Source organism: Pedobacter sp. (genome assembly GCF_031119335.1).
In the GTDB taxonomy this organism is placed as follows: Bacteria; Bacteroidota; Bacteroidia; order Sphingobacteriales; family Sphingobacteriaceae; genus Pedobacter.
In genome coordinates this window covers 57672-115342 of the sequence record NZ_JAVHXT010000008.1, presented here as the reverse complement: position 1 = coordinate 115342, position 57671 = coordinate 57672, and the positions used below count along the sequence as shown (strand labels likewise).

The 57671-nt window shown below is 38.2% G+C and carries 47 protein-coding genes (2 of these 47 cut by a window edge); 15 read left to right on the top strand and 32 right to left on the bottom strand.

The window, feature by feature from the left end:
• Positions 1 to 929, top strand: partial view of a choice-of-anchor Q domain-containing protein gene (locus REI64_RS10605; RefSeq protein ID WP_308850094.1) — the 3' end only. 1621 nt of this gene lie to the left of the window's left edge; only the last 929 of its 2550 coding nucleotides appear in the window; its start codon lies off the left edge, out of view; its stop codon occupies positions 927 to 929.
• 77 nt (positions 930 to 1006) lie between these two features.
• Here the strand turns inward: REI64_RS10605 and REI64_RS10600 are convergent, their stop codons facing one another.
• Together REI64_RS10600 and REI64_RS10595 are read right to left on the bottom strand one after the other, a co-directional pair.
• The gene (locus REI64_RS10600; RefSeq protein WP_308850093.1) at positions 1007 to 2173 is read right to left on the bottom strand and encodes an aminotransferase class V-fold PLP-dependent enzyme; all 1167 of its coding nucleotides are present in this window, start codon (positions 2171 to 2173) and stop codon (positions 1007 to 1009) included.
• A 99-nt stretch (positions 2174 to 2272) separates the two neighbouring features.
• On the bottom strand, positions 2273 to 2875 hold the full coding sequence (locus tag REI64_RS10595; RefSeq protein ID WP_308850092.1) for an OmpH family outer membrane protein: 603 nt from the start codon (positions 2873 to 2875) through the stop codon (positions 2273 to 2275).
• Between the two features lie 354 nt (positions 2876 to 3229).
• On the opposite strand from REI64_RS10595, the gene gyrB reads away from it, so the two are divergent.
• A complete protein-coding gene (gene gyrB, locus REI64_RS10590; RefSeq protein WP_308850091.1) occupies positions 3230 to 5188 on the top strand; it encodes a DNA topoisomerase (ATP-hydrolyzing) subunit B in 1959 nt (652 codons plus the stop codon).
• A 1194-nt stretch (positions 5189 to 6382) separates the two neighbouring features.
• Here the strand turns inward: gyrB and REI64_RS10585 are convergent.
• From REI64_RS10585 to mdh, 8 genes are all read right to left on the bottom strand, one after another.
• Positions 6383 to 7309, bottom strand: coding sequence for a bestrophin family ion channel (locus REI64_RS10585; protein WP_308850090.1), 927 nt, complete (start codon positions 7307 to 7309; stop codon positions 6383 to 6385).
• A gap of 31 nt (positions 7310 to 7340) precedes the next feature.
• On the bottom strand, positions 7341 to 7841 hold the full coding sequence (locus tag REI64_RS10580) for a hypothetical protein (RefSeq protein WP_308850089.1): 501 nt from the start codon (positions 7839 to 7841) through the stop codon (positions 7341 to 7343).
• 106 nt (positions 7842 to 7947) lie between these two features.
• Positions 7948 to 9309: an ATP-binding protein gene (locus REI64_RS10575; protein WP_308850088.1), complete on the bottom strand. Its 1362-nt coding sequence runs from the start codon at positions 9307 to 9309 to the stop codon at positions 7948 to 7950.
• Positions 9310 to 9987 carry a response regulator transcription factor gene (locus tag REI64_RS10570; protein WP_308850087.1) on the bottom strand — a complete coding sequence of 226 codons (678 nt, stop codon included), beginning with the start codon at positions 9985 to 9987 and terminating at the stop codon, positions 9310 to 9312.
• A gap of 170 nt (positions 9988 to 10157) precedes the next feature.
• Complete coding sequence (locus REI64_RS10565) at positions 10158 to 10691, bottom strand: SRPBCC family protein (RefSeq protein ID WP_308850086.1); 534 nt, start codon at positions 10689 to 10691, stop codon at positions 10158 to 10160.
• Positions 10692 to 10750: 59 nt separating this feature from the next.
• The gene (locus REI64_RS10560) at positions 10751 to 11413 is read right to left on the bottom strand and encodes a peptidoglycan recognition family protein (RefSeq protein ID WP_308850085.1); all 663 of its coding nucleotides are present in this window, start codon (positions 11411 to 11413) and stop codon (positions 10751 to 10753) included.
• Between the two features lie 79 nt (positions 11414 to 11492).
• Complete coding sequence (locus REI64_RS10555) at positions 11493 to 11918, bottom strand: aspartyl protease family protein (RefSeq protein ID WP_308850084.1); 426 nt, start codon at positions 11916 to 11918, stop codon at positions 11493 to 11495.
• An 86-nt stretch (positions 11919 to 12004) separates the two neighbouring features.
• A complete protein-coding gene (gene mdh, locus REI64_RS10550) occupies positions 12005 to 12943 on the bottom strand; it encodes a malate dehydrogenase (RefSeq protein ID WP_308850083.1) in 939 nt (312 codons plus the stop codon).
• Positions 12944 to 13579: 636 nt separating this feature from the next.
• On the opposite strand from mdh, the gene REI64_RS10545 reads away from it, so the two are divergent.
• Both REI64_RS10545 and REI64_RS10540 read left to right on the top strand, forming a co-directional pair.
• Positions 13580 to 13855 carry a hypothetical protein gene (locus tag REI64_RS10545; protein WP_308850082.1) on the top strand — a complete coding sequence of 92 codons (276 nt, stop codon included), beginning with the start codon at positions 13580 to 13582 and terminating at the stop codon, positions 13853 to 13855.
• Positions 13856 to 14000: 145 nt separating this feature from the next.
• Positions 14001 to 14588 carry a porin family protein gene (locus tag REI64_RS10540; RefSeq protein ID WP_308850081.1) on the top strand — a complete coding sequence of 196 codons (588 nt, stop codon included), beginning with the start codon at positions 14001 to 14003 and terminating at the stop codon, positions 14586 to 14588.
• Positions 14589 to 14859: 271 nt separating this feature from the next.
• Here REI64_RS10540 and REI64_RS10535 read toward each other — a convergent pair whose 3' ends face one another.
• The 3 genes from REI64_RS10535 to REI64_RS10525 all read right to left on the bottom strand — a co-directional run bounded on the left by REI64_RS10535 (position 14860) and on the right by REI64_RS10525 (position 18545).
• Positions 14860 to 15780: a YihY/virulence factor BrkB family protein gene (locus REI64_RS10535; protein WP_308850080.1), complete on the bottom strand. Its 921-nt coding sequence runs from the start codon at positions 15778 to 15780 to the stop codon at positions 14860 to 14862.
• 382 nt (positions 15781 to 16162) lie between these two features.
• The gene (hppD, locus tag REI64_RS10530; RefSeq protein WP_308850079.1) at positions 16163 to 17293 is read right to left on the bottom strand and encodes a 4-hydroxyphenylpyruvate dioxygenase; all 1131 of its coding nucleotides are present in this window, start codon (positions 17291 to 17293) and stop codon (positions 16163 to 16165) included.
• Positions 17294 to 17378: 85 nt separating this feature from the next.
• Positions 17379 to 18545: a homogentisate 1,2-dioxygenase gene (locus tag REI64_RS10525; protein WP_308850078.1), complete on the bottom strand. Its 1167-nt coding sequence runs from the start codon at positions 18543 to 18545 to the stop codon at positions 17379 to 17381.
• A 498-nt stretch (positions 18546 to 19043) separates the two neighbouring features.
• On the opposite strand from REI64_RS10525, the gene REI64_RS10520 reads away from it, so the two are divergent.
• Positions 19044 to 20039, top strand: coding sequence for a fumarylacetoacetate hydrolase family protein (locus REI64_RS10520; protein ID WP_308850077.1), 996 nt, complete (start codon positions 19044 to 19046; stop codon positions 20037 to 20039).
• A gap of 255 nt (positions 20040 to 20294) precedes the next feature.
• On the top strand, positions 20295 to 21182 hold the full coding sequence (locus REI64_RS10515) for a flavin reductase family protein (protein WP_308850076.1): 888 nt from the start codon (positions 20295 to 20297) through the stop codon (positions 21180 to 21182).
• Between the two features lie 151 nt (positions 21183 to 21333).
• Here the strand turns inward: REI64_RS10515 and REI64_RS10510 are convergent, their stop codons facing one another.
• The 3 genes from REI64_RS10510 to REI64_RS10500 form a co-directional block, all read right to left on the bottom strand.
• Complete coding sequence (locus REI64_RS10510) at positions 21334 to 21870, bottom strand: C40 family peptidase (RefSeq protein ID WP_308850075.1); 537 nt, start codon at positions 21868 to 21870, stop codon at positions 21334 to 21336.
• A 144-nt stretch (positions 21871 to 22014) separates the two neighbouring features.
• On the bottom strand, positions 22015 to 22716 hold the full coding sequence (locus tag REI64_RS10505; protein ID WP_308850074.1) for an SDR family oxidoreductase: 702 nt from the start codon (positions 22714 to 22716) through the stop codon (positions 22015 to 22017).
• Between the two features lie 35 nt (positions 22717 to 22751).
• Positions 22752 to 23813 (bottom strand): hypothetical protein, encoded by a 1062-nt coding sequence (locus REI64_RS10500; RefSeq protein ID WP_308850073.1) that lies wholly within the window; start codon positions 23811 to 23813, stop codon positions 22752 to 22754.
• Between the two features lie 137 nt (positions 23814 to 23950).
• Here REI64_RS10500 and REI64_RS10495 point away from each other — a divergent pair, with 137 nt between their 5' ends.
• Positions 23951 to 24505, top strand: coding sequence for a PhnA domain-containing protein (locus REI64_RS10495; protein WP_308850072.1), 555 nt, complete (start codon positions 23951 to 23953; stop codon positions 24503 to 24505).
• 306 nt (positions 24506 to 24811) lie between these two features.
• Here REI64_RS10495 and REI64_RS10490 read toward each other — a convergent pair whose 3' ends face one another.
• Entirely contained in the window at positions 24812 to 26596 is a 1785-nt protein-coding gene (locus REI64_RS10490) for an aromatic amino acid hydroxylase (RefSeq protein WP_308850071.1), read from the bottom strand.
• A 575-nt stretch (positions 26597 to 27171) separates the two neighbouring features.
• Entirely contained in the window at positions 27172 to 28023 is an 852-nt protein-coding gene (locus REI64_RS10485; RefSeq protein ID WP_308850070.1) for an N-acetylglucosamine kinase, read from the bottom strand.
• A gap of 384 nt (positions 28024 to 28407) precedes the next feature.
• On the opposite strand from REI64_RS10485, the gene REI64_RS10480 reads away from it, so the two are divergent.
• Complete coding sequence (locus REI64_RS10480) at positions 28408 to 29436, top strand: GntG family PLP-dependent aldolase (protein ID WP_308850069.1); 1029 nt, start codon at positions 28408 to 28410, stop codon at positions 29434 to 29436.
• A gap of 62 nt (positions 29437 to 29498) precedes the next feature.
• On the opposite strand, the gene REI64_RS10475 is transcribed toward REI64_RS10480, so the two are convergent.
• The gene (locus REI64_RS10475) at positions 29499 to 29939 is read right to left on the bottom strand and encodes a DUF2721 domain-containing protein (RefSeq protein ID WP_308850068.1); all 441 of its coding nucleotides are present in this window, start codon (positions 29937 to 29939) and stop codon (positions 29499 to 29501) included.
• A gap of 168 nt (positions 29940 to 30107) precedes the next feature.
• Between REI64_RS10475 and REI64_RS10470 the strand changes: the two genes are divergently transcribed.
• The 4 genes from REI64_RS10470 to REI64_RS10455 all read left to right on the top strand — a co-directional run bounded on the left by REI64_RS10470 (position 30108) and on the right by REI64_RS10455 (position 35108).
• A complete protein-coding gene (locus REI64_RS10470) occupies positions 30108 to 32183 on the top strand; it encodes a tetratricopeptide repeat-containing sensor histidine kinase (protein ID WP_308850067.1) in 2076 nt (691 codons plus the stop codon).
• 67 nt (positions 32184 to 32250) lie between these two features.
• A complete protein-coding gene (gene accC, locus REI64_RS10465) occupies positions 32251 to 33741 on the top strand; it encodes an acetyl-CoA carboxylase biotin carboxylase subunit (RefSeq protein ID WP_308850066.1) in 1491 nt (496 codons plus the stop codon).
• Positions 33742 to 34329, top strand: a complete 588-nt coding sequence (locus tag REI64_RS10460; RefSeq protein ID WP_308850065.1) for a riboflavin synthase — start codon at positions 33742 to 33744, stop codon at positions 34327 to 34329.
• Between the two features lie 317 nt (positions 34330 to 34646).
• Entirely contained in the window at positions 34647 to 35108 is a 462-nt protein-coding gene (locus REI64_RS10455) for a DUF4268 domain-containing protein (RefSeq protein ID WP_308850064.1), read from the top strand.
• Positions 35109 to 35285: 177 nt separating this feature from the next.
• On the opposite strand, the gene REI64_RS10450 is transcribed toward REI64_RS10455, so the two are convergent.
• A complete protein-coding gene (locus tag REI64_RS10450; protein ID WP_308850063.1) occupies positions 35286 to 36443 on the bottom strand; it encodes a tetratricopeptide repeat protein in 1158 nt (385 codons plus the stop codon).
• Between the two features lie 124 nt (positions 36444 to 36567).
• On the opposite strand from REI64_RS10450, the gene REI64_RS10445 reads away from it, so the two are divergent.
• Entirely contained in the window at positions 36568 to 36867 is a 300-nt protein-coding gene (locus REI64_RS10445) for a hypothetical protein (protein ID WP_308850062.1), read from the top strand.
• Positions 36868 to 36978: 111 nt separating this feature from the next.
• On the opposite strand, the gene REI64_RS10440 is transcribed toward REI64_RS10445, so the two are convergent.
• Positions 36979 to 38742, bottom strand: a complete 1764-nt coding sequence (locus tag REI64_RS10440; protein WP_308850061.1) for a histidine kinase N-terminal 7TM domain-containing protein — start codon at positions 38740 to 38742, stop codon at positions 36979 to 36981.
• A 184-nt stretch (positions 38743 to 38926) separates the two neighbouring features.
• Here REI64_RS10440 and dnaE point away from each other — a divergent pair, with 184 nt between their 5' ends.
• Both dnaE and trxA read left to right on the top strand, forming a co-directional pair.
• Positions 38927 to 43357, top strand: coding sequence for a DNA polymerase III subunit alpha (gene dnaE / locus REI64_RS10435; RefSeq protein WP_308850060.1), 4431 nt, complete (start codon positions 38927 to 38929; stop codon positions 43355 to 43357).
• Positions 43358 to 43525: 168 nt separating this feature from the next.
• A complete protein-coding gene (gene trxA / locus REI64_RS10430) occupies positions 43526 to 43843 on the top strand; it encodes a thioredoxin (protein WP_267759542.1) in 318 nt (105 codons plus the stop codon).
• Between the two features lie 59 nt (positions 43844 to 43902).
• On the opposite strand, the gene REI64_RS10425 is transcribed toward trxA, so the two are convergent.
• The 11 genes from REI64_RS10425 to REI64_RS10375 form a co-directional block, all read right to left on the bottom strand.
• Positions 43903 to 44433 carry a DinB family protein gene (locus REI64_RS10425; protein ID WP_308850059.1) on the bottom strand — a complete coding sequence of 177 codons (531 nt, stop codon included), beginning with the start codon at positions 44431 to 44433 and terminating at the stop codon, positions 43903 to 43905.
• 433 nt (positions 44434 to 44866) lie between these two features.
• A complete protein-coding gene (locus REI64_RS10420; protein ID WP_308850058.1) occupies positions 44867 to 45673 on the bottom strand; it encodes an alpha/beta hydrolase-fold protein in 807 nt (268 codons plus the stop codon).
• A 1110-nt stretch (positions 45674 to 46783) separates the two neighbouring features.
• Positions 46784 to 47431, bottom strand: coding sequence for a DUF4375 domain-containing protein (locus REI64_RS10415; protein ID WP_308850057.1), 648 nt, complete (start codon positions 47429 to 47431; stop codon positions 46784 to 46786).
• A 173-nt stretch (positions 47432 to 47604) separates the two neighbouring features.
• The gene (locus tag REI64_RS10410; RefSeq protein ID WP_308850056.1) at positions 47605 to 47925 is read right to left on the bottom strand and encodes a hypothetical protein; all 321 of its coding nucleotides are present in this window, start codon (positions 47923 to 47925) and stop codon (positions 47605 to 47607) included.
• Positions 47926 to 48315: 390 nt separating this feature from the next.
• The gene (locus REI64_RS10405; RefSeq protein ID WP_308850055.1) at positions 48316 to 48783 is read right to left on the bottom strand and encodes a DUF1569 domain-containing protein; all 468 of its coding nucleotides are present in this window, start codon (positions 48781 to 48783) and stop codon (positions 48316 to 48318) included.
• A gap of 49 nt (positions 48784 to 48832) precedes the next feature.
• Positions 48833 to 49609, bottom strand: a complete 777-nt coding sequence (locus REI64_RS10400; RefSeq protein ID WP_308850054.1) for a prolyl oligopeptidase family serine peptidase — start codon at positions 49607 to 49609, stop codon at positions 48833 to 48835.
• Between the two features lie 175 nt (positions 49610 to 49784).
• Positions 49785 to 52076 carry a beta-glucosidase BglX gene (bglX, locus tag REI64_RS10395; RefSeq protein WP_308850053.1) on the bottom strand — a complete coding sequence of 764 codons (2292 nt, stop codon included), beginning with the start codon at positions 52074 to 52076 and terminating at the stop codon, positions 49785 to 49787.
• A 6-nt stretch (positions 52077 to 52082) separates the two neighbouring features.
• Positions 52083 to 53408 carry a glucoamylase family protein gene (locus REI64_RS10390; RefSeq protein ID WP_308850052.1) on the bottom strand — a complete coding sequence of 442 codons (1326 nt, stop codon included), beginning with the start codon at positions 53406 to 53408 and terminating at the stop codon, positions 52083 to 52085.
• Between the two features lie 191 nt (positions 53409 to 53599).
• Positions 53600 to 55231 (bottom strand): glucoamylase family protein, encoded by a 1632-nt coding sequence (locus tag REI64_RS10385; RefSeq protein WP_308850051.1) that lies wholly within the window; start codon positions 55229 to 55231, stop codon positions 53600 to 53602.
• Between the two features lie 108 nt (positions 55232 to 55339).
• Positions 55340 to 56266 carry a LamG-like jellyroll fold domain-containing protein gene (locus tag REI64_RS10380; RefSeq protein ID WP_308850050.1) on the bottom strand — a complete coding sequence of 309 codons (927 nt, stop codon included), beginning with the start codon at positions 56264 to 56266 and terminating at the stop codon, positions 55340 to 55342.
• A gap of 19 nt (positions 56267 to 56285) precedes the next feature.
• Positions 56286 to 57671, bottom strand: the 3' portion of a protein-coding gene (locus tag REI64_RS10375) for a RagB/SusD family nutrient uptake outer membrane protein (protein ID WP_308850049.1). 162 nt of this gene lie beyond the right edge of the window; the window shows 1386 of its 1548 coding nt (coding positions 163-1548); its start codon lies off the right edge, out of view; the stop codon is at positions 56286 to 56288.

The following is a 57671-nucleotide window of genomic DNA, read 5'->3' as shown; positions in this document are numbered from 1 at the left end:
TCAATTCGGTAATAGCCAACAACACGTCGCCAAGTCCTTCTGCTTTTGGAGGGACTGCTGACGTGCCATTTTTCAGAAATACCATTATATTTGGAAGTGTCCAACATTCTGTTTTCAATTATGGCAATTCATTGGTTGAAGGAAGAACTAGCACCACCAACGGTAATATCAACGCTACGAACATTACCATTAACGATGTTTTTACAGATGCCGCTAACGGCGATTACACCTTGAAAGCCAATTCCCCTGTCATCAACAAAGGAAATAATAGTTCGTTTACGGGCTTAACTGCCAACACCAAAGATTTGGCAGGCAACCCAAGGGTTTACAATTTTAGCAGTAGTGGTGTAATAGATTTAGGAGCTTATGAATATCAGGCCGAGCTTGTGGTATTGCCGGTAACTTTAATAGATTATACGGCAAAGGCCGATGGCAACAAAGCCAAGTTGCAATGGCAAACTGCTAGCGAGTTTAACAATAGCCATTTTGAGGTTTATCGCAGCGGCGATGATAACAAGTTTGTGAGGCTGGGCGAACAGAAGGGTACAGGAAACTCAATAATGGCCAATAGCTACACTTTTTACGATGATAAGCCTCTTAATGGTATAAACTACTATCAATTGTTACAGGTAGATAAAGATGGTAAGATAGCAGATTTAGGGGTTCGTACAGTAAGTTTCAGTCTTAAGTCTTTAGATGTTAAACTTCACCCTAATCCAACCGATGATGAAATTAATGTGCTGCTTGGGAACGGAGGCTTTACGTCTATTAAGATGATAGATGTTAACGGTAAAATTTTACAGCATATTAAGCTTGATAAACTTGAAACAAGTAAGAAAATTTCACTAATCAATTATCCATCGGGAATTTACTTCATACAACTAAAGGGAAAAGATATTATAGAAAGTAAGAAAGTGGTTAAAAGGTAAAATTAAAGAATGTTCGAAAGAACCTTTGTTTTTCTGCAAAAATTGAAGGTTCTTTCTATCTTTTAACTTTGCCTTTTTTAAGCTAGTATTGCTGCTACTTTTTCAATTTCATCCTTGGTGTTAAAATAATGCGGAGAAAAACGTAAAGCCCAATCTACATTTTTGCGTGTAAAATCTATTAGCGCACTACTTTTGTGGCTTACTGAATAATAGATGTTGTTGTTGGAAAGTAATTGCTGTAGTTCGGTTAAGTTCATCTTTTGATGATGAAAAGTAACTATGCTACTTAGTTTTGTTCCTTCATCAAGCACTCGCAAATCTGAATTTTCGGATAATAGGGTTCTAAGGTTCCCACTAAGCACTTGATTGTAGCTTTGAATATTTGATAGACCAATCTCATTTGCGTAACGGACCGCTTCAGTTAAACCAATAATTGACGCACAAGATTGTTCCCAAAATTCAAACCTTTTAGCAGTTTTGCCTAATTCAAAATCATCAAAAGAAGTCCAGCTGGCGTCTTTCATGTCTAACAGCAATGGAGCTAATTTCAAGCCTAGAGCTTTATCTGATACGAAAAGGAAGCCAGTTCCTCTTGGTCCCCTTAAAAATTTTCTGCCCGTTGCAGTGAGGAAGTCGCATTTAATTTGCTGCACATCAACAACTAATTGCCCTACCGATTGGCAGGCATCTACCAAGTATAAAATATCTTGCGTTTGGCATATCTCACCTACCGCCTCTACGTTTTGAACTAAGCCAGAGTTGGTAGGGATGTGGGTTATCGCAATGAGTTTAGGCTGATGTTTTTTAATCAACAGCTCTAAATCATCCAAATCAATTTCTTGGTTAGGTAATTTCCTAACCCTATAGATCTTAATATTTAACCTCTTTTTTAGCGAAATTAAAGCAATCTGATTTGAAACGTAATCATCATCAGTAGTGATAATACTGTCACCGCTTTTAAATGGAATGCTAGATGAGGCCTTTGCATAGGCATCTGTAGCGTTTGTGGCGAAAGCGATATTTTGCTCTTTGGTATTAATTAATTTAGCAGTTTCCCTGTAAAACTCGCTGATAAGTTTAGCGTATTTGTTGGCAACGAAATAGCCGCCAAATTGTTCCTCTTCCCTTAAATAGTTGATGGTTTTGTCTAATACAGATTTAGGCATTAACGAAGAACCAGCGCTATTAAGAAATATCTTATCGTTACAACCTTGTGTTTCTTTTCTAATTTGATCAATATTCATGAGGATCGGATAAAACTGCTAAAGCAAATGTAATGCGAGATATTTTATAAACAAAAAAGTCCCGCATTTGCGAGACTTTAAAATATATTGTTGAAGCTCTTACTTCTTCTCTTTAGCGTAAGCTTCGTTTAAGCCTTTAATTACTTCGCTAGTTACATCTAAGCTTTGGTCAGCGAAAAGAATATCGCCCATGCCTTTTTGGTATTTTAAAACCATTTTGTAGCCTTTTTCTTTAGCGTACACTTTTAAGTAATCAGCAACTTTGTTATAAAGCGCTTCTTGCTCTTTAGCTTGCTCGTTTTGGAAAGCAGCGCCAGCGTTTTGTTGGTAAGCTTGTAGTTCTTGTTGTTTACGAGCTAATCTTTCTTCTGTAGCAGCTCTTTGCTCACCTGTCATACCGTTAGCTTGTGCTTGGTATTGTTGCATATCACGTTGAAAAGCCTGACCTTTTGCTTTAAGATCTGCATCGGCAGCTTTTCCTTTAGATTCCATTTTTGTTTTTAGTACTTTGAAGTACTCATATTGGTTTAAAAGCGAATCCGAATCAACGAAAACGATTTTGTCTTTTTCTGCATCTGCGGTTACCGCTGGTTTTGCTGCTGTACTTTCTGTTTTTGTTTCTTTATTTCCGCAAGCGCTCATAATAGAAACGATAGCGATTGCAGTAGCCAAACCGCTAAATTTTACTGTGTTTAGTTTCATTTATTTTTTTGTTGTTATTAATTTGTCAGATAGTTTAACCCGATTATACGGGAACACTTGCCTTGATATTTAATCAAACAAGGATCGTTCTGTTCTTATAAATTTTAACAAATATAGAAATCAAATTCAATTCTTCGGTTTAAATGTTGAAAGGTTGGAAAGTTGAGAGAAACGAAACCCCGATAATTTCGGGGTGGTAATGTTGGTTGGCCGCTTAACTCGTTAAGATGTGAGGTTTTAACTGTCAATTAAGAACTGTAAATTGTTGACTAAAAAGTGCCCAAATAGTTATCCACAATACCCTAAAATCCATAAAAATTGCGTATTTTTGATTCTTAATTTTTCACATTAAATATGAGCGAAGAAAAAAATCCAAACTCTAATTATTCGGCGGATAATATACAGGTTTTAGAAGGTTTAGAGGCTGTTCGTAAGCGTCCTTCGATGTATATTGGTGATACCGGCGTTAAAGGTTTGCACCATTTAGTTTATGAAGTTGTAGATAACTCAATTGATGAGGCTTTGGCCGGTCATGCTGATACAATCTATGTAAATATTTTAGAAGGCAACTCTATCAGGGTTGAAGATAACGGTCGTGGTATTCCAACCGGTATCAATAAAAAAGAAAATAAATCGGCATTAGAAATTGTAATGACCGTTTTGCACGCTGGTGGTAAATTCGATAAAGATACCTACAAGGTTTCTGGAGGTTTGCACGGTGTGGGTGTAAGTTGTGTTAACGCCTTATCTACCCACTTAAAAGCAGAGGTGCACCGCGAGGGCAAAATCTGGATGCAGGAATACGAAATTGGTGTGCCGCAGTACGATGTAAAGGAAGTTGGTACAACCGATAAAAGAGGTACCATTGTAACTTTTAGTCCAGACCCAACCATATTTACACAAACTACAGAGTACAAATATGATACTTTAGCGGCTCGTTTACGTGAGTTGGCGTTCTTGAACAAAGGAATTAGCTTAACTTTAACCGACGAGCGTGAAGTGCTAGAAGACGGTACTTTCTTTCAGGAGGTTTTCCATTCTGATGGTGGTTTAAAAGAGTTTGTTGCATTTTTAGATGGAACAAGAGCATCGTTTTTACCAGAGCCAATTTATATCGAAGGAATTAAAAATGGTATTCCGGTTGAGTTGGCTTTCCAATACAATGATAGCTATTCTGAGAACGTACACTCGTATGTAAATAATATTAATACCCACGAAGGTGGTACGCACATTGCAGGTTTCCGTAGAGGTTTAACTCGTACTTTAAAAGCATACGCTGATAAATCTGGTTTGTTGAAGAACCTTAAAATGGAAATTACAGGTGATGACTTTAGAGAAGGCTTAACCGCAGTAGTTTCTGTAAAAGTTCAGGAACCTCAATTTGAGGGACAAACCAAAACCAAGTTAGGTAATAGCGAGGTAATGGGTGCAGTAGATGTTGCTGTAGGTGAAGCTTTAGGTAACTACTTAGAGGAAAACCCGAAAGAAGCTAAGATGATCATCAACAAGGTGATTTTAGCTGCTACGGCTAGAGCTGCTGCTCGTAAAGCTCGTGAAATGGTGCAACGTAAGAGCGTAATGGGGGGGTCTGGTTTACCGGGTAAATTGGCCGATTGCTCTGATAGTGATCCAGAAAGATGTGAGTTATTCCTGGTAGAGGGAGACTCGGCGGGTGGTACCGCTAAACAAGGTCGTGACCGTAACTACCAAGCTATTCTTCCGTTAAAGGGTAAAATCTTGAACGTAGAAAAAGCAATGGAACATAAAATCTACGAAAACGACGAGATCAAGAATATGTTTACTGCACTTGGTGTAAGTATTGGTACTGAAGAAGATGATAAAGCTTTGAACTTAACTAAGCTTCGTTATCACAAAATCGTCATCATGACGGATGCTGATATCGACGGTTCGCACATTACTACGCTGATTTTAACTTTCTTCTTCCGTTACATGAAACCTTTGATCGAGGCTGGTTATGTTTACATTGCGGCGCCACCACTTTATCAAGTTAAAAAAGGTAAAGATTTTGAATATTGCTGGAATGATACACAGCGTGATGCTGCTATCCAGCGCTTAAAAGGTGCTGGTAAAGAAGATAGCGTACACGTACAGCGTTACAAAGGTTTGGGTGAGATGAACGCAGAGCAATTGTGGGAAACTACTTTAGATCCGGCTCGTCGTACTTTAATGCAGGCAACTATTGAAAACGCTGCAGAATGTGACCATACCTTCTCTATGTTAATGGGAGATGAGGTAGCACCACGTAGAGAGTTTATTGAGCGTAACGCAAAATACGCAAAGATAGACGCTTAGTTTTTTCTCTCTTTAAAACCAAGTATAAAATTAAACTCCTTCTTGCTTTGGCAGAAGGGGTTTTTTGTTTTTGAAGCCAATGAGGAGAGGTTTTTGTGCTTCGCAGACTTACGAAGTTTCAAAAACTTCGTAAGTCTAAGGTCGATTACCTTTAGACTGGTAACACTATGTAAGCCCTTCAGGCTATTTGATATTGGTGTGCAACAACCCAACGCCATGCGTTGGGTTAGTATACACTTCCCCTTCGGGGAAACTAGTTTCGTGCTATATTTTAGTTGCCATATTTTCCATTCGTTATATTAGTAAAAAGGCTGAAGGCATCTTTATGTGTAAGCCCTTAAAGCTATTTCATGTTGGTGCAACAACCTAAAGCCATGCGTTGGGTTAGTATATACTTCACTTTGAGGGAAGTCATATTTTGTACTATATTTTAGTTGCCATATTTTCCATTCGTTATATTAGTAAAAAGGCTGAAGGCATCTTTATGTGTAAGCCCTTAAAGCTATTTCATGTTGGTGCAACAACCTAAGGCCATGCGTTGGATTAGTATATACTTCACTTTAAGGGAAGCCATATTTTGTGCTATATTTTAGTTGCTGTACAACCCAACGCCCTGCATTGGGTTTGGATATACCTTCCCCTTCAGGGAAACTAGATTTGTTGCTAACTTCGTAAGTCTAAGTTCGATTATGCTAGATTAGCTAATACTATGTAAGCCCTTCAGGCTATTTGATTTTGATTTGCAGCAACCCAACGCCATGCGTTAGGTTAGCGTATACTTCGCCTTTAGGGAAGCGAGATTTCGTATTAGATTTAGTTGCTGTACAACCCAACTCCATGCATTGGGTTTGGATATACCTTTCCCCTTCAGGGAAACCAGATTTGTTGCTCTAGATTTTTAATCGACTTAAAATATTTTCCATTCGTTGTAATGGCAAAAAGGCTGAAGGCCTTTTCATATGTTAGCCTAAGCCAACGGCTTGGGCTATGATGAATTAGCGACGCAATCGCCCTGAAAGGGCAGCATATAAACGCAGATTTATAGTATCTCTAGTGCATTAACACGACAGGTAGATTCAAATATGAATCTCCATATTTGCGATACGCCGATAATTAAAAAAATAACCCTCGCTGTATTACACAGCTAAGGGCTAACTATTGAAATCAAAAACAACACTAAGAAAATCTTAACCTCTATAAGATATAGTATGATCCTACTGGGGCCATATCTACATGAGCTTTGTCTTCGAAGAGTTTATTGTCATCTAGCATCTGGCATAAATCTTTCTCGATTGTTCTGCAGATGGTAGTTGTAGGGGTGTCGGTTGGTTTGTTTTCAAACGGATCCTGTAAATGCACAGCCATTTTTTCTACTAGGAGGAAAAACACCGAAATAGAAATCACTACTGGAATTTCCATAAAACCGAAATACTCAATTAAGCCGAATGGCAACATCATAATGAACAACACAATAGACATATGGATGTACTTGCTATACGTAACCGGGAAAATAGTTTTCTTGATACGCTCGCATCCACCCATGTGATTACAAAGTGCATTTAAGGTTTTATCCAACTCAATTTGTTGATATTTGTTGATCCAACCTTCTTTAAGTGCCTTCTTTAAATCCATAGCGTGTAGTTCTAACAATGCCACAGTGACATTGTTCTGCTTCTTTAAGTAAGCATACTCTTCTGGATCTAAATACCTATCCAAACCCTTAGAAGAACTGTGTCCCCTTAAAGATTGGCTTAACGCATAGCACCAAGCAATTTGCCTTTTGATAAACCTGTTTTTAAAAGCTTCTACCTCTTCGGGTGCGTACGGACTGTCTACAAACGACATGATCTGTCTGGCTAAAGACCTCGAGTCGTTTACAATTGCTCCCCATAAAATCCTGGCCTCCCACCATCTATCATAGGCTTGATTAGACCTAAAGGCTAACAAAAGCGATATAATGGTACCTAGTAAAGCTGGTACGGCGATTGGGATGGATATTCTGGTGAAATGAAAATTTTGGTACAGGACAACTACCGCTACTGCGTACAGCACAACAAAAAACAGCTCCTGTTTAATTTTCCCAAATATGTAGGTAATCGGTATATTTTTACGTAACAGCATGATATTGGGTTTTTAATTTAAATAACAATTATTAAGCTGATACAGCTTCTGCGGCTCTTTCTGGCTGTATTTTGGTGTCGAAAAGCTCTTTTTCTTTAGCAATCACCTCGGTGTCTAACTCTAATACTTCGCATCCACAACGGGCGGTTAAGTACTTAGGGTCAATACTGTATTTATTGATAGGAGAGAAGTTGTAATTTTTAGGATAAACAACTAAATCAATCTCTAAGCCATCAATTAGGTTTCTGAAAGCAGCTGTAGTGCTTCCGTAGAAAAACTCAACTCCTATACCTTTAACTTTCTTTTGATACTTAAAAGTGTAAGCATCTATTTTCTGATTAAACTCGTCACTAATTTTTTCATAGTCTTTGCTTCTTCTACTTAGCATCAACATATCAGTAATAGAGTCGGATAATTTAAAAGCGTGCAAAAAGACAACGGTTACTTCTTCTAAACCTGGGTGTAATGCGATGGCGTCAATAGTTTTAATGCTTTCTACATTGAAATCGGTTGGAACTAATATTCTTTTCATAACCCTTAATATTAAATTTTTAACTAATTATTTAATACAAAACTAGGGTGTTGATATTATAGCCGCTTAAGAAATAGATTAGAATGAGATTAGAATTTCAAATGTCTTAATTAATTGGAAGCATGACCTTTATTTCCGAGCCCAATCCTTCCTGAGATTTGATGCCAATACTGCCGCGATGCAACCTGATGATATTCAGTGATAAAGGAAGTCCTACGCCGTAGCCCTTAAAGTTACTCGTATTGGAGGCTCTAAAAAATGGTTCAAATATATGTTGTATATCGTCTTGCGGAATGCCAATACCTTGATCTATTACGGCAATGGATAAAATGTTGCCATTACTTTCTAATTTTACCACCACAGGTTTAAAATCCGAATACTTACAGGCGTTGCTTACAACGTTTGTTACGGCAAGTTTCAGCAGGTTTTTGTTAGCCTTTAATGTTACTGCAGCTTCGTCTTCGGGCAGTTTACTTAAATCTAGCTCAATTTTACTTTCAGGATGTACCTGATAAACCGCTTCTTTAATTTCCCAAAGCAGTTCGTCAATTCTAACTTCTTCCCTCGGCTGCACCTTTCCATTAAAGCCAGATTGTGCCAAACCTAAAAGACTGGTTAAAATATGTTCTAATCTATCGGCCTCTAATTTAATTTTTTCTAGTGCAGCTAAGTGTTCCTTCGAACCCATTTCTGCCTTTGCTGCCAATTCTACTTCTCCGCTAATGATGGTTAGTGGGGTGCGTAACTCGTGCGAAGCATTGCTGATGAAATTGTTCTGCGTTTCAAAAGCAGTTTCCAATCTGTTTAGCATATTGTTGAAAGTTTGTGCCAAATCAGACATTTCATCGCCACCGTAACTCTTTACATCTAATCGTAGGTGTAGGTTCTCGGCCTTGATCTTCTTCATGCTTTTGATAATGTTTCGCAGTGGATCGAGGGTATAGTTAGAAAATTTCCAGCCTACAAGAAATGATAATAAAACCGAAAGGAAAAAACCGGCTATGAGTATTTTTTGCAGGTCCTTGAGCTCTCTGAAACCGTAGGGGTCGTTCGCAGCAATAATTACGATGTAGCCCGCACCTCCAATATCAAAATATTTTCCGGCATAAAAATGATTTTCCTTACGGTAACGAGCCATTTTGCCTTCTTTTATACGTTGGTAAAAGCTCTTAGGTAGAGGGTCGTCTGTGCTGATATTTGGATGGGTGTTGGTATCAGCTTTAATAACGTATTCTTTTTCTGAAGGTAGATGTTCTAAATACTGAGCACGCATTTTAGCGTAGGCATCGTTATTTTCATCCTTAACCAATTTAATTTGTGCCGCAATGTTTACCCTTGCCTCTAACCGTCTATAAAAATCTTCGAAAGCAAATTCATTAGAAAAATACCAAACAAAACCGCTTAATAAAGAAATGATAACGGCCGATAGGATGGCAAACAGTAAAGTTATTTTTTTGGCTATTTGCATTTAGGTTTCTTTCAGTACATAACCTAGCCCAACGGCAGTATGTATCAGTTTTTGGTCGCTGTTTTTATCTATTTTCTTGCGGAGATAATTCACATATACATCCACCACGTTGGTACCCAGATTAAAATCTATATCCCAAACGTTTTCTAAGATATCAATTCTTGATAAAATTTTAGCTTTATTTTTTGCCATGAATTCTAGTAGGCGATATTCTGTAGCAGTGAGGGTGATTTCGTCATCTGCTCTTTTTACACTTTTTGCCGTAAGGTTAATTTGCAAATTGCCAATATTGATAATCTGATCTGGGCTAATTGCACCATTAAATCTCCTCAATAACATTCTAATGCGTGCAAACAATTCTGCGAATTTGAAAGGTTTAATCAAATAATCGTCGGCACCATTATCTAATCCGTTTACTACATTTTCTGTAGTGCCCAACGCGGTTAGCATAATAATAGGCACGTTCGGTTTTTCCTTTTTGATGATTTTACACAGTTCTAAACCATTAATGCCAGGCAGCATAATATCTAAAATAATGAGGTCGAAATGATTTCCTAAAGCCATTTTTTCTCCTGTAGTACCGTCTGGAGCTACACTTACGCTAAAGCCCTCTGCAGAAAGACCCCGAACTACAACCGATACAACATTCGGCTCATCTTCAACTAGTAATAAATTCATTGGAGGGCAAGTAGTTTAAAAAAAAGCAGATTAAAAAATAATATGATAAAATAGACGTGAATTTTACTGTTTTTTAACCAACAACAGACAAAAGCAAAATGTTTGCTCACCTAAAATAAAAATAGCCCTGTTTTTAATTACAGGACTATCTTAGTTAATGAGTTAAGTTTTTATTTTTTCTCCGACATTTCTTTCAGAGATTTTAAACCATCTTCAAAGTCTTTTCCAAGTGTTTTATCCATAATTCCAAAAGCGCACATCCATTTACTGAAGATGTTATTTTCCCCACTTATAGTCCATGTAACTTTAGTAGAGTCACTTTCTTTACTCAAGTTGAATTGTGTTTTAGCAGCACTTTCGAAAGGCTCAATAAATCTCATTGCTATTTTGATTTCCTCCACTGGTTTCACTGCTTCAAGCCTCATCTCTCCTTCACCAGCTTTTTCACCTTTCCAATGGTACGTGTGACCAGCTTGTTCAGGAATTCCGGTAATTTCTACCTTTGCTTTTGGATCCATTTTAGACCAAGCATTCCACTGTAAGAAATTATTTAAGTCTGCAATGTTTTTGTAAACAACTGTATCGTTTGCGGCAATGTTGGTTGTTCTAGTTACCGAAAAAACTTTTGGAAGAAATAAGCCTCCAATTAGAAAAATGGCGATAAATACAACGATTACCACCAGAAAAATTTTTAGAAATTTCATTTTTATTTTGTTTGATTAAAATAAAGTTAAAGAAATTTATTTCGAACCAACAAGAATATTTATTGGGCTGGTATTCCTTTTAAGGCTAGGTCTTTTAGGTTAGTTCTAATTCTTCGCATAAAATCTACACCAGGGTCGGTTTTCCCTGTCTGATAATTCGGATTGGTTTCTTTCCAAAGTGGGGTGCCTTTAAACTTGGTATATTCGTAATGGCCAATCAAATATTCTATTTTGTATTTCTTTTGCAGGTATCTAACTAAATCCTCATTTGCTTTAAGTTGGGCGTCAGTCAAAGGAAAATCGGCGCTGCCCACATTCTCTACACCAATGGCACAGTAGTTTAAACCGATGACGTGGCGGGCAAAATAATTATCGGGCATTAAGCGGTAAATAGTTCCGTCTCTATCTACCATATATTGCGAAGAAGTATTTAAACTACTTACCGTTGCAATGTCTTTCCTATCGCCGTTAGGTAACTTAGATGGGTTAAAAGCATTAAATGTTGAAGAAAAAGTTTTAGCTGCGGTCCAGTGTAGTACAATTATTTTAGGTTGTATAGTTGGGGTTTCTTGCTCAATACCATGTCTTTGCTTTAGATACTCTAAGGAAAGTCTAATTCGGGTAGAATCGTAAATAATAGGTTTATCTATGATTTTGATTTCTTGGGCGACGGCTAAGAATGAGCTACAACAAAGAAGTATAAATAGGATAAGTTTTTTCATAGAATTAAATTTATATTGAAACCATTAAGAAGTTAAGATAAATTAAAAATGTCTTAATCTATTCATGTTGAAGTATCTCTTAGTCTTTATAAAACCTCAACACCATTTTCTTATAATCAATCTTACAGTTGTATTCTACTAAGATGTCGCCTCCAATAATGCCAGCAATAGCAGGTTGTCCCATTTGTAGGTAAGTGTCAGAAACGCTTTGTAAATCTATAGCTACAGTTTCATAGTTGGGTAATTTTAGCTTACCAATTTTTAATAGCGGAATGGTACCCACCAAAGTTGTTGCGCTACTGAAAATGGTTGCTGCTTGTTGTTCATCATTTTCTTGCAGGTCTTGTACGTTTGCCTCTAATAAAGCTTTATCAAACACAGAACGCGAAGCACCGGTATCTAGCACCGCAAAAAGCTTTTGTCCAAAAACAACAATTTCCACCAAAAGATGGAAACCGTTGTCTTGTAAGTTCACTAATATTAGGGGAACAGTAATTGTTCTCATTTCTAAGGTTAATCGTTTTAAGTGTTTAAAAGGTTAATAGCATCAAAACGATTAACCAATTAACCGGTTCATCAGTTAACCTAAATTTAAACCAACTTCATTTCTGCCAATACGCTGTTCATGTTGCGCACTGCATCGGCACTTTTGTTAAAAGCAGCTTGTTCCTTTTCGTTCAGTTTATAATCTATTATTTTCTCCCAGCCGTTTTTACCTACAATTACAGGTACGCCTAAGCAAATATCGTTTTGGCCATATTCGCCTTCTAAAGCAACGCAGCAAGTAAACAGTTTTTTCTCATCGCGAACAATAGCTTCAACTAATGCAGCACCAGCGGCACCAGGAGCATACCAAGCCGAAGTACCCAATAAACCGGTTAGCGTAGCTCCACCAACCATGGTATCGGCAGCAACTTTTTCTAAAGTAGCTTCGTCCAATAATTCGCTCACTGGCAAACTTTGGTAAGTAGCATATCTGGTTAATGGTATCATGGTAGTATCTCCATGACCGCCAATTACAAACCCTTGTAAATCGTTAGAATTACAGTTTAGCGCCACACTTAAATAATACTTGAAACGAGCACTATCTAACGTTCCGCCCATACCAATAATACGGTTTTTAGGTAAGCCTAACGATTTCAACGCTAAATAAGTCATCGTATCCATTGGGTTACTAATGACGATGATAATAGCGTCTGGAGAATATTTCAAAATGTTTTCTGCCACACCTTTTACAATACCCGCGTTAATGCCAATCAACTCTTCGCGGGTCATCCCCGGTTTACGAGGCAAGCCCGATGTAATTACAGCAACCGCCGAACCAGCCGTTTGGCTATAATCGTTGGTAACACCTTTAATTTTGGTGTCGAAACCTAACAAAGTTGCCGTTTGCATCATGTCAATAGCTTTACCTTCGGCAAAACCTTCCTTAATATCTAATAATACTAGTTCTTCTGCTAATTCTTTTCTGGCAATGTTATCTGCACAAGTTGCGCCAACGGCACCAGCACCTACTACTGTAATTTTCATGGTTCTATAATTGGTTTTTACTGAATAATAACTAAGCTTTTTGACTTGGTTCTAAGTAATTAATTGTGTAAATCCTTTAGCAATTTCACGAAACTAAGGTATAGATTTGTATTAGCTAAACAAATATTTTTTGCATTTCAATTGTCAAAAAAGAATATTTGAAAACTTACGGAAGTGGTTTTTGGCAATATCAGTCCCGCCATTCGCTTTACTTCTCCCGATAAAATCGGGATACGTGCTCGCTGCTGTCGGGTTTAATGAACTTAAACCTTTGCACAACATTTGCATACTAAACCCGGTTGAAGCGGAAATACTTTTTTGTACGTCATTTCGAAACCGAGTTAAGCATCTGTCTTCGATTTTTCCATGGTATGCTTGCATATAGTACAGGCTCCCTCGGGAGAGAAATCGGTTGTGATATGCGCTTCAGCTTCGAGGTTTCACGTAGGTTCTAAATGACGATGGAAGGTGCGCAAAAAAGATTTGAGCGTAAAACGGGGCTACAGTTCAAAAGTGCTTCCGTATTTGCTTTTCAATTAATTTTTTAAAATAATTTCTATTTCAACGAAAATTTTAGAACTATTTTATGCGTATATTGTTTAACTCTAAACTAATCTTCACTTAAATTCTTGGGTTATGAATATTAAAGAACTGTTACTAAATGGCAAGGCATTTTTGGCCCTTTTAAATGATTTTGCAATAGAAGCAAAAAATGTAATTATTCAAGACGAAGACATGCTTTTTTCGGGAACTAAAAACCCGAAAAATCCTATTCTTAAAGAAACTGTTTGTATAGAAGCTAAAAACGACGACGGAATTTTTAACTTTTTTGGTACCGTACATTTTAACCTGCTAGATAAATTGGCAGTCTTTGAGATGCAGGGGTTTGAAAAGGTTAATGCAAAAGCTTAAAAGTTTTTTAAAAATGAATATGGCCCTTTTAACTAAGGGCTAGTTTTTTATTGTCGTTTGGTATTCTTAAAAGGAGTAGATTTGAGGCGAAATAAATATAAAGTCCATCGCTATGTAGCGCTAAGCTTAAATTGAATTAAATATTATGAAACGAATTACATTAGTAGCATTTTTGGTTAGTAGTACATTTTTTGCGTTTGGGCAGGTATTACCATCTTTTCAGTTTGGATTAAAAGGAGGTTTTAACCTTTCTAAATTCAGTACTGAAAACACCTTTGCAAGTGATAACAAAGCGGGTTATTATGGTGGTATTTGGACGCGTATTGGCGCAGCTGGAATTCATTTACAGCCCGAATTATACCTTTCTGGGAAGAATACCACATTAAAAAATAATGCTGGTTTAGAGAATGACGTGAAATTCACCAGTTTAGATGTTCCGGTTTTAATTGGGACTAAAATTGGCGCAGCGGGCATTGGTTTTAGGTTAAATACTGGTCCGGTGGCTTCGTTTATTTTAAGTAAAGAGCAAACTTTTGAAGATGCCGCATCTGATATATTTGCTGGCAAATTTAAAGACCAGGCTTTTGCTTGGCAGTTTGGCACAGGACTAGATGTTGGAAAATTAAGCGTTGATTTGAGATACGAAATGGGCTTGTCGAAACTTAATGACGCGGGCTATCCCGATACTAAACTAAATATGTTCACTTTCGGCATAGGTTTAAGGCTATTTTAGAAATAATGAACTTTGATACTATATGAGGTTTGGTGTTAACACCAAACCTTTTTTGTTTATAATAGTTGGTGAATACACTAGCAATAAACTTAATATCTTGGTGTTTGTGTCTTTGTGGTTGAAATAAGAAACTGTTTAAAAATGAATAAATGTTTGACAGGTTGAGTTTGGTGAGGACACCAAACTCTAGCGGCTCACTATAGGTGGGTGTCCCCACCCGCCTAAGTATTTATTTTCATTGAAATTTAAACAGCTTCTTACGGTTGGGAGTTTAAATAATCTCCTTCAACTCGTAAGCGTGTGCACCTTTTAACGGGCGAATGTCTACGTGTTTTCTCTCACTAATTACCTTAATGAAACATGCCCCAAAGTAGAAAATCAGTGAAGAGTAAAATACAAAAAGCATCACTAAAATAATAGAACCAGATGCGCCATAAATGTTTTCGATGTTACTTAAAGGCAACATAATGCGAAGGATGTACTTGCCTATGTTAAACAATACTGCGGTTAATAAACCACCTTGTAATGCTATTTTCCAGCTTGGGCGGGCATTGGTTAAAAACCTAAAAAGGATAGTGAACCAAACCATTACAATGAGCGTAAAAACTGTCTGATTTAGAACCCAAACTAACCATTTTGCCACATTAGGTGCAGTGTCGTTTAAATAGGTGCCTACTAATGCTTGGATACTATCGGTTACCAAACCAACGAAGAACAGTATTCCCGCCAACAGAATGATAATCATAGACCTAGCTCGTATTTTTAGCGTAAAAAGAAAGCCGTTTTTTTCATCCTGACCAATATTCCAGATTTGCTCTACAGAATTTTTGATAACGTTAAATAGGGTAGTGGCCACGAAAATAAAAAACACAAAAGTAAGTATGGTCGCCCACCAATTATGGTCAATTCCACGGATGTTCTTTAAGGTATCCCTAATTTGTTCGGTACTGCTGGGTATTAAAATTTCGGAGATACGGTCGAATATGCGGGTTGCTAAAATCCTTCTATCAACAAAAAAGCCGAACAACCTAATTAAAATTAAAAGAATGGGAGGTATGGCGAAATTTGCAAAAAAAGCAGTAGCGCCAGCTAAGCGTAGAGGGTCGTTTTTTTGATATAGGACGAACGCTTTTTGTAGGTGATAACAAAAGTGAAAGAGCTTCGATTTTTTGATGGCTGCAATTTTTCCCATTAGCGAATTTCAAAAGTAACAAAATAAGCCTAAAGGATGTTTTTTATTCTCGTTTTTTAAGCTAATTGTACAATGACGTAGGAAATTTTTGCAAGTTTAAAAACCTTTTTGCAATAACGTGGTTATCTCTAGCAGACTAAAAACTTAAACTTATGAATAACTTTTTCAGAACAGTATTAGCAGGTTGGGGCGCTTGGAAATTGGGTGGTGGTTGTTTATCAACCATTGTAGTTTTTGTGGTGATTTATTATTTATTGGGACATTGTTAGTCCTAATGTTCGTCATTTCGATTGAGCGAAGCGAATAGAGAAATCTTTGAACTTTTTATAATAAACAAATCCAAAGATTTCTCGACTACGCACGAAATGACGGCAAGACTTAATTACAAATTTCCTCTCAAGGCTTGCTCACGCTCTAAACTTTCAAACAATGCTTTAAAGTTACCAGCACCAAAACTTTGTGCACCTTTACGTTGAATAATTTCGAAAAACAAGGTTGGTCTGTCTTCTACAGGTTTAGTGAAAATCTGCAGTAAATAACCTTCTTCATCACAATCTACCAAAATACCTAATCCTTTTAGCAGTTCAATTTCTTCATCAATTTCGCCAACGCGATTAGGCATCATTTCGTAGTAAGCTTCTGGTGGAGCACTTAAAAACTCTACACCTCTTTCTTTTAATAGTTTTACTGTTTTAACAATGTCTTTAGTAGCTACCGCGATATGTTGCACACCTTCGCCTTCATAAAACTCTAAATATTCTTCAATTTGAGATTTCTTTTTGCCTTCTGCTGGTTCGTTAATTGGGAATTTTGAGAAGCCATTTCCGTTGCTCATTACCTTGCTCATTAAAGCAGAATATTCGGTATTGATTTGCTTGTCATCGAACGAAAGGATGTTTACAAAACCCATCACTTCTTCGTACCATTTTACGGTTTCGTTCATGCGGTTCCAACCTACGTTACCAACACAGTGGTCAATATAAAGCAAACCAGCATCACTCGGGTTATAATCACTTTCCCATTTTTGATAGCCCGGCATAAACACGCCATTGTAGTTCTTGCGCTCAATAAACATGTGGATGGTCTCACCGTAAGTGTAAATGCCGCTCATTTTTAGCTCTCCGTTTTCGTCAGTTAACGTTTGAGGCTCTAAATAAGGTTTTGCGCCACGTTTAGTGGTTTCTTCAAAAGCGCTGTAAGCATCATCTACCCAAAGGGCTAAAACTTTTACGCCATCGCCATGCGTTTTTACGTGCTCGGCGATTGGATTGTCAGATTTCAATGCTGTAGTTAAAATCAAGCGGATTTTTCCTTGTTGTAAAACGTAAGATGCTCTGTCTCTTACACCAGTTTCTGGTCCGGCATAAGCTAACGATTGAAAACCGAAAGCAGTTTTGTAGTAATGTGCCGCCTGTTTAGCATTACCTACATAAAATTCTATATAATCCGTTCCGTTAATAGGAAGGAAGTCTTTTGCCTTAGCTATTTTTTCTGCAAATGTTTGTGTCGACATTTTGTTTGTGTGTTAATAGTTGTACTTTTTATGTTTTGCGTATGGCGTATGGCGTGTTATAACGCTCGTCGCTCAACGCTTACCTTTACTCTACGTTTACCTGCCAGCTTTTATGATAACTTTCATCTTCAATGGCAATGGCATCTTCAGTTAGCATTAATGGTCTAAAAGGGTCAATCATCACGGCAAGTTCTTCTGTACTTTCTTTGCCAATAGATTTTTCTACCGTTCCTGGATGTGGTCCGTGAGGAATGCCGCCTGGATGTAAAGTAATCTGACCTTTTTCTACGCTTTTGCGGCTCATAAAATCACCATCTACATAATATAAAACCTCATCGCTATCTACATTGCTGTGGTTATAAGGTGCTGGGATAGATAACGGATGATAATCGTATTTACGAGGTACGAAAGAACAAATTACGAAATTATGCCCTTCGAAAGTTTGATGTACGGGTGGCGGTTGGTGCAAACGACCGGTAATTGGTTCAAAATCGTGGATAGAAAAAGCCCAAGGATAGTGGAAACCATCCCAACCTACAAAATCAAAAGGATGCGTACCATAAGTGTAAGGGTACATAATACCTTGCTTTTTTATCAGCACTTTAAAGTCGCCAAGCTCATCAAAAGTTTGTAAGTTCTGCGGTCTTTTAATATCTCGCTCACAAAAAGGAGAATGCTCCTCTAACTGACCAAAGGCATTTCTGTAGCGTTTTGGCGTACGAATAGGGCTGAAACTTTCTACAATGAATAAGCGGTTTTTCTCATCGTTAAATTCCAATTGGTAAATGGTACCACGGGGAACAATCAGGTAATCGCCGTATTCAAAAGCAATTTCGCCGAAGCCAGTTTTTAATTTTCCCGTTCCTTCGTGAATAAAAATCACTTCATCAGCCTGACTGTTTTTGTAAAAGTAATCAGTCATCGATTTTCTAGGTGCGGCTAAAGAAATATGCAAATCGCTGTTTACCAAAACAGGTTTTCTACTTTTTAAATAATCATCCTCTGGATTAATCTTAAAGCCCAATAAACTGGTATGACGTAAATGCTTTTCACGAGCAATCTTAGGTTCTACGTTGTAAGGTTCACCCAATTCTTTAACAATAGTTGGCGGGTGACAGTGGTACACCAACGAGTACAAGCTCGAAAATCCTTCCGTAGAAACCAATTCTTCGGCGTATAAATCGCCATTTGGTTTACGGAAAACGGTATGTCTTTTAGGAGGTATAGTCCCTAAAGTGTGGTAAATTGGCATATAATACGGTTAATTTGGTTAGAATTAAATATAACGAATAATAACGGAAAGCGTTTGAAAGCGTTTTGGTAACGTTTTATAAAACGCTTGAGATAGATGTAGATTTATAAAGAATATTGCGCAAAAATCAACTTAGATAGCATCGCATATCGGTAAGCAGAAAATACTTCTGCTACACAATGGTTGTGATATGGGAAAATCTCGTTCATTTTGCTTTTGTAAAATTAGCTTTTTAAAGTCAATGTTTCAAACCTCATTTTTTCTCTTTTAAAAAAATACCACCTTAGACACCTTAGTTCACTTTAGAAATTACATTAATCTAAAATGTTCTTAAATGTCTTAGGTGGTAAAATAATAGACGTATCATTCAACAGATTTTGGAAAACCCAAACTGCTTTCATAGCTTTGAAGACATCCAACTATAAACCATCTCCAATAAATATTGTTGTTCCATTGGGATGTGGATATTAACATCGCTAACTAAAAATATTTATATCAATGAAGCTTGTATCCTATAAAACAGAAGATAAAGAGCATTTAGGCATTTTTGTGAACGGACACATTTACAACCTAAACTCTTGCCATAAGTTAATTCCCGATAACATGAACGCTTTTTTGGAAGGTGGCGAGCCTTTAATGGAAAGAGCAAAACAAGTTAATCAGGATATTTTGGATGGTAAATTACAGCCCAAGGAAGAAATTTTTTATGAACTTTTAGCGCCGGTTCCGCACCCAACATCGTGTAGAGATGGTTATGCTTTTAGACAGCACGTTGCTGCCGCTCGTAGAAACCGTAAGGTGGATATGATTGCCGAGTTCGACCAATATCCGATTTTCTATTTTACCAATCATAACGCTATTCAAGGTCCAGGCGAAATTGAGTGTATGCCAGACCATTTTCAAAAGCTAGATTTTGAGTTAGAGGTAGCCGTGGTAATCGGTAAAAAAGGACGCAATATCAAAGCTTCGGAAGCCGACGAATATATTGCTGGTTATACCATTATGAACGATATGAGCGCCCGTACTTTGCAAATGGAAGAGATGTTGTTAAATCTTGGTCCGGCAAAAGGAAAGGATTTTTCTACTGTAATTGGTCCGTGGTTAGTTACACCAGATGAGTTAGAGCAATACAAAGTTGCCGCAAAAGAAAATCATGTGGGTAACAACTACAATCTAAAAATGACTTGTAAGGTAAACGGCATCGAGGTTTCGAGTGGTAACATGGCCGATATGGATTGGACTTTTGCCGAAATTATTGAGCGTTGTGCTTACGGTGTAGATATTTTGCCAGGTGATGTCATTGGCTCCGGAACGGTAGGTACGGGCTGTTTCTTGGAATTAAACGGCACAGGTTTACTAAACGATCCTAACTATAAAGTGCAATGGCTACAAGACGGCGACCATGTAGAAATGGAGATTACAGGTCTGGGTGCGCTGAGTAACAACATTACCAAAGCAGATACTGATTTTTCGATACTAGCACTTAAAAAATAAAATTTGAAAAGCAGGGTTCAGTGTACTTCGGTTACGAAAGCCCTGCTATTCGCTTTATCCCGATAAAATCGGGATGCTCGCTGCTATCAGGTTTAGGTTACATAGGTAAACCTTTCTATCGTAAAACTGACAGCAAACAATTACGTCATTTCGAACGCAGAGAGAAATCTGTAAGGTAAAAGTGACTAACTTTGAGATTTCTCTCTGCGTTCGAAATGACGGCTTAGAGAATAAAAACATCTTCAACCCAAAACTATGCTGACACTAAAATGCGAAGACCTTTCTCCAATGCAGTTGCAAAATTATTTGCAGTATGCCATTGCACCACGACCTATCTGTTTGGCGTCTACAATTGATGCTGAAGGAAACGTGAACCTCAGTCCGTTTAGTTTTTTTAATTTGTTTAGCACTAACCCGCCAGTTTGTATTTTTTCTCCAGCTAGGCGTGTGAGAGACAATACCACTAAACATACTTTAGAGAATGTACAGGAAGTCGGCGAAGTTGTAGTGAATATTGTGAATTATGCGATGGTACAGCAAACAAGCTTGTCGAGTACGGAGTATGGCAAAGGTGTAAACGAATTTGAAAAAGCTGGTTTTACCATGGAAACCTCACATTTGGTAAAGCCGCCAAGAGTATCAGAAGCACCAGTGCAATTAGAGTGTGTGGTAACTCAAATCCTCCCTTTGGGCGACCAACATGGCGCCGGTAATTTGGTATTGGCCGAAATTAAACTCATCCACATTAAAGAAGAAATTTTAGATACAGAAGGTAAAATTGACCAACAAAAAATTGATTTGGTAGCTCGTTTGGGAGGTAATTGGTACAGTCGTGTTACACCAGAAAGTTTGTTTACAGTTCCAAAACCTTTAACTACTTTGGGTATTGGCGTAAGCGCATTGCCGCTTTCTGTGCGTCAATCGAAAGTGCTTACGGGAAATGATTTAGGTTTGTTAGGTAACGAAGAACAGTTGCCAAACGAAGATGAAGTTGCCGAAATGCAATGGAATGCTAATGTTAAGGATATTTTAGATGCTACCATTGGCGATGAAACCAACAGAGAAAGAGAACTGCACGAATTTGCCAAGGAGCTTATTGCTTATGGTAAGGTTGCAGATGCTTTGAAGGTGTTGTTGCTTTAATTAGTCCGAAAGTCAGTAAAGTCCGGAAGAGTATCGTCAATAAGTGTTAGAAAAATCCAGTTTTGGCAGACCAAGAAAAAAATCATCTAAAATCTGCGAAGAAAATCTTTGTAAATCAGCGGGAAGATAAAACTGAAAACTGCGACTTGAACTACTCCATCACAGTTACCGCCTTCAAGAAACGGTTTTTGTAGTAGCCTTCTAAATCGGTAATGGTTACGCCTTTTGCTTTGCCAGAAGAAGAATGAATGAACTTGATTTTGCCTTCTTCGTCGATCGAGTAAATAATACCAACGTGACCTGGTCTTCTTACTCTAGAATTAGAACCAGTGAATACCAACACATCACCAACTTTAGCATCAGCCAATTTAATAGCCTTACCTTTTTTAGCAAAATCTGCTGAAGAACGAGCACCAGTAAAACCAAATTGTTTGTACACATAGCTCACAAAACCAGAACAATCGAAACCAATTTCAGGATTACTAGAAGCATAACGGTATCTAGTTCCGATTAATGATTTAGCAAAGTCCATGATTTTTGTTGAAGTAGAGTTAGCGACCTCTGGGATACGGCTAATTACTTTCTCCATCATTTTCTGATACTGCATAGTTAGAGACACATTATCCTGTGCTTTAGAACTAAAAGCAATACTACCGAGCAATAAGATGGTTAAAAGTATTTTCTTCATGTATGGTTTCAAACTTAACGAACAAGATTTAAAGCGCCAAGGAATGTGGAAAACTTATAGCCCCTCTCTGTCTTCAGCATCTCTCCCCTAAGGAGCGAGAAGTTCGCTTCGGCAAGGTTCTCGCTCCCATTTAGGGGTTGAGGGTTAAGGAGTGGTCACCGCTACAGGCAAAACTTTACCATTAAAAAACTTATGTCCTGTTCTTGCAAAGTCAGCAACATACTTGCCCATTTCAAAAGCCATTACCGGACTTTCATAACCTGGAAATGCAGCTTCCAACATCTCGGTTTGTGCAGAACCTAAAGCCAAACAATTGATTTTAATTCCAGTTGTAATTAACTCTTGCGCCATACATTCAGTTAAAGTGTGCAAAGCTGCTTTACTAGCCGAGTAAGCCGCCAAACCTGGGAATTTCACGCTTCCTTGAAAGCCGCCCATACTTCCAATATTTACAATATGTGCACCAGCACTCATAAACGGTAACATGTAACGGGTCATTTTGAAATGGCTCATCACGTTGTGTTCTAGCATTTCTGCCAAATCAACTTCTGTCGTTTCTAAAAGAGGCTTGTTAATTAAAGCACCGGCATTGTTAATCAAAATATCTACAGTTCCAAGTCGTTGCTCGATGAAAGGAATAAGCGCATTATAATCATCATTCACTAAATCAAAAGCCACAGGTAAAAGGGTACACTCTGGCGTAATGCTTTTGGCAATTTCATGCAGTTTACGCAACTTATCTGCAGAGCGGGCAATGCAAACTACTTTGTTTTTAGTATCTAAACTTAGTTCTAACGCTGCCTCGAAACCTATGCCGCTACTGGCTCCGGTAATAATGATGTTCATGGATAATATCTTTGTTGGCGGCAAAGATAGCTATTTTAAGGTAGTGGGCTAGTGCTTTTAAACATTCCACTTGCCGCAGTCCCGAGCCAAACATAGCCTTGCCTATCAATACCTACACATAGTTTATCTCCATGACCAACTACATCCTTTGGTAAAATAATTTCTTGCTGGTGGTGTGCTGCAGGGGCGATGTGAGTATGATAGAGCTTTCCTAGTCCAGTATAAAGCATCAGTTTGTTAAACTTTTTGCCTTTTAAATCTGGACTAGCGGCCATGTAATCTGGCAAGCAACAATCTGGTCTGTTGGTATTGTCAGAACTATTTGAGGTTAACCAAGTGAAGTTGTGCCATTGGTAAATTCGAGTATTTGCTTTTACTTTACTAGGTAAAATTTCGGAGCCAGCGCAATTATACATCTTGTCATAATCATCGCCAATTGGTATTACTGAAGTAGCAACGAATGGATTTTTAGAAGCAGGTAACATCACCATTTGACTAGAAAATTTATCTGTTTTTTCTGGGTCAAATTGGATGGACACAAAACCATCGGTGCCTGTTGGGTTGGTGAAACTATTAATTACGTAATTTCTAAACCAAAAACTATGATTGTAAGTAAAACCAGCTGGTATTTTTTGCGGATTACTTGCTTGGTCGGTGTACCTCGTATCTACAATAATGTGGTCCTGCCATTTTCCTGCCCCATCTTTTTTAATGATGAGATGCTTTAAATTAGAGTTCCCATTATGAAAGAAACTTGCACCTAAAAAGACAATGTCTTGCGTTGGGTGTAATGCCAAACTTTGAATAGTAGTATCGTTATTTAAAGCTGAATATTGCCTTACCAATTGCCAAGTAGCACCATCGTTATTACTAAAGAAAACTTCTTTTCTAGTACTTAAAGCGGCGGCTCTACCGTCTGCGGTAAAAACAATATCCATAAAACCAATGCCATTTAGGGTCGGTTTTGCGAATGCCATATTTAAAGTGGGTTCAAGTTTGTCCTCTTTGGGTGTTGGTTCGGGTTCTGTTGCTTTTTTGTCGCATCCATTTAAAATGAATAAACTAACAAACGCCAAAATTAAAGTATATTGTTTCATAAGAATTCTTAATTAATAGCGTAAAGTTAACGAGGTAAGCTGCCGCTTATCATCAGTATTTTTTGGTATTTTGATATTCGTCACACATTTGAAATCCGATTTCTTTATCGATACCTTTGCCCACCAATTAAAGAAAGATGTTAGAAAAACTAAAGGAACGCAGCGAAGGATTATGTGAGTTGTGTAGCAAAAACGAAGCGACTATTGATTATACGGTAAGTCCGAAAAAAGAGGGTGCGATTGAAAATCAGGTTGCTTTATGCAACGATTGCTTGCAAAATTTGGAAGCAACCGACCAAAGTTTTTATTGGCGAGTAGTAGAAGGCAGTATTTGGAACCCAGAACCAAGTGTACAGGCATTAAGCTATCGCATTCTACAAAACTATAAGGATGAAGATTGGGCAAGTGGTGTTTTGAGTATGGTAGATTTAGATGAAGATGTGATACAATGGGGAATGAGCGGTTTGGAAGTAGCAGCGGTTCACACTGATGCTTTTGGTAACGTGTTGGAAAACGGCGATACGGTAGTTTTAACCCAAGCTTTGGATGTGAAAGGGACTAGCTTTAGTGCACCAAAAGGAACTGTGGTTAAGAAAATTAGGTTAGTTCACGATAATCACGAGCAGATTGAAGGGAAAATCAACGAGCAAATGATTGTGATATTGACGAAGTATGTAAAGAAGAATAATTAAACAATATTATCGTCATTGCTAGGCACGAAGCAATCTTAAAGCATAATGCAATAGTAGTAAGATTGCTTCGTGCCTCGAAATGACGACCGTTTTTAGAAACTTACGAAGTTTTTAAAACTTCGTAAGTTTGATTGTAAGACTAATCATACACACCAATTAATTGCGTAGCGGGTCTGTCGATTACATAAACCAATGAGATTTTGGCTACTCGTCATTTCGAGCGTAGCCGAGAAATCTTTAAAATGTTTTTATAGTTCAAAGATTTCTCCATTTCGCTGCGCTCCAGTCGAAATGACGATAGTTTTATTAATCCTCCACAGCAATTAACTGCGTAACTGGATTAGCAATCACATGAAAACCATCGTTAATTAATTTGGTTAATTCTTTTTCGTTAGCGGCTTTCATTTCTAGGTAAATCCTTACTTCGTTTTCCAAAGCTGGATTACTTGCTGTATGATGCAAAATCTCTAAAATCTGCAATGCAGCAAGCCAATCGTAACGGAAGTTAGTTTTCAGTTCGTTAAAAATGTCTGCTAATTTCTCTGTGCCTTCGCCAGCTTCACGAATATCTCTTACTTGTTGGTACAAGCTGTGCAAACGCTTTGTCGCATCATCGTAAACAATTTTATGTGTTAACTGCTCGCTGATGTGTGTGATTTCTTCGTAAGCATCTTTATCTGCGGCACCGTTAAAAACTGACACAATCTTATCGCCAACCGCCATATCATAAGTTCCCCATTCTGGTTGGAACAAGATGTTGCCATTAGCCTCTTTTACAGTACAATCTTCAAAAGCAATTAATATCGTTTTTTCGCCTTTGCGGATGATTTCTTTAACCAAACCATTTACTTCAATGCCGCTCTCGAAAGTTAAAACTCCACGTTCGCCAGCCGAAATGCCTAAACTTGTTAAATCTTCAAGCGTATGGTCTTCCAATAATTTTTCAGTCGCTTTTAATTTACCAACTGGCGATGAAAAACCATCTTTATGATAGTTTTTACCATGTCCAGGTAATTCTTTACCACCAAAAGCTAAGGCAGATTGACCAGTGGTTTTAATGAAAGTTACCTCGTCATCTTTACTCATGCCCACATCTGTGAAAACACCTGTAACCTGCAGGCCAGAACTGTAAACTGCCGTACTTGGGTTTTTACATTCGATAGCTTTTAAAACACTTTCTGAACCGCCACGTCTAAATGCCATGGTGTTGGCAAAAGCTTCTAATACATCGATTAGATTTTGGAACGTAGGGGTTACAAACAGCTGCGGCTGCTCTTGAGTAATATCGTACGAGTAATTTATCGTATCTAAGTTGTACCAAAGCTTCTTAATTTTTGGGTCCATGCAAGTTGCACTTTCGCCAATGGAAGAAAGTAGGCCAGCGCCGTAAATTTTCGGATTTTCCAGCGTTCCAATCAAACCATATTCTACCGTCCACCAATGCAAACGACCTAGTAAAGCCATTTCCGAAGGGTCGCCCATGTTATCTGCGATGAATTTTAGTTCCTTTTCTGCCTTGGCAATTTCGGCTTCGTCAACATTTGCAGCTTCCTTTAAAATAGAAAGCCTGCGGATAGCTTCGTAAAGCTCAAAATCTTTGCTAGAAAACATTGCTTTTGCTCCGATAGAACCAAAGTAGCTCAAGTAAGCATTGTAATCTGTATCAGCAATAATAGGAGCATGACCCGCACTTTCGTGGATAATATCTGGTGCGGGCGTATATTCAATGTGGTTAATCTGGCGGATATCGGCAGCAATAACTAACACTCGGTAAGCTTGGTATTCCATAAATGCCGCTGGTGGGATAAAGCCATCAACAGTAACTGCGCCCCAACCAATTTTCCCCAAATTGTCGTTCATGGTTTGCAAATCTGGAATATACTCGATACTTAAGCCTGCCCTGTTTAAACCTTTAATGTATGGATAATAAGCTACGTGCTTTAGATAACTATAGTTTTGACGCATTACATAACGCCAAACCGCTTGGTCAATTGGCGTGTATTTTTCATAATTTTGCTCTACTATAAATTGCCTTAAATGTCTAGGCAATTTGGCAACCTGCTCGTTATTAAAGTCGTTAAAATCGCTCATTTATACATCTTGTTAATTTCACTAAATTAGCTGATTTGGGCTAGGAATGCAAGAAAATACGACTGTTTTAGTAGAAAATGACAAAGATTACTTTATTAAAGGGTTAGCCCATCACGGTGTGAATGTAAAACATTAAGAATTGAAGGGGAGTTAAGATAGCAGTTCTTAATACATTTTTTAGGTTTTCATACAACAATATAAAACATTTAAGATTTAACCGCTATTTTCTAGCAAGGATTTTTGTTCAATAGCCCTGATTGCAGCGACATCCTTTTTTGTTACATTTTGTAACATTAGGAGCAATTAGTTTGCCCTTTCACAGGTTTTGATGTGACAGCTTAGTAACCCAAAAAAGATACAGCGTAAAGCAGGACTGCCGTTTAAAAGCGGTAGGGAGTTGCGCTTCTGAATGATGAAATCATCCTAAGCTTTTAGCGCATTACGATTGCCAGTTGAGCTGGCAATGACGAGTGTTTAGATGATAATAAACCAATAATTAAATAACAATGAGCTAGTGAACAAATGACTCAATATGACTAAAAACAAAAAAGCTCCGATTTACGGAGCTTCTTGTCTTATCTTTTGCTTAAATGGTATTCTACCAAGTCGTCTATTGGGGAACGGATAATTTTACCTACGCCCATTTCGTATTTATCGGCTACTACGCTTAGTCTATCTCTAAAGCTGTAACCTACCGAGCCTACTACATTTAACAAGTGCTTGTTGTAGTTAGGGTAATGAATTACCAATTTCTCAAAGAATGCCGTGAAAGCAGTGTCAACCACATCTTCTGCATATTCTGGGTACACAGTTTTAAAATCGTACAAGAACTTGCTAAAGCTTGCGCAGAAACGGTTTGGAAGTGGTTTGTTGTAGATGTTGTCGAAAATATCTTCGTTACTTAAGCCGTAAATAGTGAAGAAGCTTTCGGCTAATCCTTTTGGCATAAAACCTTTCATATAATCGGCTAATAAGCGCTTGCCAATGAAACTGCCACTACCTTCGTCGCCTAAGAAATAACCTAGCGAATCGATGTTCAGAGAAATGTCGCTACCATCGTAAAGACAAGTGTTGGTTCCAGTCCCTAAAATAGCTGCAAAGCCCGGCTCGTCGCCCAAAAGTGCACGGCAAGAAGCTAACAAATCATGATCTACATTGATTTTAGCGTTTACAAAAACCTTTTGCATTGCATCTGATACAATTTTTTTGTTTGCATCTGTAGAACAACCAGCGCCGTAATAGTAAACCTCTTCTAGTTTGGAAGCGTCTAGCGTGTCTGGTAATGTGGTTCTCAACGAGTTTTCAATGTAATCTTGCTTTGCAAAATAAGGGTTGTAACCCTCGGTGTTAAAATGGATTTTCCTTCCGGCTTCGTTGATTAAGCACCAGTTGGTTTTAGTAGATCCACCGTCTGCAATAAGTATCATTTTTTTGGTTTGTTAAGTTGTATAATTTGTATAAAAGTTTGGCAATATATCAGCCTTTATTGGAAATAAAAAATTAATATTAAGTTTTTTATAAGTTAATCTTGAAGGCATTCAAACGTTTGATTGTTCATGAATGGAGTGGCTTTTTGCTAAAGTGTATTTTTTACACTATTTACGGCTGTTTTTGGAACAAATGTGTTTTCGGTTTTAGTGATAAATGATGATCGAAAAATTGTGAAAAACTACAATGTAATTTTTTTATTAATCAGATTTTATCGTGTACTTTAGGGGGATGAAGGAATGATTGAATGAGAGAATGATGAAATGACTAAATGTTTAATGCTATGCCAAAACTTTTCAATTCCCAAATGCTAACCCAAAACCATGGAACCAAAATTAGACTTTAGAAGTGATACCGTAACCAAACCAACCGCAGGTATGTTGGATGCCATGATGAGCGCAAAAGTTGGCGACGATGTATATGGCGAAGATGAAACCGTTCATGCATTAGAAACTAAATTGGCAACGATGTTCCACATGGAGGCTGGTTTGTTTTGTCCGTCGGGAACTATGACCAACCAAATTGCCATTAAGTGTTTTACCCAACCACTGGATGAAGTAATTTGCGACCAAACGGCGCACGTTTATCGCTACGAAGGCGGCGGTATTGCTTACAATTCTATGGCTTCGGCGAGGTTGTTGTATGGAGAGCGGGGAATTTTAACACCGGAATTGATTGAGCCGGAGATTAATGAAGATAATATCCACTACCCTAAAACAAGCTTAGTGGTTTTAGAGAATACGGTTAACAAAGGCGGCGGTAAATGCTACACCTTGGAACAGATTGAAGCTGTGCACAATCTTTGTAATATAAAGGGCTTAAAGTTGCATTTAGATGGCGCAAGGTTGTTTAATGCTCTGGTAGCTACTGGAGATAAAGCGGCAACTTACGGTCATTATTTCGATGGCATTTCGATCTGCTTGTCGAAAGGTTTAGGGGCGCCAGTAGGCTCTGTCTTGTTAGGTTCTAATGAAATGATTAAACAAGCAAAGAGGATTAGAAAGGCCTTAGGTGGCGGTATGCGTCAAGCCGGTTTTTTGGCAGCTGCGGGTATTTATGCGTTAGATCATCATGTAAATCGTTTGGCAGAAGATCATCAGCATGCGAAGGCTTTGGCCAATGCATTAGCGCAAACTAATTATGTAGAAAAAGTGATGCCCGTAGAAACTAATATTGTTCTTTTTGATGTGGTTAATCGCCACAAAGCGGAAGATATAGTGAAAGCCTTTGGCAGGAAAGGTATTTTATGTAACACCACTTCTGCTAAAACTATCCGCTTGGTAACGCATTTAGATGTTTCGCCTGTAATGATAGATCAGGCAATTGAAGTGATTGGAAAGTTGGAAGTTTAACTACATAGACACATAGATTTACTCTGAGCCTTCTATGTGCCTATGTGGTGTTAATAGTATGCCTAATGCTCAAACTTCTTCTTAATTTTCTTCACAATAGAATCATCCTCGATACCTTCAATAGAGCTTAATTCTAATTCTAAAGCTTTGGTGCTTAATTGTATTTCTAACAAGGATATCAGTAATGAAACCAAGAAAAAGAATAAGCTTAGTGCGAAGAAAATTTCGGCACTGACTGTATGTTCTAAATAGATAAATAGCATACAGAACAAACAACAGGCAAAACTCAAAACGCCGAAAGCCTGCATATTCTTGATTAATCTTAAACGGTAGCGCAAATTTTTAATTTGTTGGTGTAAACCTTGGTTACGATCGCTTTGTTCGTATTTAGATTTTAAACTTCTTACCAAACTGGCCAAGGCTAAAAAGCGGTTAGTGTAAGCCAACATAATTAAACTAATGGCAGGGAAGAATAGGGCAGGTACGTTTAGGCTTAGTTCCATCGCTTAAAAATAACTTTTTTATCGGTATTGTTTATATTTGGGAGTAAACAAATGTTAAGTAATGTTAAAGATGGTTGTATAAGAAAACAGAATATCTTTGAAAAGTGTTAACTAGCTAGCAAATAAACTATATATTGGTGAAAGCCATCTAATTAACTCGTCAAATATATGCCAAAAAGATACCGAAACATTTTTACGGTTTTCTCTTACTTTTTAATCTGTTTTCAGATTTTTCTGTTTGGCTGTAAACCATCTAAGAATAGCTTGCCACAATTTAGTAACGAGGCAGATAGTATTATCTTAAAGGCCAATCGCCTACAGAATGATGGGCATTTAAATGAAAGCATTCATTACATCAATTCGTCATTTGACCAGCTGAAATCTTTGAATGAAATGGATTTATGGAGCAAATATAATTTTTGCGCTAATCATTTTATCAACTACCAGCCCGAGTTACATCAAGCAAATTTGTATGTAGACAGCATGCAAATGTCTCTTAAAGGAATAGAGAGGCAAAACCCAGAGTTACATGTTTTAACTGTGTTTATGTATGCCGATGTACTTATTGCCCAAAAACGCTATAACGAAGCTTTTCAAAATTATTACGATGGAAGGGAATTTGCCAGAAAATATTTGGACAGTTGCACCTATAAGAAATTCAGCTATCATTTAGGTATAGTGAGATATAGGCAGGGACAATACCGGAAAGCAATTCCTTATGTGAAACAGTCGTTGTCAAAAAGTACTAAGTGCAAGGACAGTTTTTCCGAAACCGTGACATCGCCCCAATCATATTTAAATACCTTGGCGCTATGTTATGAGAAACTTGGGCAATTGGACAGTGCTGCACATTATTATACACAGGCATTAAACTTACTTAAAAATAGCAAGCCAACAAACAAAGCAGATCGTGATTTTGTAAATGCGGCAAAGGGCGTAGTAATGGGAAATTTGGGAGGTGTATGGGGCAAAATGCAACGTAGTGATTTGGCAGCACAATATCTTAAAGAAAGCATTTTAATTAATGATAGACCTGGTTATGAGGTAGTGGATGCTATAACAGCTCAACTTAAGCTGATAGATATATTGATAAATGATGAAAAATATCAGGAGGCAAACGAGTATTTGGAGAGTTCCAAGAAACGGATTGATTGGCATGCTGCTCAAAACCGCGATGTAGATCAGCTTCGCTCCAAATGGTATAAACTTAGATGGCAATATGCCGAAAGAATAGATGATAAAAATGGCGTATATAGCTATTCAAAAAGATATATCCAGTTAAAAGATTCGTTATATGCCATAAATCAGGGTATGGTACCAGCTGACATGGATAATGCCTTTAAAATTAAGGAGCAACAGCATAATATTGCACTTTTAGATCGGGATAATCAGATTAAAAAATTATGGCTTGTTGCAGCATCTATATTGGTGGCAATGGCTGCGTTTACCGTCTACGTAATATGGTCAAACTTAAAACGAACGACAGAAAATGTTGCTAGCCTTACCAAACTTAATCATCGGATAGAAGTACAAAACGAACAGATGCAAAAGGTTTTATCAGATTTGGAGCAAAGTCATTCAGATAATACAGAATTGATGAGAATTGTGGCGCACGACTTGCGCAACCCACTAGAAGGAATTAAGGCAATTGTAGATTTAATGCAGACCCACGACAAAAATGAGGAGGATCGGCAAATGTTAACGATGATTCATGAGGCCTCAAAAAATTCACTTGAACTAGTGGCCGACTTACTGCATTTAAAATCAGCAAAAGAAGAACTCCGTAAAGAGGAGATAGATTTAGATCAGTTATTAAAATATTGTGTAGATCTTCTAGAGCATAAAGCATCTGAGAAAATGCAACTTATCCAATTAGATAGTCTTAAAATTAATATTTATGGGCATAGGGAAAAACTTTGGCGAGTGCTAAGCAATTTAATTACGAACGCTATTAAATTTAGCGACGAAGGAAGTTTGATTGTAGTCGGTGTTGAACAAAAAGAGGAACAAGTACAAATTACGGTTAAGGATAAGGGGATAGGAATTCCAGATGATATCAAAGCACATCTTTTTGATATTTCAGCAAACTCAAAAAGATTGGGAACTAAAGGTGAGAAATCATACGGTTTGGGTTTATTCATCTCTAAGCAGATTGTGGAGTTGCATGGGGGCCAAATTTGGTTTGAAAGTGAAATAGGTAAAGGAAGCACCTTCTATGTGTCGCTTCCTATAAAAGCTAACTAATGTGCGATGCAAAATGAAATTTTGAAAAAAAATCTACATCTTGTGAACGGTAACCAAGTATCAAGATATGAATAAAATATTGATAGCAAATCGTGGGGAAATTGCCTTGCGTATCATGCGTTCGGCAAAGGAAATGGGCATTAAAACGGTAGCTGTTTTTTCTGAGGCAGATCGGAATGCCCTGCATGTGCGTTATGCTGATGAAGCCGTTTGCATTGGTCCGGCACCATCAAATCAATCTTATTTGGTAGGCAGCAAAATTATCGACGCCTGTAAACAAACCGGTGCGCAGGCTATCCATCCAGGCTATGGTTTCTTGTCAGAAAATCCCGCTTTTGCGCAAGAGGTAAAAGAGGCCGGACTGGTTTTAATTGGCCCAACACCAGAAGCAATGGAAGTAATGGGCAACAAACTTTCGGCAAAAGCTGCAGCGCTGAGATACAATATACCCATGGTTCCCGGTACCGAAGAAGCCATTACCAACGTAGATGAAGCTAAGGCACGTGCGGTAGAAGTTGGCTTTCCCATCCTTATTAAAGCCGCTGCCGGTGGCGGTGGCAAAGGAATGCGCATTGTAGAAAAGGCAGCAGATTTTGAAGAACAAATGCAATTGGCAGTAAGCGAAGCCACCTCTGCCTTTGGCGATGGTTCCGTTTTTATCGAACGTTATGTGACTTCCCCCCGCCACATCGAAATCCAGGTTTTGGGCGACACCCACGGAAATATCGTGCATCTTTTCGAGCGGGAGTGCTCTGTACAACGCCGTCACCAAAAAGTAGTAGAAGAAGCACCATCATCAGTTTTAACCCCAGAAATTAGAGAAAAAATGGGCAAATGTGCAGTAGATGTAGCTCGTTCGGTTAGCTATGTCGGTGCTGGCACAGTAGAATTTATCCTAGACGAAAACCTCAATTTCTTCTTCCTCGAAATGAACACCCGTTTGCAGGTAGAGCATCCCGTTACGGAAATGATTACCGGTTTAGATTTAGTGAAAGAGCAAATCAAAATTGCCCGTGGCGAAGCCCTCAGCTTTAAACAAGATGATCTGAAAATTAGTGGTCATGCCATGGAATTGCGTGTATACGCCGAAGATCCCTTGAATAATTTCTTGCCAGATATTGGTACTTTGCAAACCTATCAAACCCCAAAAGGTTATGGCGTACGTGTAGACGATGGTTTTGAGCAGGGCATGGAAATTCCTATTTATTACGATCCGATGATTGCCAAACTCATCACCTATGGTAAAGACCGTACAGAGGCTATTGAACGAATGGTGAGGGCAATTGAAGAATATGACATTACGGGCATACAAACCACACTAAACTTCGGTAAATTTGTAATGCAACATCCAGCCTTTGTTTCAGGTAGGTTCGACACGCATTTTGTAGGCAAATATTTCAGGCCAGAAAGCTTAAAAAGCGAAAATGAGCAAGAAGCAATGATTGCGGCCATTGCGGCGGTACTATTAATGCAAGACCAAAAAAGCAAATCGCAGCCAATAGCTTCCGAAGCCAAACAACAAAGCAATTGGGTGCAAAACAGAAAGAAATACACGTAAATGTTTACAGGAATAATAGAAACTTTAGGCACTGTCCAAGATATACAAAGAGAGGGCGATAACATCCATTTTACCATCGCGTCCAACATCAGCAACGAGCTAAAAATAGACCAAAGCGTGGCGCATAATGGGGTTTGCCTAACCGTGGTTAAGCTAGACGGAGATACGCATACCGTTACCGCCATTGACGAAACTTTGCAGAAAACTAATTTGGGTTATTTAACAGTAGGGGCGAAGGTAAATTTAGAGCGTTGTATGCAGATGAATGCCCGTTTAGACGGGCACATTGTACAAGGTCATGTAGATCAAACGGCTACTTGTATTTTAGTAAAAGAGCTTGATGGAAGTTGGGAGTACCGCTTTAAGTACGATGCTGCTAAGGGCAACGTAACTGTAGAAAAAGGTTCGGCCTGTGTGAATGGCATTAGCCTAACGGTGGTCAATTCTGCCGACGATGAGTTTTCGGTTTTTATTATTCCGTACACGCACCAGCATACCAATTTGCAAGATGTAAAAGTTGGCGATACCGTTAATTTAGAATTCGATATCATTGGTAAATACGTTGCACGTTTAATGGGTAGAAATTGATTTTTGGAAAAAAATGGTAGTGGTTCTTGGCAGTTGTAGCCCCGCTTTCAGTTTAGATCTTTTTTTGTGCTGTCATCGTCATTTCGAACGCAGAGAGAACTGAAAGAAAGCGAAGCTAAATCTCAAAGTTAACTGCTGCTATCAAACAGATTTCTCACTGCGTTCGAAATGACGCTCTAAAAAGTATTTTCACTTCAATCGGGTTTAATTAACTAAAACCCTTCGCTTTTTTGAAACAAATCTTGATCAGTGCTTGCTATTAATGATGTGCATTAACCTTACAACATTCCAACCTTTAAACCTTACAACATAACCCAATGTTCAGCAAAGAAGAAGCAACTAGACTACGACAACAGTTTTGGATCAATTTCGGTCAGTATATGAAGCCTATTCCTGGAGCCGAAGGTTTGCCTGTAAATTGGGTAAATTACAAAACTGGTGTCAAAAATATCTTCTTCCGCATGGATGCCGAAAAGAAACACGCCAGCATTGCCATCGAAATTGCACATCCAGATGACGGTATCAGAGAACTGTTTTTTGAGCAATTCCAAGAGTTTAAATCGCTATTGGAAAGCACGTTGAACGAACAATGGGAATGGCTGCCATCTACCAGTAACGCTTTCTACAAGCAGGTGGCTCGTATAGAATGTGTTTTGCCAAACGTCAGTGTTTATAATCAGCAGCAATGGCCAGATATTATTGCATTTCTAAAACCACGCATCATTGCCTTAGATGAATTTTGGACAGATGTAAAACCTGTTTTCGAGGATTTGAAATAATTCAGTTAATAAGCTTTTGAAAGAATGGATTTAAAATCCATAGCTCTAAAAGTCGAGATTACAAATCCCGACCAACATTATTTTATAATCTAACAAGATAGATTGCTTCGTCGTTACTCTTCTCGCAATGACGAAAATGTTACTTTGCAATAGCTCACCCTAAGCTGCGCAACTTGTTTATGGCGATGTCTTTTGGGCAACTGGTTTAAACTCCTCCAGCCTTGCCTTAATATAATCTATTTGCGCTTTGTCTTCGTCATTTAACTGCTTATTCTTCAAAAACTGATTATAATAGATTTGTGCAGATTTGGTTTGTTTCAGTTTCAAATCGTACAATAGTCCTAATCTGTATTGAATATTCTTATTTGCGCTGTAAGTCAATCCTTTTTTGTAAGCATTAATTGCCTGTGTAAGTTGCTGCTTTTCATCATAAATTCCACCAAGTACATTATAATAGGCCGATGTATTGGGCGAAATGCCCTCTTCTATGGTGCGCTTGGCATAAGCTGCTGCCATTTCGTAATTTTTCAGTTCCCGATAGCTTAAGGATGTAAAATACAACGTGCCTTCGTTCTGCATGGCCTTTTTTTCCAACATCTGATAAAGCGAAATGGCTTTTTTGTAGTTCTTTAGAAAGAAATATGCTTTGGCTACATCTACAACTACATTGGCGTCGGCACCATTTTTTATCAGTTTTTCGCCAGCAATTACAACCTCATTGTATTTGCTCAAGAAATTGGCAATAGGCAGTAAAGCTTGTTGTAAAATAAGATTACTTGTATCGGCGGTAATAGCAGTTTTAAGTACATCATAAGCTCTTTGATAACTTTTTTCGTTTCGGTAAGCACGAGCTAAGTCAAAAGCCACGTCTGCTTCTGTTGCGTTCAATTTGTTAGCTTTTTGCAGGTGTTGTAACTTTAGGGCGGCGCTATCGGTATAATCTGCCAAACGTTTATAGGCATTGAAATTATTACTATCTATCTTCACCACTTGCTGTAAATAATCTGCTGCGTTTTTGGTGTTTCCACGCCTCGAATTAATGTTTGCTAAACTAAATAATACCGGAATTTGCTGCGGCTGAAGTTCGTTGATCTTTTGATAGTTCTTTTCTGCGTCTACCAGTTTTCCAGCCATCATGTTGCAATAGGCAATTTGTGTTAAAGCTTTTACATCAGTTGTTTCTGCAGGATAAAGGCTGGCAAGGTATGCGGCGGCTTCAGCATATCGTTGAGTTTGGTAAAACTCCAAAAGTTTTTCTTTGTCAAGAGAAATTTCTTGGGCGTAGCTAATTTTAAAAATAACAAGTAATGCAAGAAGGATAGCGTGTTTTTTCATTCAACTAATTTATTAGTTGTTTTTAACTTAAACAAATTTTTTCCTGCAAAATCTAATAAAATCAAACAATAAGCTTGTTGAATTGGTTGTTAAACTAAGTTTATCAATTAATAAAGCATATTTTATGGAAACTTTAAAGAAATTCGAACTAATGGAGAAGATAGTGAGAGAGCTCGAAGATTTACAGCATTCTCAACAAGCTATCATACAAAAAATAGGAAAAATCGAAGTAGATAATATCGAACTTGGAGATAAAAAACTGGAGCAAGATTTACCAGATATGCACCAACGTGTAGCTGATAATTTAGACTCTATTGTGAGCATTTTAGATTATTTCGCCAACAAAACCGAAAAATTTGGAAGTAAGAACAATGTTGATGATTTAAAGGAACAGCAAGCTATTAACGAAGCTGTAGGAAGATAATCATCCTTAAAAGCATAAAGCCATTTTGCTATTTAGAGGAGTAGGGGTTTGAGATAACTTAAGGTTATTGCAGAGTTCTTTACTTAGCTCCAGATAGTGAAATGGCTTTTTTTATGCCTTGGTAGGGAGGGTTAAGTTAAATGTAGTTCCTACGCCAATTTCACTTTCAACAGTAATTTCGCCATTATTTCTGTGCATAAAATCTTTGCAGATCATCAATCCTAATCCAGTTCCTTTTTCGTTTTTGGTACCTCTTGATGAAATGTTCTCTTGCTTAAAAAGTTTTTCTAGGGTCGCTTTCGAGATACCAATGCCGCTGTCTTTGATGCTTACCTTTAACATTCCATCTTTTTGATAAGCCGCAGTGATAGATATTTCGCAACCTTCATTACAAAATTTAATCGCATTATTAAGAATATTCCGTATCACAATCTGAAACATTAGCACATCGGCATAGGCTACTTCATACGGGAAAACTTCATGTAAAATTTTGATGTTTTTAAGCGTTGCTGAAGGCAAATGGTAATTTATTTCGTTAATAATGACATTTCTGACGTTGAAAAACTCTTTGCTAATGCCAAATCCTTTCAGCTGGCTACGCGACCAGTGTAAAATGTTCTCCAGTAAATCTGTGGTGTAAATAATATCCTTACTTAAAACAGGAGAAAGTGCCTTAAATTCTTCATCACTAATTTGGTTGTAAGAAACCATTTTCAGTACCTCAGAAAGGTTAACCAAGGGTCCTCTTAAATCGTGGGCAATGATAGAAAATATGCGGTCTTTCAGTTGGTTTACTTTCTCTAATTCAATGGCTTGTTCTCTGGCTATTAGCGCATCTTTTTTTGCAGTAGTTAGATCTTGCAACTTAACTATCGTAAATTCGTTGTTGATTTTATTTTCGTGTAAAAATAGAATCTCTACCTCAAAGTAAATAGTTTGGTTGTGCACGTTGGCTTGGAGTTCTATTTTGCCGCTCTTTCTATCCTTAATATTGTTAATAAGTAGTGGTTGGTCCGAAAAAATGTCTTCAAGTGCCTGTCCAATTACTTTCAGATCTTTATCAATGTTAATGAAACGTAGCAACGAACTGTTATAATCTATAATCCGATGTTTTTCATCCAATACCAAAAAACCATCGCTCATCAATTCAAGTACTTTTTCGCGGGCAATAGGTACAATATCGAACAACCTAAACCTATAAACTCCTAAAAAGATAAGAAATGTGGTGAGGATAAAAGCGTAAGGAGTTACATCAATAAAGCCCAATGGTCTTATGCCTACCAAATAGGTGATATTGCCTATCCATGGTAAAATAGCGGCTATGATAATGCTGTAATTCTGTTTTCTGTAGATAGGATCTGAATTTCTAAACTTGTTGAGGATTAGATAACACCCGCAAGCCAGTAGTAAATAAAAGTAGCCAGTAAAGATGTGGTACCAAGTGCCGGGATAAATTTTTACCATTGGGAAAGGTCCTTCGTAGAACATCCTGATATCTTTGTAATGCAAGTGGTGCAACGGGTTGGTCCAAACCATTACTAGCGTGGTAATTGGGGCAATGAGCAGCAGCGTTAAATTTAGTGGCTTTTTATACCAGCACTCTTTATTACAAAAATTAAGACAAAACAGAAACCAATTTAAAGGTAGCGTGGCAATGCCGAGATATTCAATGTTGATGAATAATATGGCCTGCTCTAGGGTTCGACTAGAAAGTTCTAAGCCATATGCGATAGACCAAATGGCGTTTGAGCCCATCATTAAGCTAAACCAACGTACTACATTTGTTCCACGTTTATAAATGTATACGGCTAAAATGGCGGTTAACGCTCCAAAGAATAGCAAAACTAGTCCGTAGCCGTTAAAGGTAAATTCCATTTATGTTTAGGGTTTAGAGCTTGTAAGAGTAAAAGTAATAAATTTTAACGGATGTGTTAAAAAAATGAAAAATGAGGTTGATGAAAATCAAAAAGCTCATTAACAGTTGGTAATGGATGTTGATAATTTGGTGACCGATTGGGCTTAATTTTTCGTTAATTTTGATATCCTTATTTAATCAGCTATGTACTTAATTTTCGATACCGAAACTACAGGTTTGCCACGTAATTTCAACGCTCCAATTACCGATACGGATAACTGGCCACGTTGTATTCAAATTGCTTGGCAATTGCACGATGAGTTAGGGAACTTAGTTGAGCATCAGGATTATTTGGTTAAACCAGATGGTTTCAATATTCCTTATGATGCGGAGCGTATCCACGGTATTTCGACGGATTTAGCAACCGAGCAAGGTATTGATTTAACAGATGTATTGGTAAAGTTTAACGAAGCACTAGGTAAAGCCAAGTTTGTAGTTGGGCAAAACATCAAGTTCGATATCAATATTATGGGTTGTGAGCTTCATCGTTTTGGTGTAGAAAATAACCTGGCCAATATGCCGGTGTTGGATACTTGTACCGAGGTTACGGCAGAGCTGTTGAAAATTCCAGGCGGTAGGGGCGGTAAATTTAAGTTACCTACCTTAACAGAGCTTCATCAATATTTATTTGGTACACCTTTCGGCGAAGCACACAACGCCACTGCCGATGTGGAGGCAACCACCCGTTGTTTCTTGGAGCTGATTAAAAAGCAGGTTTTCACCAAAGAAGAACTTCAGGTTGATACCGATTATTTCTTGCGCTTTAAGGAAGCCAACCCTTTTGCCATTGAGTCTGTAGGGATAAAACATATCAATCTAAAAGCTGCTTCTGATGAAATAAGGAAGCGAAAAGGTGCAGATACAGGTGGTGTTTCTAAGCAAACCTTAGAACAAAACAAAGCTGCGTTGGCTGATGCTACTTTTGTTCATTTGCACAACCACACGCAGTTTTCAGTGTTGCAAAGTACCATCAGTGTACCTGCATTGGTAAAGGCGGCGGCAGAGAAAGGAATGCCAGCGGTAGCCCTTACCGACCATGCCAATATGATGGGAGCCTTCCACTTTGTGAACAACGTACTTAACCATAACAAAAGTGCAGAAGCTAAAAATGCTGAAGCGATTGAAAAAGGCGAAACACCTACAGCTACCGTAATTAAGCCAATTTTGGGTGTTGAGTTCTTTGTGTGCGATAATCATACAGATAAGACTAGAAAAGACGACGGTTATCAGGTGGTGTTCTTGGCGAAAAACAAGCAAGGTTATCACAACTTGGCAAAAATGTCGTCTATTGCTTATACCAAAGGCTTTTATTACGTACCTCGAATAGATAGGGCAGTCGTAGAACAATACAAAGAAAACCTGATTGTACTTACTGGTAACTTGTATGGCGAAGTGCCAAGTAAGATTTTAAATATTGGTGAAAAGCAGGCAGAAGAAGCTTTGCTATGGTGGAAATCACAGTTTGGTGATGATTTTTATATCGAGCTAATGCGACATGGTCAGGAAAATGAAGACCGTGTAAACGAAGTATTGGTAAAAATGGCGGTGGAGCACCAAGTGAAGATGGTGGCTACCAATAATACTTATTACGTAAATAAAAAGGATGCCCACGCACACGATATTTTGTTGTGTGTAAAAGATGCTGAAAAACTGGCTACACCCATTGGTCGCGGTAGAGGTTTTAGATATGGCATGCCAAATCACGAATATTATTTCAAATCGGCAGATGAGATGAAAACACTCTTTGCTGATGTGCCAGATGCGATTATCAATATTCAAGAAATTATTGATAAGATTGAAACTTATAAGCTAGCGAGGGAAGTACTGTTACCTAAGTTCGATATTCCAGAGGAGTTTGTGGTTGCAGAAGATGAGGAAGATGGCGGCAAACGTGGGGAAAACAAATTCCTTCGCCATTTGACTTACGTTGGGGCAGAAAAGCGCTACGGTGAATTAACGCCAGACATTACCGAACGTTTAGATTTTGAGCTGCAAACCATCGAAAAAACTGGTTATCCAGGTTACTTCTTGATTGTACAAGATTTTATTGCCGAAGCTAGGAATAGAGATGTTTCCGTAGGTCCAGGGCGTGGTTCGGCTGCAGGTTCTGCAGTTGCTTACTGTTTGGGCATTACCAATATCGACCCCATTAAATACGACTTGCTTTTTGAACGTTTCCTTAACCCAGACCGTGTTTCCATGCCCGATATCGATATCGATTTTGATGATGAGGGCCGTGGCCGTGTAATGGATTATGTAATAAATAAATACGGTTCTAGTCAGGTGGCGCAAATCATCACCTATGGTACCATGGCAGCGAAATCTTCTATTAGAGATACGGCTAGGGTATTAGATTTACCACTTTTTGAGGCTGATAAGGTTGCCAAGTTGGTGCCGAACATGAAGCTGGCAAAAATCTTCAATTTAGAAGAAAAAGCCTTAAAAGACGCTTTGCGACCCGATGAATACGAAAATGTGAACCTACTTAAGGGATTAGCGGGAGGAAAAGATTTAGCAGCCGAAACTTTGCAGCAGGCCATCGTATTGGAGGGTTCGGTACGTAATACGGGTATCCACGCTTGTGGGGTAATTATTACGCCAGATGATATTACCAATTTTGTACCTGTAGCTACTGCCAAAGACAGTGATTTGTACGTTACCCAGTTCGATAACTCGGTAGTAGAAAGTGCTGGCCTACTAAAAATGGACTTTTTAGGGTTAAAAACACTAACCCTCATCAAAGACACGGTGAAACTGGTGAAAAAACGTCACAATGTAGACCTCGACCCAGATAATTTCCCGATAGATGATGTAAAGACCTATGAGCTTTTCCAGCGTGGCGAAACGGTTGGTATTTTCCAATACGAAAGTCCGGGGATGCAGAAATACATGAAGGAACTAAAACCTACGGTGTTTGGAGATTTAATTGCGATGAACGCATTGTATCGCCCAGGACCGATGGAGTATATCCCTAGTTTCGTTCGTCGTAAACATGGTACAGAGCCAATTACCTACGATTTAGATGCTTGTGAGGAATATTTGAAAGAAACTTACGGCATTACAGTTTACCAAGAGCAGGTAATGCTTTTGTCGCAGAAATTGGCAGGTTTTACCAAAGGTGAGGCCGACGTTTTGCGTAAAGCAATGGGTAAAAAGCAGAAAGATGTACTAGATAAAATGAAGCCCAAGTTCGTGAAACAAGCTTCGGAAAAAGGACATGCTGCTACAACATTAGAGAAAATTTGGAAAGACTGGGAAGCATTCGCATCTTACGCTTTCAACAAATCTCACTCTACTTGCTACGCTTGGATTGCCTACCAAACTGCTTATTTGAAAGCACATTATCCGGCAGAATATATGGCTGCGGTACTTTCCAATAACATGAGCGATATTAAGCAAGTGGCTTTCTTCATGGAAGAATGTCGCCAAATGGGGGTGACTGTACTTGGTCCGGATGTGAACGAGTCTGATATGAAATTCTCGGTAAATGCTAACGGAGAAGTTCGTTTCGGTTTATCGGCAGTGAAGGGAGTAGGAGAGAAGGCAGTAGAAAGTATCATCGAAGAGCGGGTAGAGAATGGTCCTTATCCAACGGTTTTTGAGTTCGCCAAGCGTTCGAATACCCGTATCGTTAACAAAAAAGCTTACGAGAGTTTTGTGTATGGCGGTGCTTTCGATGCTTTTGGTTATCATAGGGCACAGTATTTTTTCATCGGTGCCAACGACAAGTTAAATGGCATTGAAAAGTTAATCAAGTATGCCAACGATTTTCAGAATAATCAAAACTCGTCACAATCTTCACTTTTTGGAGGTTCAAAAGCCGACTTAATTTTAGAGCCTACTTTTGCAACTGCGCCAGAATGGGGATTGATAGATCGATTGAAATATGAAAAAGATGCTATCGGTATTTTTCTTTCCGGACATCCGTTAGATGATTATCGTTTTGAGTTGGATAGGTATTGCGCTAACAAAGTGAAGCATCTTTCTATCATTAACAAAGTGCGAATGGGAGATACCAACGAGGAAGTAATGGCAGAGTTTGAGGGATTGAAGAACCGTGAGCTTGTGGTTGGTGGTTTAGTTGGTACGGCTTCGCAGCGTATCACCAAAACCGGTAAGCCTTTTGGTATTTTCGTATTTGAAGATTACGATGATAGTTGTGAAATCGCTTTGTTTGGCGACGATTTCTTGAAATTTAAGCAATTTTTAACTGAGGGATATTTCTTGCAAATACGTGGAAAATTAGGCTTGCGTTTCGGTAAAGAAGGCGATTGGGAGTTTAAAATTACCAGCATTGACTTGCTTTCAGGTCTTCGAGATAAGCTCACCAAATCACTAACCTTGTTGTTCCCAATTGAAGCTGTTAACGACAATTTCATGCAGCAAATACAAGCTATTTTGGAAGAGAATGCAGAAAGTGGCGAAAATCAAAACTGTAAGCTCAATTTCGAGGTTTATGATGTAGAGAAAGGTTTAAAACTCGAAATGCCGTCGAAGAACAAAAAAATTAATCCTAGCAATCAGTTTTTGAATGGCATTAAGAACATGAATTTTGTAGATTATAGGTTGAATTAAGGTAGCGGGTTGGAAGACGGAAGATTTACGGTTGCCTAGCATAAGGCGAATTGGTTTTTACCCTCTGCCTCTAAACCCTCTATCTTCAACCATGTTAATGTCAAATTGGCATTAGCCTATTGATGGCATCACAATTGATAATATATTTGTAACATAAAAAATTTAGATATGGCTTTAGAAATAACAGATGCTAACTTCGAAGAGTTAGTATTAAAATCGGATAAACCAGTTTTGGTAGATTTTTGGGCAGAATGGTGCGGTCCTTGCCGTATGGTTGGTCCAGTGGTAGAAGAAATTGCTAAAGAATACGAAGGTAAAGCTTTGGTTGGCAAGGTAAACGTTGACAACAACCCTCAAATTTCGATGCAGTTTGGTATCCGCAATATCCCGGCTTTGTTATACTTCAAAGGTGGCGAAGTAGTAGATAAACAAATTGGCGCAGTGCCTAAGTCAGTATTGGCAGGTAAATTAGATAGCCAATTATAAGAATTGGTCTTTAATCATATATTGATCCCGATGTACAAAAGACATCGGGATTTTTTATTTTACCAAGTTTGAGGTGGATTTTCATTTGCCCACCAATTAAAACCGTTTATTCCGTTGGCTTTTAAGCGTTCTATAATTTGTGCAGTATGATGCTGGATATGCCGAATATTGTTAATGTGTAGTTCTAGACGGGAGTAAGGGTACCACTCAAAACCCGAATCCCTTTCTAAAGGTAGTGCAGCTATAGCCCGTTCTAAATTATCGGTTAGGTGACTAATAAAAGCCATTAATTCCTCTTTGGAATGAAAATCCTCTACTTTCACACCTTTGTCTGTATTTTCCCACTCTTCAGTTCCGCCCAAACTTTCAGCACCATCAATGGCATTTTCGAAAGGACGATAACCTTCTACATGAGCGCCTAAATAAAACTTGGTAGCCCACACAGTATGATACGCAATTTGCCAATTGGGGTTGTTGTATTCATCACTGTTCCATTGATCAGACGGTATTTTTTCTAAAGCTTGATTGAGCATACCTAGACTTGCCTTATACTGAGATGCAAGAATATTGATAATCATTTTATTTTCCATAAAGTAAAAGTAATTTGAGCAGGTGACAACCCTATGGCAGTCGTGATTTTATTTGAAAAATAGCGTAAAAGATCAATGTTTTGAGAAATTTTCTGCTTGTTCCCCAACTTTTTCCTGTGGTTGGTGTTATCACCAATCACTCTTGTTTATGTTACATATGATGGGTTGTTATTGTCTTGGTTGGTGATAACACCAACCAGAAGTTAAAAAGATGAATATTTTGAGAAAGTTTTCTGCTTGTTCCCCAACTCACTTAAGGGCTAATTTCTTTTTATCACGATAAATTAGGCTGCTTATTTGTATACGAACTACTTTATGTGTGTTTCTGTTTGTTTTTCAGTAGTTTACGCTGTATAGAATTATAAAGGGTGGTCATTTCGACGATAGGAGAACTGAAAGACAGCGTAGCTAATCTTTTAAATAATTCATTTTCTTATTCATTCAACGTCCAAACAATAGCTTTTTCTTTTGTAGCCCTAAAAATGGTGTTGTGTTTTTCTTTGGGCTCTTCAGAATAATTCCATTCAATGTTTGGATGGTTTTCAGCTTTAAGAATACCCGCTAATTGCTTAGTGAATGGTGAAATGTCTTCTGCGTTTGAGCCTGCAAACCAGATCCGTTTTTTTGTTATAGGAAATTTTGCCAAATGCTCTTTTGCGGTTCTAATCAGGTAATGATTATTCCACCACAATGATGGGTCGAAGGCAATATAATTGTCAAACATGTCAGGTGTTAGAAAAAATGTTTCAACTACAAAAAGCCCTGATGCAGATTCACCTATAATGCTTTTTTCATTTGTTGTTCTGTAGCGTTTATTAATTTCTGGAAACAGCTCATCTTTTATAAATGTCCTAAATTTCTCTGAACCACCTACAATTGGTGCAATCTCTTTGTCTTTTGCAACTTCGGTAGATCCGGTTAAATCTCTTCTTCTTTGGGTGTTTTCAATACCTACGAGAATGAGCGGTTTGATTTTTCTCTCTTTGATAAGCTTAGCCAGGGTGTTTGCAATATGTGGGAAGTCTTCTTTTATTCCACCATCGGCCATATACATAACAGGCAGGGAGTCTGAACTTGTTTTGTAATCCACTGGGGTCCAAACGTTAATTATTCTTTTTTCTCCTACTTGTTGTGATTGTATTGTAAAAGTTTCATGCTCAGGAACTGGATCGGCAGGTTGCGAATTGCTTGCACAACTAGTGAGAATTATTGCCAATAATAGATAGTAAACGTTTTTCATTTATTTGTTTGTTTTTATAGGTTTGGAAAACTAGTTTGTAGTTAATGTTTCGGTATTTAGTGAGGCTGTAGAGATCGAAGCTCCGACTATTTAGGGTTAATCAGAAAACTTCTACTAATCTGCCTGATATAAAGCTTGTTTGTAAGAGTTTTTATTTTTCAGATGGATTTTTATTTTTCCTTAACATTAGAAAAATGCAAACAATAAACGTAATAAGGTAGAGAATACCCAATGCAGTTTTCCTAAATGTAAAAGTATCAAAGTCAAATTCTTTTAACAATGCTAATCCTATTGGAAATGCAAGTATTGCGAAAACTAGATTAAAGCCTATTTTATTTTTCATTCTTAATGTCCTTTTATAATGTCTATTTTTCCTGTGGTTGGTGTTATCACCAATCACTCTTGTTTATGTTACATATGATGGGTTGTTATTGTCTTGGTTGGTGATAACACCAACCAGAAGTTAAAATGATATATTTTCCGTCAATTCTTTTTAGACTTGTTGGTTGTCCACAGTCGGGACAAAATTTTGAATTTATTTCGGTGTTACAGTTTTTACAGTTCATTTAAATTGTCAAATATTTTGTCAGTTATTTTGTTTACGGACGGCTTTTGGCAAAATTGCAACTAACGGGTTGCAGGTTTAAGTTGAGCCTAATTACTTGCACTTACTACCCACAGCACTAAGCTAAATAAATGGCTTCAAATTTTCGTATTCTTGCTTCGCCCGAGGCTTAACTTAAACCTGTTGTTATAGCCAGTTTTATTTTTTCCAGAACTGCCACCAAGGTGTATTAATCTTTAATTTTTCATCTATTTTCCTGTGGTTGGTGTTATCACCAATCACTCTTGTTTATGTTACATATGATGGGTTGTTATTGTCTTGGTTGGTGATAACACCAACCAGAAGTTAAAATGATATATTTTCCGTCAATTCTTTTTAGACTTGTTGGTTGTCCACAGTTGGGACAAAATTTTGAATTTATTTCGGTGTTACAGTTATTGCAGTTCATTTAAATTGTCAAATATTTTGTCAGTTCTTTTGTTTACGGTCGGCTTTTGGCAAAATTGTCAATACGATGTTAGCGGTTCGGGCTTCTGTTTTTCGTGTCATTTGTCTATAAATTCTTTTTTGTTTTTTCGTATGTAGTCAATTTGTATTTGTTGCAAGTTTTCCGTTTTGTAAAGGTCATAAAATTCATCGTCATATTTGTTTAGTGGATTGTCGTCATATGATTTGCTGAAACCTTCTAATGTGCCGTCTTGATGTTGAGTTATTTTGGGATTTTCTTTTTCAAAAGTTTCATTGGCTCTTTTGGTCAAGTCAGCAAACTTATTTGCACCAATAAGTTTTAAAGCGTCTACTAAATGTTTATAAAATTGTCCACTTGAGTTGAAGTAGAATTGATTGTAACCGCCATTATTTACTTCTGCTTCTAACGCCCAAATCATATAAATTGCTTGTCTTGGTTTGTTCCAACTCAACACGGTTTCATATTCCTTTTCGTAGTCAGTTGATTGTTTTTCTGATAGGTTGTCAAAAACCACTTGTAAAAGATTTTCGTCCGAAGTTGTGTCAATAATTTGTTCTGTCAATTCTTTATGAATAGGTCTGTTTTTAAATGCTTCAACTGAATTAGTAATTTGTTCTTCCATTTCTTTGGGCAGTTTATCTTTGTCATTCGTTGTCTGTCCCGAACAGCTGAACAAGTTTAAGATTGTCGCTATAAAACCCATAATGATTAAAGTTCTTTTCATTGTTGTTGTGTTGTTAGTTACCTGACCGCTAACGTTTTGCGGCTTCGCGAAGGGCGGGTTTTCTGGCACTTACTTCACTCGGAGCCGACAAGTTCAAATTTAGCAATTAGTTTCATTCGGAGACGTTCAGCCCGCCTTTTGCCAAACCACTGTTAGCGGTAGGCTTTATCTGTCTAAGTTTTTATCGGCCTGATTTCAAGATGTCTTGGTACACGCCTTCTTAAAATATAGCCACAAATCTTTTTGTCTGGTGTCAGCTGACTATACCTGTTCTTTATATAAGGTCTTCCACCGTCCGCTGGCTCAAATTCTGTTGATAGATATTCTATTTCATCTTTGTCCAACTCTCGTACTGAGCCATCTTCGTCAACGTGTACATATTCAAAACCTGGCTCCTTTTTTCTTAGAGGAATGAACCACAAGAGGTAAAACGTCAGGATTACAATGGCAATAAGAGCAATGAGGATTAGTATTATTGTAATAAATATTTTCATCGATTTACAATCTTGTCAAGCTTACCGCTAACTTATATATATGCGCAATAAAGTAGCGCATATCCCTCCAATTTGGGTAGGCTTTATGCAACTTTAGGTTAAATATCTAAAATTTTCTTGAAATTTCGGTTCGATTAAAATTTGTATTTAGTTGGCAGATATTCTAAATCTCAAAAGCGGCGTATTGAAGATTTTCAGTCCACATTCCTTGTTTCTAGGAATATCCGTTAGGAAGCTATCTATTAGCAAAATGTTGTTAGGAAATTAAGGTTTGAAAAACTGTTATTGCATTTTAAACCCGACTGACAGCGGTACCCAATGTTAATTGGGTTTAGCAAAAGGCGGGGCTGATGTAGGCGAAACGTACAGAAACTTGCTTTTCAAGAAAGACTAGACGCCAAACTGTTTTAAATGGTGGTCGATGTGTTTGTAGAACATATTATTCCATTCGTTGGCACTTAAATGGCCAAATGAAAGTGACTTTTTGCCATCAAATATATAAGAACCAAGCACTTCGGTTTCGCGGATATAGTCGATTAAGCGTTGCTTTTCTGCTTCGAAATTTTTCTCATCGCTAACTAAAAAAGCTGGAGCGGTTTTAGAACTTTTAGGATATGGTTTAGGGCTAACTACCATTTTTTTTACGAAAGTTTTTAAGATAAAGCCCATGAAAAAACCTGGTTTTGGATGTTTGTCGGTATAGACCATTTCGTAAGCCACGCAGCAATGCGCAAACATTTGCGCCGCATTCATTTTGCCCCACAATGGCTGAGAATTAGGGCTTAATTGATTAATTCTATCGATAACACCTTCCGAAACCTCTTTGCTGAAGATGTTGGGTAAGTCCATTTTTTCCATCTTTTTGAGACGCATATTGTGCGTCTTTACTTAAATATAGTTGTCTGTTTTACTTTTTATGCGATAGTAGCCAAGGCAGCAATTCTGGTTCTGCAAAGGCGCTATCCCAACTGTTGTGATTTGCCTTTAAATATAGTGTAAACTTGGCTTCGTTGCCTAATTTTTTTCTTTCTCGGTAAATGCCGTGCGAAAATTGAGGAGTTACCACGTCATCTAAACCGCCATGAAAAATCCAAAGTGGGGTGTGCTTGTATTTCTTTACGTTTTTGACGTTGTCGCCACCGCAAATAGCAAATGCTGCTGCAAAAGTTTTTGGTTTTCTTCTTAGGATTTCGAAGGTGCCCATACCGCCCATAGATAGGCCGCCGACATAAATTCTAGTAGGATCAACAAAGGAATTTTTGAAAAATTGGTCTGTAAATTGAAGTACAAGATCCATCGATTTTGTTGGCTGACCACCTTGTACAAAGGTGAAAAAACGTTTGGTGTTTACTGTATCAATCTCCACATTAGCCCAATAACTGTTTTGGCTACACTGCGGAAAAATAGTGATGACTTCGTTGCTGTTTCTAAAGTTTTCGTTTAAGAAAAGCTTGCCTCCATTTGCTAACTGACGCTCGTTGTCGTTGCCGCTTTCGCCCCGGCCATGTAAGAAAAGTATTATTGGATATTTTTTATTGGTATCGAAATTTTTAGGGTAGAGGATGCGGTATTTCAAGGTATCGCCTTTGGTAACGAAGTTTTCTTTTTTATAGAGTGAAAGGTCTTGCGCAAAGGCTGTTATGCTTAGGGAGAGTAGAAGTAGTAATGCGGCTGTTTTTTTCATAATAATTTAAAGATTGCTTCGTCGTGCCTCTCCGATAGTCGGAGTAAACTCTCGCAATGACGAAAATGAAAAAGACTTACGAAGTTTAACTTTAGCTTAATTTTATTTTTCTTATGGAAAAGTTGAGGGCTTCGCCGTTTAAAAACTTCGTAAGTCTACAATAAATGTGGTTAAATTACTTCACTAATTTAAAATCTACTTCTTTTACATCTCTAGAGTTTGTACCTACAAATGCTTTGAAATCTCCAGCTTCAGATACAAATTTCAACTGACTGTTGTAAAACCTTAGCATATCTTCTGTAATAGAAAAGCTAACCGTTTTGGTTTCGCCAGGTTTTAGGCTGATTTTCTGGAAACCTTTCAGTTCTTTTACTGGTCTGGTGCTTGTACCCACCAAATCGCGGATGTAAAGTTGTACCACTTCTTCTCCAGCAACTGAACCACTATTGGTTACGGTTATAGTTACCGTTATTTTTTGCCCAGGTTTTAAGGTGTTATTGCTGATTTTAACATCGCCATAGTTGAAAGTGGTGTAACTTAAACCAAAACCAAAAGGATAAAGTGGGTCATTAGATACATCTAAATAGTTAGACCAAAATCTGCTGTACCAAGGTCTATCGCCAAGCGGGCGGCCAGTATTTTTATGTGCATAATACAACGGAATTTGCCCAACGTTTTGCGGGAAAGTCATGGTGATTTTACCTGAAGGATTAACATCTCCAAACAACACATCGCCAATGGCTTTTGCTGCTTCTACGCCACCAAACCAAACATTAAGAATTGCCGGAACGTTTGCTTGCTCCCAAGTTAAAGTCATAGGGCGACCAGCAAATAGCACTAAAACTACAGGTTTGCCGGTCTTTAATAAAGCTTCTAACAACTTTTTCTGTGTATCTGGAATGCCAATATCTGTACGGCTCGAAGCTTCTCCACTCATTTCTGAACCTTCACCTAAAGCAGCCACCACTACATCGGCTTTCTCAGCAATTTTTACTGCTTCTGCTATGATTTCACTTTCAGGTCGGTTATCGCGAGGAATATCTCTACCATGAGCGGTTCCCCAAATTTGTTGGTTAGGGTCGCCAATTAAGTTAGAGCCCAAAGCGTGTACGATTTTTACTTTGTCGCCAGCAACCTCAGTTAAACCTTGCAGTAGGGTAGGCACTTTTGACATATCAGCATTTACGCTCCAAGTACCTGGCATATTGCTCGCAGTATTTGCCAAAGGGCCGATTAAAGCGATAGTACCTTTTCTTTGCAATGGTAAAGTTTGCTTTTCGTTCTTTAATAGCACGAACGTTTTGGTAGCGGTTTCGCGAGCAAATTTTAAATTTTCTGGGGTTAAAATTTCTTTAGCAGCTCTTTCGTCGTTGCAATATTTGAAAGGATCATCAAACAAGCCTAACTTGTATTTTGCCTCTAAGATTAATCGACAAGCGGTGTTGATTTGAGTGATGGTGACTTTACCCTCTTTTAAATTGTCTTTTAGGGTAGTCAAAAATCCTTCACTTACCATATCCATATCGGTTCCAGCTTTTAAGGCCAAGCCAGATACCGTTTTTAAATCGCCTAAACCATGTGCAATTAGCTCGCTAACCCCGGTATAATCTGATGCCACAAAGCCTTTAAAGCCCCATTCTTTACGTAGTAAATCGGTTAATAGCCATTTGTTAGCTGTAGCCGGAACACCGTTTATATCGTTAAAAGAAACCATCACACTACCTGCACCAGCATCAATAGCTGCTTTATAGGGAGGTAAATATTCGTTGTACATTCTGTCGAAGCTCATATCGGTAGTGTTGTAATCTCTACCAGCTTCAGATGCACCATATAAAGCCAAATGCTTTACGCAAGCCATCATCGTATTCACTGCTTTTAAATCATCGCCTTGGTAGCCTTTAACCATCGCTCTTGCAATTGCCGAACCCAAAAAAGGGTCTTCGCCACTACCTTCTGCAACACGTCCCCAACGTGGGTCGCGGGCTAAATCTACCATGGGCGAGAAAGTCCAGTTTAAACCATCGGCGGTTGCTTCAATTGCAGCAACTCTAGCCGTTTTTTCTATTAATGACATATCCCAGCTCGCAGCCAAGGCTAATGGAATAGGGAAAGTAGTTTTGTAACCATGTATCACATCTTGACCAAAAATCATCGGTATTTTTAATCTGCTGCGCATCGCAATTTCTTGTGCCTTACGGATTTTTTGTGGCGTAGTTAAACTGAAGATACCACCAACGTTGCCTTTAGCTATTTTAGCTTCCACACCAGTACTTACTGCTGCTCCAGTAGTGGCTTCACCCCCGGTAACCAAATTTAATTGGCCAATCTTTTCATCAACCGTCATTTTAGACATTAGGTTGCTGATGAAAGCATCCATTTTCTGTTTTTCGGTAGGTGCTGCTTTCTTCTGTTGTGCAAAAGTTGGCAAAGTTAGTGCAAGGGCAAATGCTACGAAAATTCTCTTCATGTATATCTATTTTGAGTAGGTAAAACCTAGTTTTGTTAATCCTTGTTGTATTTCTGGAGCGCTCATAAACAGTTTCCAAAGTAATCCAGTACGACCGTTTTCTATCATCACTACAATTGGACCTTGATCTATACCTAAATATCTTTTCGGATACCAATTGGCAGTTTCGCTGTAAGCATCGTAAAAACCAAATTCGCCCCAAACTTTGTCCTTCATGTTTTCATAAAGATGTCTGATCATTTGCATACTTTCTTTTGGCGTGTAAGGATATGAAGATAATGCTGCGGTTGGACTGATGACCCCAAAATCTTCGTTAGGCATATGAGCTGCATAGCCTTTTACCGAATAACTTGCCGTCATTCCCCAAGAATTTTTGCCATAACCTTTAAAGCCTTTTGGATTGGCAATAGCGTAATCGTAGTTAATTAGGGTGTGATTTCTGTTCTCTTGCCAATAATCGGCGTATTTATCTTTTAAGCCTTTAGGGTTTAAACCTAAATACGAATAGTGCGCCCAAAAAAGTGGACCAACACTTTCGCCAACTACGTTGTGTTTCAATTTAATTGGATGCCCGTACATTGAAATGTCGGTGTTCATAGCTCCATTTTTTGCCCAACCTTGGTGGTAAACTTCTGCTGGAACACCGTGAGTAGGTGAGCAGGCTGCCATCACATAAGTGATTAAACATTCGTTGTAACCAGTAATGGCGAAGTTCATTTTCCAAGCAGATTTTGGCGACCAGTGCCAATACAAAACGTTTTTGTTATTCTGTCTGTAGAAATCCCACTCAATGCCTTTCCAAAGTTCATCGGCCTTTTTTGCTAATGTTTTTTCATCGGCATTGCCATTTTGATAGTATTGACGTAATGTTACTAATGCTTGTGCCAAGAAAGAAGTTTCTACTATATCGCCTGCATCGTCATCTTTGCCAAATTCTTTTGCTTTACCAGAGGGATGCATCCAATGTGCCCAAGCGCCATGAAATCTATCGGCCTTTTCCAAAAAATCTAACCCTTTTTTAAGATGTGCATAACCTTGTTCTCTAGTGATGAACTTACGCTCAATAGCCACAATGGTTCCCATAATACCGAAACCACTTGCGCCAGTGGCGATGATATCTTTATCGTGTTTTCCGTAAATGTTGTCGCTATGATAGCGCTCTCTAGCTAAGCCAGAAGTTGGTTCTGCACCTTCGTAAAAGTACTTGTAAGTTTGACGTTGAACTTCGGTTAAAAGTTCATCATCAGATAGTTTTTGTGTTTTATTGGTGGTTTTACTGACCGAGCAGCTTCCTAAAAGGGCGAGAAAAGGGATTAACAATTTAAGTTTCATTTGTGTGTATTTATGTTTTCAGTTGTCAAATGGAGCCTCAGGATTAATAGCGTTTTTTTGTTTTGATTGCAATCCTTTCGGGTTCATTTGTGTGTTGTGTTTATGTTTTCTTTGTCAAATGGAGCCTCAGGATTAATAGGGTTTTCGGTTTGATTGTAATCCTTTTGGGTTCATTTGTGTGTTTTATATGTTTAAAGGTTTGGACTAGAGAAACCTAACTTCCCCATCCCTGATTTAATTTCTGGAGCACTCATCAATAAGTTCCAAAGTAATTTGCTTCTATGGTTTTCTATCATGATAATGATTGGACCTTGGTCTATCGCTAAGTGCGAAGTAGCAAACCAAGGGTCATTTAGATTGAAGGCATCTACGAAACCATATTCTTTCCAAATTTTGTCTCCTAACTTATAATAGAAGAATTTAAGTGCTGCCATAGATTGTGTTGGTGTGTATGGAAATGAAGCTAAAGCCGCAGTTGGTGCAATTACACCCCTGTCGTTGGTTGGCGAACTAGCCGTATATCCCCCCGGTATATCGCTTGCTGTTAAGCCCCAACAGTCTGCGCTGTAACCGTTATGTTTCGCAGGATTAGCTACGCAATAATTATAGTTAATCATGGCGTGTGCTTTATTTTGAGTTTCGTAATTGGCATAGGCATCCATTAATCCATTAGGGTTGATACCTAGAAACGAGTAGTGCGATAGGAATAATGGTCCACCGCTGGGGCTTCCTAATGGTAATTGAACACCATAGTAGGTATTTCCGTTTTTCATCGCTCCATTTCTTGCCCAACCTTCATCGTACACTGCTTTTGAAATAGTATGGGTAGGAGAGGATGCCGCTAAAATGTAAGTTATTAAACATTCATTCCAGCCCTGTATTTTTAAATTGATATCCCAATTAAATGTTGGGCTCCAATGCCAAGTTAATGAGTTTGTTCCGTTTTGGTACCAGCTCCATTCTACTTGGTTATATAGTGTAGTGATGTCGTTTCTTAAGTTGGTTTCTACTGTACTAGCACCATCAAAATACTGACGGGCAGTAAGCAAGCCAGCCATTAGCAGAGAAGTTTCTACTAAATCGCCGCCATTGTCTTTTGCGCTAAATGCGATTGCCTTTCCAGTGTTGCCGTCTATCCAATGGGAATAAGCGCCGTGAAAGCGGTCGGCAGTTTTTAGGAAGTTGACGATTTTTTGCACTCTTTCTAATGCATCAGCCCTGCTGATAAAATTACGATGACTGCCTATTACCAATGCCATTATGCCAAATCCCGAACCGCCAGAGGTAACTGTGTTGCCAGAAGTATTTCTTTCTCTAGCCATGCCACTTGCAGGATGACCGAAATCCCAGAAATATTTAAATGTTTGTTTTTGAACTAGTGTGAGTAGTTCTTCATCGCTTATGCGAGGAAATTTGTCGGTGTCATCTAACCCAGATATTAATGTAATGTCTACTGGATTGATTAATCTGCCTCCTTTAGAAGACTTTAGCTGCTCGTTAACCGATAGGGTGTGTGTACTAAAAGAAGCTAAATTGTTTTGTGGAATTACGTTTACGATTTTATTGTCGTTTTCGTAAGAGATAGTTAATGTAACGATGTTTCCGTTGGCATCTTTTAGTGTAATGCCGTTTGCTACTGTAGCGGTATTAATCGCTTCTGTAAAGCTAAATTTAATTATAGGTTTACCTATTATATTGGTGTATTTTAAAGTCCCGTTGTTTGCTCCGTTTATGGTGAATGATAAAGAGGTATCTGCATTTATGGTACTTTCGGTATTGTTTTTTTTACAGGCAATAATTGTAATACTGATTATAAAAACCATAGAAGAAATTATAAAAGGAAATCTACTTATAAAATTCATCGCCAACCGATTATTGAGTATAAAAAGGCACGACCGAAATAAAGAGTCGTGCCTTAAAACTATTTAATGCTATTTACCTGCTTTGCCTAAGTTAAATATGGCTTTGATATGTGCATCTGTTAATGCTATGTTCCATATTTTGAACTCGTCTATTCTTCCAGTCATAGCAGCAAAGTTTGCATCAGCGTTTACTGCTTTTCCTGGTACTATGTTGTAATTTCCACCAAAAATTACCTCACTTGGTTCGAACGAGTTAAAAGTTGAATTTCCAACCCCTCTGCTTGAAAATGCACCTACTTTTACACCATCTGCCCAAATGTTGAAGAAGCCAGTAGTTGTTTCGTAAGTTAACAATAAATGTGTCCATTTTGTAGCCCCAATTTGAGGTGTAAGGTATGGCACGTAATTAGGCATTCCTGGGCTGTCGCGAAGTGTGTTTATGTTATCTTGCATACCGCCATTTACACCAGTAAACGTTGGATTGATTTTTAGCTCGTTTGTGTTGGTAGCTGGAAAAGAGTTGGTATTTAAAATGAAATTGATATTTCCATTGAAAACGCCCGGTCTTGCCAATTGGAAAACCATTGTTCTTTTAGAGCCATTATTTAAAATCTGCACCCATGTACTAATGGTGAAGCTTTTGAAATTAGCAGTTTTAAATGCATCGAACTGTTTGGCAAAGTATAAAAAGCCAGAATTTAGGCTAAGTGCTTTACCTTTTAGACCTGCATCAACAAATGTATTTCCTGCAACGGTTGTAGGGGCAGTTCCACTGATTTTTTCATTTAAATCTCCATCAAAACTCCAGTAAGCTACAAGGTTTTTTGAAGCTACTTCATCCGAGCTTTTGTATCCATCAACTGTGCCTTCGTAATCTTTAGCATTCACATCTGGCAGGTTATTTGGATTATCGCCTTTTTTACACGCTGCAACTGCAACAGTTAAAAGCGCCAAAGCGAAAACTCGTTTTAAATGATATATTGTTATAAGTTTCATAATATTATCAATTTAACTATTAATAAACAGGGTTTTGGGTGAGTTTAAATGGTTCCTTACTCAAGTCAATTTGTTCTAACGGTATAGGTAACACGTTGTCACGCCCGGCCACAAAATTAGGCCTTCCAGCCGCTGGTAATACAGTGCCAGACACACCCCATCTAACTAAATCAAAGAAACGATCATATTCCATTGCCAACTCTATGCGGCGTTCGTGTCTAATTGCGTCCCTTAATAAGTTTTGATCTGTTGTAGTAACATCAGGTAAAGTTCCAGCAACAGCACCTATTCTCGCCCTTGCTCTTACACTGTTCAGCGCATTTACAGCAGCAGTGGTATTAGCTGTGCCACCAAGTTCATTAGCTGCTTCAGCATACATCAAAACCACGTCTGCATATCTAAGCAAGCGGATGTTCATCCACCAGCCACCTCTATGGTTATATTTTGCTCTGTACGCTGGACTGCTATATACCTTGTGGTTATAAATAGGGTTTGTCCAGTCGGTGCCTGTGTTTTCTCCGTAAACCGTTTTATAGGTTGTAGAGGCCGAACTTCTATAAAGTAATGTGCGAGCTTTTCTTGGGTCGTTTGCTTCATAAGCAGCTTCGAGATAAGAGTTTGGTACATTAAAACCGTATCCTAAATTCCAATCGCCACCAGCTCTAACTCCTTGCCACCTAATAATTTCAACACCATTATCGGTTGGTATAGCAGCAGAAGCTGTAGCTTGTACCTCAAAAACAGACTCCTTGCTGTTTTCTCCAGCTTCACCGAAAATATTGGCGTAACTAGTACTTAGATCATATTGTCCAGAAGTCATTACTAAGTTTGCTGTAGACATTGCTGCTCCCCACTTTTGCTGTGTAAGGTACACTTTAGCAAGCATCCCATTAGCAGCTCCTTTAGTAAGACGTCCAACAAATTTCTTATCCCAAGAGATGGGTAAGTTTGCAGCGGCAAATTGTAAATCAGATTCGATAAATGGATATAATTGCGTTGGACCAACTTGTGCAGTGAATGGCTGGCTTGCGGGTAGCACCTTGTCGATTAGCGGTACACGCCCAAAGAATCTCACTAAGTTGAAGTATGCGTATCCACGTAAGAATTTTGCTTCTGCTTCAGCAAGTGTTTTCTGCTCTTGGGTTGCTACTATGGCAGTATTGTTTGCAATTTGCTCTAATGCAATGTTACATTTTGTGATTAAAGAAAAATGTCCCTTCCATAACTCATTTGCGGCACCGTTATTTGGCGCTACTGGGAAAAGATCCATTGTACTAGCATCTACACCACCATCGGTGGCGCTGCTACCTTTATCTGCGTCATCACTACGTACGCTAGTTGCAAATAGAAATCCACGAGCATGCAAATTATAAGACCTTAAATCATTATAAGCTCCAAATAAATA

Coding starts and splice junctions, on each gene's coding strand:
- REI64_RS10600 (WP_308850093.1), bottom strand. CDS start 2,173: ATGAATATTGATCAAATTAGAAAAGAAACACAAGGTTGTAACGATAAG.
- REI64_RS10595 (WP_308850092.1), bottom strand. CDS start 2,875: ATGAAACTAAACACAGTAAAATTTAGCGGTTTGGCTACTGCAATCGCT.
- gyrB (WP_308850091.1), top strand. CDS start 3,230: ATGAGCGAAGAAAAAAATCCAAACTCTAATTATTCGGCGGATAATATA.
- REI64_RS10585 (WP_308850090.1), bottom strand. CDS start 7,309: ATGCTGTTACGTAAAAATATACCGATTACCTACATATTTGGGAAAATT.
- REI64_RS10580 (WP_308850089.1), bottom strand. CDS start 7,841: ATGAAAAGAATATTAGTTCCAACCGATTTCAATGTAGAAAGCATTAAA.
- REI64_RS10575 (WP_308850088.1), bottom strand. CDS start 9,309: ATGCAAATAGCCAAAAAAATAACTTTACTGTTTGCCATCCTATCGGCC.
- REI64_RS10570 (WP_308850087.1), bottom strand. CDS start 9,987: ATGAATTTATTACTAGTTGAAGATGAGCCGAATGTTGTATCGGTTGTA.
- REI64_RS10565 (WP_308850086.1), bottom strand. CDS start 10,691: ATGAAATTTCTAAAAATTTTTCTGGTGGTAATCGTTGTATTTATCGCC.
- REI64_RS10560 (WP_308850085.1), bottom strand. CDS start 11,413: ATGAAAAAACTTATCCTATTTATACTTCTTTGTTGTAGCTCATTCTTA.
- REI64_RS10555 (WP_308850084.1), bottom strand. CDS start 11,918: ATGAGAACAATTACTGTTCCCCTAATATTAGTGAACTTACAAGACAAC.
- mdh (WP_308850083.1), bottom strand. CDS start 12,943: ATGAAAATTACAGTAGTAGGTGCTGGTGCCGTTGGCGCAACTTGTGCA.
- REI64_RS10545 (WP_308850082.1), top strand. CDS start 13,580: ATGAATATTAAAGAACTGTTACTAAATGGCAAGGCATTTTTGGCCCTT.
- REI64_RS10540 (WP_308850081.1), top strand. CDS start 14,001: ATGAAACGAATTACATTAGTAGCATTTTTGGTTAGTAGTACATTTTTT.
- REI64_RS10535 (WP_308850080.1), bottom strand. CDS start 15,780: ATGGGAAAAATTGCAGCCATCAAAAAATCGAAGCTCTTTCACTTTTGT.
- hppD (WP_308850079.1), bottom strand. CDS start 17,293: ATGTCGACACAAACATTTGCAGAAAAAATAGCTAAGGCAAAAGACTTC.
- REI64_RS10525 (WP_308850078.1), bottom strand. CDS start 18,545: ATGCCAATTTACCACACTTTAGGGACTATACCTCCTAAAAGACATACC.
- REI64_RS10520 (WP_308850077.1), top strand. CDS start 19,044: ATGAAGCTTGTATCCTATAAAACAGAAGATAAAGAGCATTTAGGCATT.
- REI64_RS10515 (WP_308850076.1), top strand. CDS start 20,295: ATGCTGACACTAAAATGCGAAGACCTTTCTCCAATGCAGTTGCAAAAT.
- REI64_RS10510 (WP_308850075.1), bottom strand. CDS start 21,870: ATGAAGAAAATACTTTTAACCATCTTATTGCTCGGTAGTATTGCTTTT.
- REI64_RS10505 (WP_308850074.1), bottom strand. CDS start 22,716: ATGAACATCATTATTACCGGAGCCAGTAGCGGCATAGGTTTCGAGGCA.
- REI64_RS10500 (WP_308850073.1), bottom strand. CDS start 23,813: ATGAAACAATATACTTTAATTTTGGCGTTTGTTAGTTTATTCATTTTA.
- REI64_RS10495 (WP_308850072.1), top strand. CDS start 23,951: ATGTTAGAAAAACTAAAGGAACGCAGCGAAGGATTATGTGAGTTGTGT.
- REI64_RS10490 (WP_308850071.1), bottom strand. CDS start 26,596: ATGAGCGATTTTAACGACTTTAATAACGAGCAGGTTGCCAAATTGCCT.
- REI64_RS10485 (WP_308850070.1), bottom strand. CDS start 28,023: ATGATACTTATTGCAGACGGTGGATCTACTAAAACCAACTGGTGCTTA.
- REI64_RS10480 (WP_308850069.1), top strand. CDS start 28,408: ATGGAACCAAAATTAGACTTTAGAAGTGATACCGTAACCAAACCAACC.
- REI64_RS10475 (WP_308850068.1), bottom strand. CDS start 29,939: ATGGAACTAAGCCTAAACGTACCTGCCCTATTCTTCCCTGCCATTAGT.
- REI64_RS10470 (WP_308850067.1), top strand. CDS start 30,108: ATGCCAAAAAGATACCGAAACATTTTTACGGTTTTCTCTTACTTTTTA.
- accC (WP_308850066.1), top strand. CDS start 32,251: ATGAATAAAATATTGATAGCAAATCGTGGGGAAATTGCCTTGCGTATC.
- REI64_RS10460 (WP_308850065.1), top strand. CDS start 33,742: ATGTTTACAGGAATAATAGAAACTTTAGGCACTGTCCAAGATATACAA.
- REI64_RS10455 (WP_308850064.1), top strand. CDS start 34,647: ATGTTCAGCAAAGAAGAAGCAACTAGACTACGACAACAGTTTTGGATC.
- REI64_RS10450 (WP_308850063.1), bottom strand. CDS start 36,443: ATGAAAAAACACGCTATCCTTCTTGCATTACTTGTTATTTTTAAAATT.
- REI64_RS10445 (WP_308850062.1), top strand. CDS start 36,568: ATGGAAACTTTAAAGAAATTCGAACTAATGGAGAAGATAGTGAGAGAG.
- REI64_RS10440 (WP_308850061.1), bottom strand. CDS start 38,742: ATGGAATTTACCTTTAACGGCTACGGACTAGTTTTGCTATTCTTTGGA.
- dnaE (WP_308850060.1), top strand. CDS start 38,927: ATGTACTTAATTTTCGATACCGAAACTACAGGTTTGCCACGTAATTTC.
- trxA (WP_267759542.1), top strand. CDS start 43,526: ATGGCTTTAGAAATAACAGATGCTAACTTCGAAGAGTTAGTATTAAAA.
- REI64_RS10425 (WP_308850059.1), bottom strand. CDS start 44,433: ATGGAAAATAAAATGATTATCAATATTCTTGCATCTCAGTATAAGGCA.
- REI64_RS10420 (WP_308850058.1), bottom strand. CDS start 45,673: ATGAAAAACGTTTACTATCTATTATTGGCAATAATTCTCACTAGTTGT.
- REI64_RS10415 (WP_308850057.1), bottom strand. CDS start 47,431: ATGAAAAGAACTTTAATCATTATGGGTTTTATAGCGACAATCTTAAAC.
- REI64_RS10410 (WP_308850056.1), bottom strand. CDS start 47,925: ATGAAAATATTTATTACAATAATACTAATCCTCATTGCTCTTATTGCC.
- REI64_RS10405 (WP_308850055.1), bottom strand. CDS start 48,783: ATGGAAAAAATGGACTTACCCAACATCTTCAGCAAAGAGGTTTCGGAA.
- REI64_RS10400 (WP_308850054.1), bottom strand. CDS start 49,609: ATGAAAAAAACAGCCGCATTACTACTTCTACTCTCCCTAAGCATAACA.
- bglX (WP_308850053.1), bottom strand. CDS start 52,076: ATGAAGAGAATTTTCGTAGCATTTGCCCTTGCACTAACTTTGCCAACT.
- REI64_RS10390 (WP_308850052.1), bottom strand. CDS start 53,408: ATGAAACTTAAATTGTTAATCCCTTTTCTCGCCCTTTTAGGAAGCTGC.
- REI64_RS10385 (WP_308850051.1), bottom strand. CDS start 55,231: ATGGTTTTTATAATCAGTATTACAATTATTGCCTGTAAAAAAAACAAT.
- REI64_RS10380 (WP_308850050.1), bottom strand. CDS start 56,266: ATGAAACTTATAACAATATATCATTTAAAACGAGTTTTCGCTTTGGCG.